We start from the raw sequence: 56773 nt of genomic DNA, 5'->3' as shown, positions 1-56773 counted from the left end.
TCGGAGTTCGGGTTCCAGGGGCCGCCGGCCTGGTCGACGCTGACCTCGGTGGTGCACGACGAGCCGCTCGACCCGTACGGCGAGCAGATGCTCGTGCACCAGAAGGCGTTCGAGGGCAACCTCAAGCTCGAGCGTGGGCTCGGTGAGCACCTGCCGCTGTGGAAGAACATCGATGACTGGCACTGGACGACCCAGCTGAACCAGGCCCGCGCCGTCACCTACGGCATCGAGCACTGGCGCAGCCTGTTCCCGCTGAACACCGGCACGATCGTCTGGCAGCTGAACGACAACTGGCCGGTGATCTCCTGGGCCGCCGTCGACGGGCACGGGATCCGCAAGCCGTTGTGGTTCGCGCTCAAGCACGCGTACGCCGATCGCCTGCTGACCGTGCAGCCGCGCGAGGACGGCCTGGTGGTTGCCGGGCACAACGACACCGACGAGGCCTGGTCGACGTCGATCACCGTCGCGCGCCGCAGCACGTCCGCCGGCGGCGCCGTGCTGGCGCAGGAGACCTTCGCGCTCGAGGTCGGTCCGCGGTCCGCGGTGCTGAACTCGCTGCCGGAGTCGATCGCCACGCCTGGCGATCCGGCCGCGGAGTACGTCGAGGTGCGCGGCGAGGACGGCAGTACGGCGTACTGGTACTTCGTCGAGGACACATCGCTGCAGCTGGCCGGGGACGCCTACACCGCGTCCGTGACGGCCGTCGACGGCGGCTACGACGTGACGGTGACGGCCACCGCGCTGGCCAAGGACGTGGCGCTCTTCCCCGACCGCCTCGACCCGGCCGCGACGGTCGACAGCTGCCTGATCACCTTGTCCGCGGGCGACTCGCACACCTTCCACGTGACCGGCGCGTCGGCCCCGGCGGAGGTCGGCGTACCGGTGCTGCGCTCGGCCAACGATCTGGTGGCTTGAATCTCCCCTGGGTGGAGACCGCATTGTTGGCGGCATGACCTACTCGATCGGCGAACTGTCCCGGCGGACGGGCCTGACGGTGAAGACCATCCGCTTCTACTCCGATCGAGGGGTCGTGCCCAGCACTCGCTCCGCCACGGGCCACCGCCGCTACGACGCCCAGGCGCTGGCCCGGCTGGAGCTGATCCGCACGCTGCGCGACCTCGGTCTGCCGTTGGCGATCGTCCAGCAGGTGCTGGACGGCCGCCGGTCGTTGACCGAGGTGGCGGCCACCCAGGCGGAGGCGCTCAACGTCCAGATCCGGCAGTTGCGGATGCGTCGCGTGGTGCTCGCGATGGCGGCGGAGCGAGACGCGGACGCCGGGGCGCTGGACAGGCTGCATCGGTTCGCTCGGATGTCCGAGACGGAGCGGACGGCGCTGGTCGACGAGTTCCTGACGGCGGTGTTCGAGCGGGCCGATCCGTCGCTGGCCGCGGCCAGGCGGTCGATGGTGCCCGAGTTGCCGGACGAGCCGACCGACGCGCAGATCGCCGCTTGGGCCGACCTGGTCGAGCTCGTGCGGAACGAGCAGTTCGGCGGGTTGATGCGAGAACTGGTGGACGGGTACGTCGGGAGCGGGCTGCGGCCGCACGACGTGGCGGTGATCCGGCGGGTGGTGGGACCGGCGATCGCGGCGGGGATCGAACCCCGATCGGCAGAAGCGGCCGCCTATGTCGAGGCAGTGGGGGCGGTGGACGTGGACCGCCTCGTGCTCGCTGCGGATGCACGGCGGGAGCGTTACTTCGAACTGCTGGCGGTGGTGAACGGCTGGGCGTCGCCGGACAGCCCAGCGGCGGCACTGCGGTGGTACCTGGAGGCCGTAGGTCGCTAGACGGCTTGCGTGCGGGCCAAGGCACGCCCCTCAGCCCGGTACCACTGGAGGGCGAGCACCACGGCCAGAGCGATCTCCACCACGTCGCCGCCGTAGTACATGAGCTTGGCGCCCGCAGCCAGGTCCGCTGGGGTGAAGGTCGTGCCGGGCGGCGGTTCGGCGTACAGCGACTTGGCCAGTACGGCGTGCGCCGCGCCGGTGAGCACGACCGTCGCGGCGCGCGGCAGGAGGCCGTAGCGGCGGCGTACTGGGTCGAGCTGGCAGATCGCGAAGGTGAAGAGCAGTCCGGTCAGTAGGACGTGCAGGTGAACCAGCGCATGGAGCCAGGGGTGTTGCTGGGTGCTGGCGAACAGAGGTGTCCGGTAGAGCGCCCAGAGGCTGCCGGCCTCGAGTACAGCGACGACCGGGAGGCTGATCAGCCAGCCGGACCAGCGGGAGTGGACGACGCGGAGCAGGGCCCGTCGGGATGAGCTCGGCGGCAGGACGCGGAGCATCAGGGTGAACGGCCGCGCCAGGACGATCAGCAACGGCGCGAGCATTCCGATCACCAGGTGCTGGGTCATGTGGGCGGTGAACTCGCCATCGGGCAGCTGGAGCACCGCCCCCAGCGCCAGAACGCCGACCACGAACGACAGGGTCCGCCAGCCGGACCAGCTGTCACCTCGCCGACGCAGCCGCTGCGCTGCCCAGACGTAGGCCACCGCCACAGCGAGCGCTGGTACGAGGCCCGCCGCTGAGCCGCTGGAGTGCGCGGCGTGCATCCCGATCATGCGCGCCGCCGGAGCAGCAGCGCGCCGGCGACGACCATCACCGCGGCCAGGACGTTCCACGTCCAGTCGTAGACCGTCAGGTCGACGCCGTAGCGGATCTGGTGCAGGTCGAGCAGCTTGTGCTGCACGGTGCCGTCGTACAGCTGGAAGACGCCGGCGCCCAGCAGCACACCAGCCGTCAGTCGGCGGCGGGACAGACCGTCGCGGCGCCGCAGATCGGCGTACATCACCAGGCCGATCACGACGGCGAACCAGCCGAAGGCGTGGAAGAGGCCGTCGGAGACCAGTCCCGCGGCCGGGGTCGACCGGTCGTAGAAGTGGTGCCAGTGCAGCAGTTGGTGGAACACGGTCTCGTCGACGAAGGCTGCGGTCCCGATGCCGATCAGGACTCCGGCCCAGGTCGAGCGGGTGGGCAGCAGGGTGGGCGGCATCCGGCGGAGGTACCCAGCTCACCGGCGGTTACCCCTGTCGCAGGCATACTCGTCGCTTGTGACTGGGGCACGGGGATGGACGGTGGCTGCGCTGTGCGCGGTCGTGGCGGCACTACTGGTCAGCTGTGGAGACAGTCCACCATCACAGACCCGGGCGACGACCACACCCACGGCAACCTCACCGGCGCCGCAGCCGACACCGACATCGAAGCCGACGCCGATCGACCGGCCCGGGCAGTCGCACCAGACCAACCTGATGCCGATCGTGCAGCACGGCCCGCGGGACAAGCCGCGGATCGCGCTGACCTTCGACGCCGACCTGACCGCGGCCATGCGCCGCCGGCTCACCAGCGGCAAGGTCGAGTCCTACTACAACGACGCGCTCTTCCGGCACCTGCGCGACCTGAAAGTCCCGGCCACGCTCTTCCTCACCGGCCTGTGGATGGAGCAGTACCCGGAGCGCACCCGTGAGCTCGCCGCGGATCCCCTCTTCGAGCTCGGCACCCACACCTACGACCACCGGGCCTTCACCAAGCACTGCTACACGCTCGGCACCGTCCCCCGGCCCGAGATGCTCTCCGACGTCCGCCGCGCCGTCACCATCCTCGACCGCCTCGACCCGCACGCCACCCGCTGGTTCCGCTTCCCCGGCGGCTGCTACGACGGTACGGCGCTGCACGAGCTCGCCCCGGCCGGTGTCACCGCGGTCGGCCTCGACGTGCCCGGCGCCGACGGCTTCGCGAAGTCGCCGAAGTCCATCGTCGACCAGGTCCTGCAGCACGCCCGCAACGGCTCGATCGTCGTCCTGCACATGCACGGCGGCGACAACGCGCCGTTCACCGACGAGGCGATCCCGCCGATCGTCAAGGCGCTCCGGGCGAAGGGTTTCGAACTGGTGACTGTGACGGAACTGATGGGGCACTGAGGACGTCAGAAGCGGCAGCCCGATGCCAGTGCCCTCGCCGGGGTGGCACTCTGGGCTGACCAGAATGTCCGGCAACCAGAGGGTGGCACTGTGACGACGACCGAGTCGCGGTCGCGCGGCCGTAACCTGCGACGTGGCGCGCTGGGCGTGGGAGCCGGGACCGCGATCGGGGTCTCCTCCACCGCACCGGCGTACTCGCTGGCGGTGTCGGTCGGGCTGCTCGCCGCCTACACCGGAGCCGCCGCACCGATCGTCCTGGCCGCCAGCGCCGTACCGGTCGTCCTGGTCGCGCTCTGCTTCCGTGAGCTCAACCGGGCCGAGCCCGACTGCGGTACGACGTTCCCCTGGACCGAGAAGGCGTTCGGACTGAGTGTCGGCCGAATGGTCGGCTGGACGACGGTCATGGCTTGCGTACTGGTGATGAGCAACCTCGCCCAGGTCGCCTCGGTCTACACCTACGCGCTGCTCGGCATGGACGGCGCGGAGAACTCCCGGCTCGCCCAGGCCATCCTCGGTACGGCGTTCATCCTGGTGATGGCTCTGCTCGCCTACCGCGGTATCCGCGTCGCCGCCGGCACCCAGTTGCTGCTGCTGTCGATCGAGCTGGTCGCACTGATCTGGTTCGTCGTCGCGGCGTTCCGCGAGGCCGGCAGCCTCAGCATCCCGGCGTTCTCCGACACCGGCGAGGGTGCCTGGGCCGCCGGAGTCCTGGTCGCGGTGTTCCTCTACTGGGGCTGGGACTCGTCCTTCAGCGTCAACGAGGAGTCCCGCAACCCGCGCAGCACCCCCGCGATCGCCGCGCTGGTCTCCAACGCGATCCTGGTTGTCCTGTACGTCGTGGTCGCCTGGGCCGCGGTCGCGTACGCCGGGACCGGGCCGCTGGCCGAGATCGCCGACGACGACTTCCTGGCTGTGCTCGGCGAGGACCTGCTCGGCACGGCCGGCGGCAAGCTGCTGATCGGCGCCGTCCTGGTGTCCGCGCTCGCGTCGACCCAGACCACGATCCTGCCGACGGCCCGGACGATGCTGTCGATGGCCCGGCGGGACGCCTTCCCGGGCCGGTTCGCGCGGATCTCCAAGCGGTACCAGACGCCGAGTGTGTCGACCTGGGTGTTCGCGGCCGCCAGCGTGCTGGTCTACGTGACGCTCGTGCTCACCTCTGACGCCGTACTGGCCGACTCCGTCGCCGCGGTGTCCATCCTGGTCTCGCTCTACTACCTGGCGACCGCGCTGGCCGTCCCGTTCTACTTCAGCGGCGAGCTGCGCGGCCGGGTCGTGCAGCGGGTGGTGGTGCCGCTGCTGGCGACCGTCTCGTTCCTCACCGTGCTCGTACTGGCGGTGGCCGACGTGGGTACCGGGCCGCTGGTTGTGGTGGGTGTGACGATGGTGGTGGGCGCGGCGGTGATGTTCTCGATGAAACCGCCGGCCGAGGGGGAGGGACGACGATGAGCGACCGCCGGATGCGCAGTGCGGGGATCACGCTCGGCCTGACCGCGCTGGTCGCGGCCTCGCTGACCGGGTGCTCCAACGACGACGAGGACCAGCCGGACTACGCGGCGATCTGTGTCGACCCGCAGACCGAGGAGCGCACCGACGACGCCAACTGCAAGGACGAGCGGGAGTACAACGGGTCCGGCGCCGGGTTCTTCTGGTTCTACATGGCCACCCGGGGCGGCGCGTTCGTACCGCCGATCGGAGGCCGGTACACCGCCGGCAGCGGCACCTATACGATCCCCCGCACCGGGACGGCCGGCAGCGGGAGCCCGACGGTCAGGCGCGGCGGGCTGAACCCGGGCGGAGGCGACATCGGCACCATCACTCGGGGCGGCTTCGGCAAGTCCGGCAAGGGGAGCTCTGGCGGCTGATGTGGCGACACGCGATCAAGCCCCGGCCGGACTGGCGGGACAAGGTCGTCGAGCAGGGTCTGGTCTTCCCGATGACCGACATGCCCGACGGCACCGAGCGCCCGTACTGGAACGAGAGCGCCTGGTACGAGGTGACCATGGACGAGGTGCTGCACCTCGAGGCGGTCACCGAGGAGTTGTACGCGATGTGCAAGCACGCCGCGGCGGTGATGGCGGCCGGTGACCGGTTCAGCGACGCGCAGCTCGGGCTGGCGCCGGGCACGCTGCCGCTGGTGCAGGAGTCGCTGAAGCGCGACGACCTGTCGGTGTACGCGCGCTTCGACCTGGTCTGGAACGGCGTCGAGCCGAAGATGCTGGAGATCAACGGCGACACCCCGACCGGACTGCTGGAGTCGGCGGTGATCCAGTGGAACTGGCTGGAGGACGTGTTCCCCGACGCCGACCAGTGGAACTCGGTGCACGACCGGCTGGTCAAGTGGTGGGCCGAGCAGCTGGCCGCCGGGCGCTTCCCGGGCAACGAGGCGCACTTCTTCAACTCCGGCGCGGAGACCTCCGGCGAGGAGGCGATGACGGTCGCGTATCTGCGCGACACCGCGGCGATGGCCGGCCTGGCGACGTACGGGCACGAGATCGAGGACCTGGGCTGGGAGTCGTCGCAGCGCGCGTTCGTCGACTGGGGCGGGCGGAAGATCCGGACGGCGTTCAAGCTGTACCCGTGGGAGGACATGCTCGACGACGAGTTCGGGCGCTACATCCTGGCCGGCGTCGAGCGCGAGCCGGTGCAGTGGATCGAGCCGATCTGGAAGACGATGCTGTCCACCAAGGCGATCCTGCCGGTGCTGTGGGAGCTCTACCCCGACCACCCGAACCTGCTGCCGGCGTACTTCGACAACCCCGGCGACCTGCTGGAGTGGGTGGCCAAGCCGCTGCACGGGCGCGAGGGCAGCAACATCCGGATCCACACGATCGGCGCGGACGACCACGTGCACGAGGGCCCGTACGAGACCGAGACGATGGTCTACCAGGAGTGGAGCCCGCTGCCGTCGTACGAGGGCAACCAGGCGGTGATCGGCAGCTGGATCGTCGACGGCGCCGCGGCCGGGATGATGGTCCGCGAGTCCGACGGCCCGATCACCGACTACTACGCCCGCTTCGTCCCGCACGCGATCGGCACCTCGCCGCGCCCCGACGAGGAGACGATCAAGCAGTGGCTGATCGAGTAGGGGAGGTCTCGTGTTTCCACGCCGTAGCGAGCAGGTGCTCGGTGCGGTAGCTCGCTGTGCGGGAGACGAGCGTGGCGATGCGAAGCATCGTGAGCTTGGCTCCCGTGCAGCGAGGTGCCGTGCCGAGTGCCGCGCAGTAGGCGTGGAAGCACGAGACCTCCCCTGAATCAGTCCAGGTTCACCGCGACGTACTTGACCTCGAGGTACTCGTCGATGCCGACGCTGCCGCCCTCGCGGCCGAGGCCGGACTGCTTGACGCCGCCGAACGGGGCCGCGGGGTTGGAGACGATGCCCTGGTTGAGGCCGATCATGCCGGTCTCGAGCTTCTCCGAGACCCGCAGCGCGCGGGCCAGATCGCGCGTGAACAGGTACGAGACCAGGCCGAACTCGGTGTCGTTGGCCATCGCGACCGCCTCGTCCTCGGTGTCGAACGCGGTCAGCGGGGCGACCGGGCCGAAGATCTCCTCCTTCTGCAGCCGGGCACTCTTCGGCACGTCGGTGAGCACGGTCGGCGGGTAGAAGTATCCCTTGCCCTCGGCAACTTCCGCGCCGGTCAGCACGCGCGCGCCCTGCTGGACCGCGTCGTCGACCAGGTCCTTGACCTTGTCCCGCTGCTTGCCGTCGATCAGCGGACCGACCTGGACGCCGTCCTCGGTGCCGCGGCCGACCTTCAGCGCGGACATCTTCTCGGTGAGCTTGGCCGCGAAGTCCTCGAGCACCGAGGAGTGCACGTAGATCCGGTTGGCCGCCGTACAGGCCTCGCCGCCGTTGCGCATCTTGGCCAGCATCGCGCCCTCGACCGCCTGGTCCAGATCGGCGTCGGAGAAGACCAGGAACGGCGCGTTGCCACCGAGCTCCATGCTGGTCCGCAGCACCTGCTCGGCGGACTGCTCGATCAGCGACCGGCCGACCGGCGTGGAACCGGTGAACGACAGCTTGCGGGTCCGCGGGTCGCGGATCAGCGGCTCCATCACGCCGCCGGAGTCGCTGGTCGTGATCACGTTGAGCACGCCCGCGGGCAGCCCGGCCTCGGTCATCAGCTCGGCCAGCTTCAGCATCGACAGCGGGGTCTGGGCGGCGGGCTTGATCACCATCGTGCAGCCGGCCGCGACCGCCGGGCCGATCTTGCGGGCGCCCATCGCGGCCGGGAAGTTCCACGGCGTGATCAGCAGACACGGACCGACCGGCTGGCGCATCACCAGGAACCGGCCCTGCCCGTTCGGCGCGACCTGGTAGCCGCCGTCGATCCGGACCGCCTCTTCGGCGAACCAGCGAAAGAACTCGGCGGCGTACGCGATCTCGCCCTTGGACTCCGCGACCGGCTTGCCCATCTCGAGCGTCATCAGCAGCGCCAGCTCGTCGGCCCGCTGGGTCATCAGCTCGTAGGTCCGGCGCAGGATCTCGCCACGCTCGCGGGGTGCGGTGGCGGCCCACTCGGCCTGGGCGGCCACAGCCGCGTCGAGCGCGGCGACGCCGTCGGCGGGACTGGCGTCGGCGACGTCGCAGAGCGTCGTCCCGGTGGACGGGTCCTCGACCGCGAGCGTTCTACCGCCGTCGGCCGATCGCCACTTACCTCCGATGAACAGCTCGGTGGGACATGCCTGGACGACTTCCTGCTCGCGCGACATCAGTTCTGCCTTTCCATGGTGGTGGGGGCAGTACCCACTTTAGGCAGTCGCGACGAAGTGCGGTGCCGAGCGCGGCACCGTGCGAATGGCCCGGGTCAGGGCCGCCGCGACGGTGCGGAGGATCGACGAGCGCACCAGGCCGTCGTACGCGAGGGGGGCGAGCATGATCTCCGCCGCGCCCGTCCCGGCGGCCAGCTTGGCCAGTCCGGAGGCGACCGTCGAGCGGGAGCCGACGATGTGCCCCGGGTCGCCCAGCAGCCGCTCGGCCCGGCCGCGCTCGCGTCCGGTGATCGGCGGCTCCAGCAGCTCGAGCAACTCGGCCGGAGTCGCTCGCGGCGAGGCACTGGCCAGCCGGTGCTTCACCCGGACGTACTCCGCAAGCCGGTTGAGCGCCTCCTGATCGGTGTCGGCGGCAACCACTCCGACCGACACCCCCAGGTACGGCTTGCCGGTGGGACCGGTCGGCTCGAACGTGTCCAGGTACGCCGCCGCGGCGGCCACCGTGGCCTCCGACGCGGTCAGGAACACCGGCAGCCCTCGTACCGCGGCCAGCTGCGCCGTGGCCGGCCGGTTCGCCAGTACGAACACGGGCGGCGGCAGCCCGGCCAGCGTGAGGCGGACGTCGCCGACCGGCGTCCGTCCGGGCAGACCGTCACGCAGGAACCGGCACAGCTCGTCCAGCCGCTGCGGAAAGGCCTCCCGCGCGTCACCGGACCAGCCGAGAGCGGCCGCGGTACAAGGAGCCGAGACACTGCCTTCGCTGACCCCGAGATCGATCCTGCTCGGGTACGCCGCGGCGAGCGCGGCGAACTGCTCGGCGATCAGCAGCGGCTTGTGGTTGCCCAGCAGCACTCCCCCCGAGCCCAGCCGGATCCGATCGGTCCGGGCGCCCAGTACGGCGGCCAGCACGGCCGGCGTCGCACTGCCGACCCCGCGGACCCCGTGGTGCTCGGCCACCCAGAACCGGCGGAAGCCCAGGTCGTCGGCGGTCTGCGCGACCTCGACCGTCTCCCGCAACGCGGCGGCGGCGGACTGCCCGGCCGGCTGCGGCACGACGTCGAGCACCGAGTGGGCTGAGACCGGAAGGCCGGGAGCTGCGCTGTACACCCGTTCACGGTGACACCTGGAGGCCGGACCCACATGGGGGATCCGCCCCCATGTTCCCGGCCGGTGCCCCGCTCCCAAAGATGGGGGCCCACGGCACTTGTCCGGCCCGCGGCCGGGCGGGCATCGTTCTCGGCGTTCCAGCAGATCCACCGACAGCGGGAGGCCGGCCACGAGGACAACGACCAGCGGGGGGCCGGGGACGGTCACCTGTTCCACCTGAGTTCCTGATCCGGGAAAGCCTTCCACCAGAGGCCGGCCGGAACAGGCGCTGCTGCCGCGGGGCGGTCAACCCCCAGTCATCGTCCCGCGGACAGCAGCAAAACAAGCGTTTGTCGGACACGTAGGCCGAAGCGAACGCTTGCGGAAATATGGGGGATCGATACCCATGTCTTCTCGCCCGCCGACTGCGACGCTGTGCGCGTGCTCGACTCAGCGACCGCCGCGGCGCCCCCGACCGACCAGCCGAAAGCCTGGTGGTCAGCGGGGTTGGCTCCGCACGAGCCGGCGTCACCGATGCCGGGCTGGGCGGCGTACGTGGAGCGCAGCCTTGACGGCAGCACCGCAGCGCAGTCTGTCCAGGAACCGGCGAACGGCGACTGGCAACAGACCGTGGTCCGTTGCCTTCGCCCCCTGCTCCAGACAGCCCGCGAAGACCTGACCGCCGCCGGCCACACCGGCCCGGTCACCGAACAGTTCCTGCACCGCTTGGGCCTGCGCCTGGTCAAGCTCTCGGCCCGCACTCTGGTACTCGAACTCAACACCGCCCGCCAACGCGGGGACCTGGCCGGCGCCACCCCGGCCGAACGTTTCACCGACTTCACCCACCGGCTCGTAGGAGGGAGCGAGCTGGCGGGTTTCCTGGCCGCGTACCCGGTATTGGCCCGGGTCCTGGGCGAGGCGTGCCGACAGAGCGTCGAGGGCCACCTCGAGCTACTGGCCCGCCTCGCCGAGGATCGTGAGCTCCTGGTCGCCGACCTGCTCGGTGGCCAGGACCCCGGGCCACTGACCGGTGTCGAGCCCGGCGGCGACCTCCACCACGGCGGCCGCTGCACCGCGATCCTGACCTTCGCCGGCAACCGGCGAATCGTCTACAAACCGCGCCCCCTCGACCTGCACGTCCACTTCAACGACCTGGTGCAGTGGATGAACGACCGGACCGGCCTGGCGATCAGGGTGGTCCGGGTCGTCGCCCGGAGCGGTTACGGCTGGCTCGAACACATCGACCACCACCCGTGCACCGACCTCGCCGGCGTGAGCCGGTTCTATCAGCGGCAGGGCGCCCTACTGGCTCTGCTCTATGTGCTCGACGGCACCGACATGCACTACGAGAACCTGATCGCCGCGGGCGACCAACCGGTGCTCGTCGACGTGGAGACGCTGTTCCACCCGAACTCGACGGTCCAGACCGCGACCGGCATCGACCCGGCCCACGCGGCGCTGCGCGACTCCGTCTACCGCACCGCGCTGCTGCCACTGCTGCTGACCGGCGAGCACGGCGTCGCGGATCTGTCCGGGCTGGGCGGTGACGCGGACGCTCTCGCACCACACAGTGTCGTCGACTGGGCCGACGCCGGACTGGACACGATGCGACTCGTCCGGCGAAGGGCCCGGACCCGCGGCGGCCGGAACCGTCCGTACCTCGACGGCGGCGCGGCCGAACCCCGCGACCACGAGCTCGGCATCGCGATCGGATTCCGGCTGGCCTACACCACCATCGTCCGGCACCGCGACGAACTCCTCGGACCCGGTGGCCCGATCGAGCGCTGCGCCGACGACGAGGTCCGGTACGTCGCACGCCCGACCCGCGTCTACACCAGCCTGCTGGACGAGGCCACCCACCCGAACGCGCTGCGCACGGCCGACAACCGCGAGGCCTGGCTCGAGCTGCTGTGGGAGACCGACCCCACGACCCGGCGACTGGTCCCGCACGAGCTCGGCGATCTCCGTGCGGGCGACGTACCGCTGTTCGTCACCCGCCCCGGCGGCACGGATGTCTGGGCAGCGGACGGCACGCGGATCCCTGGGATGCTCAGCGAGAGTGGTCTGGACCGGGTCCGGGCCAAGATCGCGGCCCTCAACGAGGTCGACCAGCACCGTCAGCTCTGGATCATCTCGGCCTCGCTGGCGACTCGGCCGGGGCCGGTCGTGCACACCGCCAGGCCGTCGCGACCGGGTCTCGGCACGACCGAAGCAGATCCCGAACAGCTGCTCGCCTCGGCGACCGACATCGCCGACGAGATCGTCGCCCAGGCCGTCGGCGATCGCGGCGGACACGTGAACTGGCTCGGTCTCGAACTGCTCGACGACCACCACTGGGCCGTGCTTCCGATGGGCGCGGGGCTGACCAGCGGATACCTGGGAACCGCCATGTTCCTCGCCCAGGTGGGACAGCTCACCGGTGCGTCCAAGTACGGCGAACTGGCGTGGGACGCGATCCAGCCCGTCCCGTCTCTGCTGGAGTCGCTGCGCACCGATCCGGCCGCGGTACAGGCGATCGGCGTAGGGATGCACGGGCTCGGCGGCATCGCGTACGGCCTGCACCGGCTGGCCGGGCTGCTGGACGACCCGGCGCCCGCCGCCTGGCTGGCCGACGTACTGGAGCTGTGCGGGCAGGTCGAGCCCGACTCGGGGTTTCCGACCTTCGTCGACGGCGCCGCGGGCGGTCTCGCCGCGATGCAGGCGATCGAAGGGGTTCACACCGCTGCTTCGCTCGCCGTCCAGTACGCCGATCAGCTGGCGTCGTTGGTCGAGCAGTCGGCGTCGCGCGGTGCCGACTCGGCAGACGGACTCGGGTTCGCCCGTGGCCACCTGGGCATCGCCTGGGCGCTCGGCCGCTATCGCTCCGCTGACCCGCGGCATCGCGAAGCCGCGCTCGTCGCCGCCCGCCTCGGCAGCGACACGCCATCGCCCGGATGGTGCTCGGGGCACGCCGGAACGATTCTCGCCCGGTGGTCGGCCGGCCAACCGATCGACGTGGACGAGTACCTCACGATCACCCGGCACCGCCCACTGCTGGACGATCTCAGCCTGTGCCACGGCGAGCTCGGCGCTCTCGAGCCCCTGCTGTGGCTGGTCGACCAGTACCCGGCGGCGGAAGTGGTTCGACGGCGCCGCGCGGGCATGGTCCTGACCGCGCTGGCGCACCACGGCCCACGCTGCGGGACGCCCGGATCCGTTGCGTCGTCCGGTCTGCTGAACGGACTGGCCGGCATCGGCTACGGCCTGTTGCGCCTGGGCTTTCACCGGCAAGTGCCGTCGTTCCTCTTTCCACCCCCAGTTGTCTGACGGCGTCCACCCGTTCGCCGATCAGCCGTTTCCCGTTAGGAGATCACCATGACCGCCCATGACGACCACGACCACCGCCCCGAGACCGACGAAGCCGACCCGCTCGGCGCACCGCTGCCACCGGCCCGCAGCCGGGTCGGCTCACGCGCCATGGCCCTGATCGGTCTGGTCGGGATGGGCGCGATCGGTCTCGCCGCGGCCACCGAGGCGTGCAGCACCTGGCCGACCCTGGAGCAGTGACCGCGACCGGCGGCCGGGTCAGCGGGTCGGAACCTGCCGATTCCACTGCGTCATGGCCTGTCCGTCGTTAAAGTTGGCAAGCATGCAGACCCGCGCGTCACATCTGGTCGGCAGGGACGGGGAGATCAACCATCTCCACCACCTGCTGACCGCGACGCGTGAGGGCCGCGGCGGCACCGCTTTCCTGGTCGGCGAACCCGGCATCGGCAAGAGCAGGCTGTCCGCGGTCGCCACCACGATCGCGCTCGACACCGGCATGGTCACCTTGCGTGGCCGTGTCGGTGCGCTCGGCACCCTGGTCCCGTTCCGTCCTTTCACGGAAGCGTTTCTGTCGCTGATCCGCCGGGGCGAGATGCCGTCGCCCGACGAGCTCGGCGCGTACCGGCAGGTGCTCGGCCGGGTGATCCCGGAGTGGAGTGACACCGCGACACCGCAGGCAGCGGTGTCGCCGGTCATTCTCGGCGAGGCGGTCCTTCGGCTGCTGGAACTGGTCGGCCGGGACAACGGCTGTTTGCTCGTCCTGGAGGACCTGCACAGCGCGGACCCGGAAACACTGGCGGTGCTGGAGTACCTGGTCGACAGCGTGAGCGACGGCCCGGTGGCGCTGGTGGCCACGCTGCGCGCGGAGGAGTGCCCGGCCCGCGAGCTCGCGCAGATCGCGGCGCAGCGTGGGACGGCCGATCTGGTGGAGCTTCGCCCCCTCGACCGGGACCAGGTGGGCCAACTGATCGGCGACTGCCTGGAGGTCTCCTCGTCGGCGGTTCCCGACCTCCTGGTCGACCGGATGTGGCAGGACAGCGCCGGAGTTCCTCTGGTGGTGGAAGAGTTGCTGCAGGAGGCGACTCGCTCGGGACAACTGGTGTCGGCGCCCAACGGGAGCATCCAGGTCGTCGAAGGCCTTCGCACCGCCGTACCGGGATCGATCGTGCGCAGTGTGACCAGCAGGATCGAAAAACTCGGCCCGGAGTCGCGAGACCTCCTGGTGCTGGCCGCGGTGATCGGTCACCGGTTCCCGTTGAGCGTCGTGCGCCAGGCGACCGACACCGACGAACGGTTGCTGCTGGCCACCTTGAGGGCAGGGCTGGCGGCCCAACTGGTCGGACCCGACGAACCGGTCCCGGACTGGTACGCGTTCCGCCATCCGCTCACCGCCGAGGCGTTGCTGGCCGGCATCACCCCGACCGAACGCGGCGAACTGGCTCGCCGGTGCGCGGACGCCATCGAGAAACTGCATCCCGGCCTGCCCGGCGAGTGGTGCACGATGGTGGCCGAGCTGGCCGAGACCGGCGGAGACCTGCTCCGGGCCGGCCGGTTGTTCGCCTCCGCGGGCCAGCGGTCGTTCGACAACGGCTCGATGGAATCGGCCGTCAAACTCCTGGAGCGGGCCACCGCGCTGCTCGAGTCCGACCCGGACACCGGCTACCGGGCCGACATCCTCGGCAACCTGCTGATCGCGCTGAGCGAGACCGGCCAGTTCGAGAACAGCGCCGCCCACGCGGCGACGATCGAACAAATGGCCTACCGCAACCTGGACAGCCGCAAGGTCGCCTCGCTGTACGTGCAGCTGGCGAACTTCGAGCACATGGCCGGCCGGTGGGCCGCTGCTCTCACCCACGTCGCCACGGCGCGGTCGCTGCTCGGCAGTGACGCCGGCGACGCCGACTTCGCGCCGGTCGACGCGATCGCCGCTCACCTCGAGCTGGCGCGGACGAGTCCCGGCCGGATCAAGTCCGCGACCGAGCTGGCCTCCCGGGCGGCTGCCGCGGCCGAACGTGCCGGCCTGCCTGCGGTGGCCTGCGACGCCCTGCAGCTGCTCGGCATCTTGTCGCGTGAGAAGGACCTGGACCAGTCGATCGACTACTTCCACCGGGCCCGTCAGGTCGCCGAGGCGAACAACCTGACCTTCCAGCGGGTCTGCTCGCACATCTTCCAGGCCGGCTCGATCCTGCTGGCCACCGGCAGCCTGGTCGAGCTCGAACGCGCCCGCCAGCAGGCGATGGGGATCGGCGCGATCTCGCTGGCCTACGAGGTGGACGGCACCATCGCCCAGGCGCTGGTGATGCGGTCGGAGCACGAGCGGGCCGGCCGGCTCATCGACGAGTGCCTGGACTTCACCCGCCGGGTGCGGATCGGCCGGTCGGCGACGTACTTCCTGGCCACGAAGGCGATGCTCGAAGCGCACCAGGGCCACCGGGCCGCGATGGAGTCGGCACTGGCCGAAGCCGCGACCTGGGGAGGCGAGCGTGCGTCGTACGAGCTGCCGTACTCGTACGGGCTGGCCCGCACGTTCTGCGCCCTGCTCGAGGAGAACCGGGAGCTGGCCGAGTCGGAGATGGCGCAGGCGCTGGCCTACGACGCGCAGAACCCGACCACCTTCCACACCTCGGGAAAGAACGGCGTCGGCCTGCTGCTCGGCGTACTGTCCGGGCGGAACAGCTGGGAGCACCTGGAGGTCGTTCGCGCCACCTCGGCCAGCAAGATGCGGTGGAACAAGCAGTTCGTCCATCTGGCGCACGCGATCCTGCTCGGCCGGGCCGGCCAGGGCGACGAGGCGGCGCAGCAGGTCGCGGAGGCGCTGACCACCTCGGACATCTATCCGATGGCCCGGCACCTCGGCCTGCGGCTGGTGGCCGAGGCGGCCTGGGCCGACGGCTGGGGTACGCCGGTCGACTGGCTGCGGCAGGCCGAGGACTGGTTCCACCAGGCGGAGATCGCTCCGGTCGCCAGCGCCTGCCGGAGTCAGCTGAGGCAGTGGGGCGAGACCGTTCCGCAGCGGCGCAGCGGGTCCGACCAGGTTCCGGCCAACCTGCGCAGGCTCGGCATCACCACCCGCGAATACGAAGTGTGCCTGCTCCTCGTCGACCGGATCGGGAACAAGTCGATCGCGTCGCGGTTGCACATCTCTCCCCGTACCGTGGAAAAGCACGTGGCGAGTTTGATGACCAAAACCCGGCAGCCGGATCGGGAGGCGCTCAGCAGTTTCGCGCGGACGGTGTTGCAGGACTGATCCCGTGGCCTGTGCGTGTGTTCGGGCGTGTCGCGGCCGGACAGTGATAGTTGTCGTCGCACGCAACTCCGGGTGACCGCCCAGCCGGAGCGGCGGCGCGCGGCATTCCGCTGATAATTTATGAACGCTCGCTTTCTATATAGGATGGGCGAGTGGCAGGCAAGGGGTCGGACATGAGCAAGGGAACGGTCGGCGGCGGCGGTACGACGATGCTGCGGCGGATCAACGTCGCTGCTGTGCTGGACGCGGTCCGGCGCTCGGCCCCGGCACCGCTGCGCGTGGCGGAGCTGGTCGAGCGGACCGGGCTGGCCAGACCGACCGTCGCGCAAGCGGTCGACGAGCTGCTCGACGCCGGCTGGCTGCAGCAGCACGGGCCCGACTCCGCGGACCGCTCGCTCGGCCGGCCGGCCATCCGGGTGTCGCTGCGTGGTCGCGCGGCGCCGGTGCTCGGCCTCGACGTCGGGCCGCACCGGGTCACCGTCGGCGTCTCCGACCTGGCCGGCCGCAAGCTCTCCCTCGTACGCCGGGCCGGCCCGGGCTGGAGTGCCCAGGAACTGCTCGGCGTGATCAGCGAGGTGATCACCGAGGCGCTGGCCGAGGCGGAGGTGCCGGCCGAGGACATCGCGGCCGCGGTCGCTGCCAGCCCGGGCATCGTCGACGAGCACATCGGCCGGGTCCAGCTGGTCCCGAGCGTACCGGGCTGGTCCTCGATCGACCTGGTCAAGCACGTCCGCAGCCTGCTCGACTGCCCGGTCATGCTCGACAACGACGCCAACCTGGCCGCTCTCGCGATCGCGGCGGCCCGCGGTGGCACCGGCACGCTGCTCGCCGTCCAGTGGGGCGAGCGACTCGGTGCCGGCATCGTGATCGACGGCCGGCTGCACCGCGGGACGGGCGCGGCGGGCGAAATCGGCTTCATCGCGACGGCGGCCGACGACGTGATCAACCCCGAGGACAGCCGCGGACCGCTCGAGCGGGCCGTCGGCTCCGAGGCGATCGCCGCCCTCGGCCGGCAGGCCGTGATCGACCACCCGGAGTCGCGGCTGGCAGAACTCGGTCGCGACCAGCTCGACACCGCCGACGTGTTCGCCGCTGCCGCCGAGCGTGACCCGATCGCCCAAGCGCTCGTGCAGCAGGTGGCCCGCGACTTCGCCCGTGCACTGGCCCCCGCCGTCCTGGTGCTCGACCCGACCGCGGTGGTCATCGGTGGCGGTGTAGCCCGGGCCGGTGCGGTCCTGCTGGACGCCATCTCCGACCAGCTCCGCCTGCTCACGCTGAACCATCCGAAGCTGGAGCTGTCCGCCCTGGCCGAGGACGCCGTCGTCACCGGTGCGATGCGGATGGCGCTGGACGAGGTCTGGCAGCGCAAGCTCCCGACCCCGGCGATGACCACCACGGCATAACCGGACGCACACCCTCACACAGCCGTGATGCGGCAGTGGGATGATCACTGCGTGTCAGGGCAACAGGCCATCCCGAAGTGGCAGCAGCGGGCGGCCCTCTGGGTGGGGCGAGCGGTGGTCACCGCCGCCGTGTGGTCGTTCGTCGCGGTGCCGTTGCACCTGGCCGCGCCGGAGGTGGTCAAGCACGTCGAAGCGGTGATCGACTTCTTCGGCATCCCGGCCGGGCACACGTTCCTGTCCGCGGTCTATCTCGCGGTGGTCGGCAGCGCCCTGCTGCGCGGCAAGCGGGCCGCGCTGCTGTGGGTGCTGTGGGTCTTCGAGGGACTGACCCTGATCACCCAGGTCGCCGCGCTCGGCTTCATCAGTGTGCAGATCGCGAACCCCAACGATCCCGACCTGATCGCGGAGTTCGGCCGGGCCTCGGTCGAGGATCTCGAGCTGGGCATCGTGCGCGTGGTCGTGCCGGTGCTGATGATCGTGCTGCTGTGGAAGATCCGCGACAGCTTTCCGGCCCGGCTGGCACCCGGTAGCCGCCGGCTGGCGATCGGCGTCCTGGTCACCGGGCTGCTGGTCTCGATCGCGGTCAGCATCACGCTGACCCAGGTCTTCCCCAACACCCTGAACGGCCAGAAGGAGAAGATCGGCTGGGCCGTCTTCGCCGCCTTCGGGCAGAGCCGGGCCCGGATGGGCTCGGGCCACGAGGGCCACCCGTGGGTCGGCCTGACCGTCGGCTTCATCTCGGCCGCCTCGCTGGTGATCGCGTTCTGGATCTTCCTCCGCTCGGTCCGGCGGGTCCGCTACCTCAGCCAGTCCGAGGAGCTCGAGGTCCGCCGCCTCCTGCTCCAGTACGGCGAACGCGACAGCCTCGGCTACTTCGCCACCCGCCGGGACAAGGCCGTCGTCTTCTCCCCCGACCGCAACGCCGCGATCGCCTACCGGGTGGTCAACGGCGTCAGCCTGGCCAGCGGCGACCCACTCGGCGACCCGGCCGCCTGGCCCGCCGCGATCCGGACCTGGCTGACCGAGGCCCGCACCTACGGCTGGTCTCCCGCCGTGCTGTCGGCCAGCGAAGAGGCCGCGCGCGCCTATGTCGGGGCAGGGCTGCGCGCGCTCGCGATGGGCGACGAGGCGATCATCGACGTCGCCGACTTCACGCTCGAGGGCCGGACCATGCGGCCGGTCCGGCAGGCCGTCACCCGGGCCCAGCGCGCCGGGTACCACGCACAGGTCGTCCGGCACGGCGATCTCGACACCGACGAACTGGCCAAGTACGTCGAACTGGCCGAGCAGTGGCGCGGCGCCCGGACCGAGCGCGGCTTCTCGATGGCGCTCGGCCGGCTCGGTGACGCGGCCGACGCGCGCTGCGTGATGGTCATCGCGCGGGACGCCGACGGCGCCGTACGCGGGCTGCTGTCGTTCGCGCCGTGGGGCGTGCGCGGCGTCTCGCTCGACCTGATGCGCCGCGATCCCAAGTCGGTGAACGGGCTGATGGAGTTCATGGTGACCGCGCTGGTGGACGCCTGCGGCGATCTCGGCGTGCACCGGATTTCGCTGAACTTCGCGATGTTCCGCGAGATCTTCAGCGACGCCGAACGGGTCGGAGCCGGCCCGGTACTGCGCCTGACCAACGCGTTGCTGACCGCGGCCTCACGCTTCTGGCAGTTGGAGAGTCTCTACCAGAGCAACGAGAAGTACTTGCCGCGCTGGTCGCCACGGCTGATCTGCTATTCGCGCGGCGCTTCGCTGGCGCAGGTGCTGCTCGCGGCCGGGACCGCCGAGGGTTTCCTGCCCGCGCCCCGGCCGTGGACCCGGGTCGACGCCAGCACCAGCACGGATCGGCACGCGATCACGGTCGGCAACAGCGCGAAATTCGCCGTCACCGTGCAGGAGCAGGAGGACGAGCTGCTCCGCCCGGCGCTGCCCGATCGCAAACTCACCGAGCAGGAACGGATCCGGCGCGCCAAGCTTGCCGCGATGGTTGCCGCAGGCATCGATCCGTACCCTGTCACGGTGCCGCGGACGGAGACCCTCGAACGGATCCGGGCCCTGCACCAGAACCTGCCGCCCGACCACCACACCGGTCACCAGGTCTCGGTCACCGGCCGCGTCGTCCGGCTACGCGACCACGGCGGTCTGGCGTTCGCCCAGCTGCAGGACGGCCTCGACCAGCTCCAGGTCATGCTGACCGCGAGCACTCCCGAAGACCTCAGCAACTGGTACCGGTACGTCGACATCGGTGACCACGTCAGCGTCACCGGCGAGGTCGTGACGAGTCGCCGCGGCGAGCTGTCCGTCGCCGCGACCAGTTGGACGATGGCGGCCAAGTGCCTGCACCCGTTGCCCGACAAGCGCAAGGGCTTCACCGATCCCGAGGCCCGGGTCCGCCAGCGCCACCTCGACCTGGTGATGAACCCGGACTCGCTGCGGATGCTGCGGCACCGCAGCGTCGCCGTTCGGGCGCTGCGACAGGGCTTCGAGGCGCGCGGCTTCACCGAGGTCGAGACGCCGATGCTGCAGGCCGTGCACGGTGGCGCGAACGCGCGGCCGTTCGTCACGCACATCAACGCCTACGACACCGAGCTGTTCCTGCGGATCGCGCCGGAGTTGTTCCTGAAGCGGCTCGGCGTCGGTGGGCTGGGCAAGATCTTCGAGCTGAACCGGAACTTCCGCAACGAGGGCGCCGACGCCACCCACAACCCCGAGTTCACCTCGGTCGAGGCCTACCAGCCGTACGCCGACTACCACGTGATGCGCGAGCTGACCCGCGAGCTGCTGCTGGAGACGGCCGTCGCGGTGTTCGGCAAACCGGTCGTCCAGCGCGACGGCGAGGAGCTGGACATCTCCGGAGACTGGCCGGTCGTCTCGGTGCACGAGGCGGTCAGCCGCGCGACCGGAACCGCCCTCGACTCCAGTACGCCGGTCGCCCGGGTGCGGGAAATCTGCGCCGAGCACGGGATCAAGGCCGGGTTCGAGCTGTCGGCCGGCGAGCTGGTGCTGGAGCTGTACGACGAACTGGTCGAGCCACGGACGACGCTGCCCACCTTTTACACCGACTTCCCGCTCGAGACGTCGCCGCTGACCCGCGGGCACCGCACCGATCCCCGGCTGGCCGAACGCTGGGACCTGGTCGCGTTCGGCGCCGAGATCGGTACGGCGTACTCGGAGCTGGTGGACCCGGTCGAGCAGCGGCGGCGGTTGACCGAGCAGTCGCTGAAGGCCGCCGCCGGTGACCCCGAGGCGATGTCGCTGGACGAGGACTTCCTGGCCGCGCTGGAGTACGCGTTGCCGCCGACCGGAGGGCTCGGGCTCGGCGTCGACCGGATCGTGATGATGCTGACCGGGCAGAACATCCGGTCCACGCTGGCCTTCCCGTTCGTCCGCCCCGCACCCCGGAGCTGAGTTCCGGTCGCCACGGCCCCGGTTCGCGCCTAGGCTTTGCCCACAAGGGTTCCACGGACCTGGGGGCGGACAAATGAAGAAGCTGGTCTCAGTGGTGCTCGGGGTGGCACTGCTCGGTACGGCGGCAGCATGTGGGGACGGTTCGGCGCGCGAAGCCGACCCGGGTCCGTCGGCGGTGACAACCCCGACGGCCAGTACGACGACCACCAGCGCGCCGCCGCCACCGCCGAAACCGGCGGGCCCGCTCACCGGCGCGCAGTACCAGGCGAGCCTGGCGAAGGTCGACCAGCAGATCGCGACCGACCTGCGCGGCCTGACCGGCGCGAAGAGCGGCGACAACCTCGCCGACGCGATGGACACGCTGGCCGAGTCGCTGAACTCGACCGCCGCCGAGCTGGCCCTGCTCAAGGTGCAGCCGAACGTCGCGGCCGCGCACAAGACGCTGCAGACCCGGCTGCGCGCCGCCGCCGCGTCGCTGACCGGCCCGCAGGCCGACGACGTGGACACGAACGCGAAGTGCGGCGGAGTCGTCTACACCTCGCAGAAGGTGCAGCGGAAACTCACCGCGGACCTGACCGGCGCGATCGCGCCGCTGCGGCGCTTCGGGCTGAAGTTCGGCACGACGCTGCCGGACCTCGGCCCGGAGCCCGCCGACCAGCGCCCGTCGAACGGCGACGTCCTGGTCCGCTCCGGCTCACGCGGCTCGGGCCGGCTGCAGGTGACCAACGGGACGACCGACGACGTCGCGGTCGCGATCGTCACCGACGGCAAACCACCGAGCAAGCCGCACCTGCTGGTCTACGTCCAGGCCAAGAAGACCGCGACGATCAACCGGATCGGCGGCAAGTACCACGTGTTCTTCAAGAGCGGCACCGACTGGAACCCCAAGCGCCGCCAGTTCAGCGCCGGCTGCAGCTTCCAGAAGTTCGACGACGGCTTCGGCCGCAACGAGGCCTGGAAGATCGACCTGCAACCCACCTTGCTCGGCAACGCCTCGACCAGCGACGTCGACGCGTTCTGACCGCCGGCCCGCCCGGCGGCTCAGGTGAGGGACTGCAGGCCCAGCACCGAGAGCAGTTTGAGTTTTTCGGCGGCTTCGGAGTTGGGGGCGGCGGTGTAGACGACGAGGCGCAGGTCGCTGCCGGGGACGGTGAGGATGTCGCAGTCGACGGCGATCGCGCCGAGTTCGGGGTGGTGGATGATCTTCTGGTCGGACTGGTGGAAACCGACCAGGTGCTGGTCCCAGGCCTCGGCGAAGGCGGGGCTGATCGCGCGCAGGTCGGCGACCAGGGCATGCAGGTCCGCGTCGCGGGGGTAGCGGGCGACGGCGGCGCGCAGGTCGGTGACCATGCCGACCAGGAAGCGCCGGGCCTGCTCGGGCGTCTGCTCGACCCGGCCCGAGTTGGGCAGCAGACCACCGTTGCTCCCGGTGCAGTGGCGCCAGATGATGTTGCGTTGCCGGCCGCGCAGCGCCGACACGTCGCCCAGCAGCGCTGCCCACATCGCGTTCCAGCTGATGATCGTCCAGGCCGCGTCGTGCACGCTGACCGGTGCACCGTCGAGCTGGTCGATCATCCGCTGGACGCCGGGCGGGATGTGGGTCGAGATCTGCCCGGGCGAAGGCGACGCCTGACCGGCCAGGGCGAAGAGGTGCTCGCGTTCGCCGTCGGTGAGCCGGAGCGCGCGGGCGAGCGAGGTCAGGACCTGGATCGAGGGCGCCGAGGAACGCCCCTGTTCGAGCCGGACGACGTAGTCAACGGACAGCCCGGCCAGCTGGGCCAGCTCCTCGCGCCGCAGTCCGGGGGCCCGTCGTACGCCGCCGACCGGGAGGCCGACCGCTGCTGGGGTCACCCGGTCGCGCCAGGCATGCAGGGTCTTGCCGAGTTCGGACACCACCCCAGTATCACCTTCCGGCGCGGCAACAGCCTGGTACTGCCGTTCCCCAGGCTGTAGCGGGTACTCCCTGTGCCGAGCACGACCGGCCAGAGTCGAAGCCATGACCGTCACACTGATCACCGGGGCCAACAAGAGCCTCGGCTTCCAGACCGCCCGCGAACTAGTTGCCCAAGGCCACATCGTGTACGTCGGGGCGCGCGATCCCGAGAAGGGCCGCAGGGCCGCCGATGAGCTCGGCGCGAAGGCCGTCCAGCTCGACGTCACCGACGCGGACTCGATCCGCGCCGCGGCCGAGCAGCTCCAGCGCGAACAGGGCCGGCTCGACGTTCTCGTGAACAACGCCGGCATCCCCGGTCACGTCAACAGCGCCGGTGTCCCGGGCCATCCCTCGACCGCGACGGAGCTGACTGCCGAGACGCTCCGGGAGGTCTTCGAGACCAACGTCTTCGGTGCCGCCCAGGTGCTGCACGAGTTCCTGCCGCTGCTGACCAAGAGCGACCATCCGGTGGTGGTGAACGTCAGCAGCGGGCTGGGCTCGATCGCCGCAGTGCCGCGCGGCGAGGAGCGGGCCATCCCGTCCTGGATCCCGGTCCCGGGCTACGCCGCGTCGAAGGCCGCGCTCAACATGCTGACCGCACAGTTCGCCTACCTCCTGCCGGACCTGCGGATCAACACCGTCGACCCGGGCTACACCGCCACCGACTTCAACGGCCACCGCGGTACCCAGACGGTGGAGGAAGGCGCCGCGATCATCGTCCAGGCGGCTACCGTCGGCAAGGACGGCCCGACCGGCCAGTTCCTGAGCGTGCACGGTCCAGTCGCCTGGTAGCTCGTACGGCGACCGCCCGCGGCGTACTCACGGGACCAGCGCGTCCAGCCAGCCGAAGAGGCGGTCGACCAGCGTCGGGTCGTCGGGGTCGGTGACCGGCGGCGTCGGGGACGGCGTACCGGACGGCTGCGGCGACGAGGTCGGGGTTGTCGTCGGACGTGAAGACGGTGGAGAGGGCGGCGCGGTCGCGCTCGGAGTCTCCGTCGGGAGCACCGGCGGCCTGGCGGTGATCGTCGGCAGCACGCGACGGGTCCGGTCCTGCGCCGGGCCGGTCGTCGGAGCGACGGGAGTTGGGCGGCCGGAGCCGTCGCCGAACCCGTCGCCGGAGCGACCGTCCGGCTGGACCTCCCGGCGGCCGACTCCCGGCGGCTCGGTCGAGTACCCCGCCGTCGGGGTCGTCTCCGGCCGGGGATCGCCCTGGATGGACGGGTAGGGCAGGTCCGACGCCTCGGTCGACGGCGGACCGGCGACCGGCGCGACGGCGTCGGTCGCCCCGGACCAGGGCGCGGGTAGCAGACCGACGCCGGCCAGGACGGCGTACAGGCCGATGGGCAGGGCAATGCAGGCGGCGGTACGGCGAACCCACGTGCTCCTCAGCAGGGCTCGTCGCGGTGCTGCCTGTTCTTCCTCGGAGAACAGACTCACAGTTCTGGCACAGTAGCGGTACACACACGTTTCAAACAGATCTTGGAAAAGATCTTCACCATTTTTGCCGGTGCTGCCACTGGGCAGACTGCCACGCATGACCCTTTTGCTGCTGCACGGCCTCGGCGCGACCCGCCGGGTCTGGGACGGCTGGTCCGCCGCCCTCACTCCTGACCTCCCCGGCCACGGCACGGCCGATCCGCTCGACAGCTACAGCTTCGAGTCGATCACCGCCGCCGTCGCCGAGAACCTGCCCGGCCGCGTCAGCGTGATCGGCCACTCCCTCGGCGGCGTGATCGCGCTCGAACTGGCCAGCGGCCGGTACGGCGTCCGCGTCGACCACGTGATCGCGCTCGGCGTGAAGGTGACCTGGTCCGACGAGGACCTGGCCCGCACCGCCGCCCTCGCCGCCAAGCCGGTGACCTGGTTCGACAACCGGGACGACGCCGCCCAGCGCTACCTCAAGGTGTCCGGCCTGCAAGGACTCGTCGACCCCGCGAGCGACGCCGTCGACCACGGGCTGCGCGAGCAGGCCGGCCGCTGGCGACTGGCCCTCGACCCGCGCGCCTTCGGCGTCGGTGCGCCCGCCATGGGCCGGCTGCTCCGCGAGGCCCGGGCGGACGTCGTACTGGCGCGGGGCGAGCTGGACCCGATGAACACCGACGCCGAGCTGGCCGCTCTGCACGACACGGTGATCACGCTGCCGGGCCTCGGGCACAACGCCCACGTGGAGGATCCGTCAGCACTCGATCACGTTGACGGCCAGGCCGCCTCGTGAGGTCTCCTTGTACTTGACCTTCATGTCCGCACCGGTCTCGCGCATGGTCTTGATCACCTTGTCCAGCGTGACCACGTGCACCCCGTCGCCGTGCATCGCCATCCGGGCCGCGTTGATCGCCTTCACCGCGGCCATCGCGTTGCGCTCGATGCACGGGATCTGAACCAGGCCGCCGACCGGGTCGCAGGTCAGGCCGAGATTGTGTTCCATCGCGATCTCGGCCGCGTTCTCGACCTGCTCCGGCGTACCACCGAGCACCTCGCACAGGCCCGCCGCGGCCATCGAGCAGGCCGAGCCGACCTCGCCCTGACAGCCGACCTCGGCACCGGAGATCGACGCGTTCTCCTTGTACAGCACGCCGATCGCGGCGGCCGCGAGCAGGAACCGGACCACACCGTCCTCGGTCGCCCCGGGCACGAACCGGCGGTAGTAGTGCAGTACGGCGGGAATGATGCCCGCGGCACCGTTCGTCGGCGCGGTGACGATCCGGCCGCCGGCGGCGTTCTGCTCGTTCACCGCGAGCGCGAACAGGTTCACCCAGTCCATCACCTTGAGCGGGTCGACCGACCAGGGATCGCGGGTGAGCTTCTGGTGCAGCGCGTGCGCCCGGCGCGGGACCTTCAGACCGCCCGGCAGCACTCCCTCGGTCTCGCAGCCCTCCTGCACGCAGTCCTGCATCACCTGCCAGATGCGCAGCAGGCCCTCGCGGATCTCGGACTCCTCGCGCCAGGCCAGCTCGTTGGCGAGCATCACCTCGCTGATCGGCAGGCCGGACTCGCGGCAGCGGTCGAGCAGCTCGGCACCGGACAGGAACGGGTACTTCAGCGGCGTCCGGTCCTCGACGATCCGGTCACCGGCGGCCGCGTCCTCGTCGACGACGAAACCGCCGCCGACCGAGTAGTAGGTGCGTTCGCGCAGCACGGCGCCGGCCGCGTCGCGGGCCACGAAGGTCATCCCGTTGGGGTGGTACGGCAGGGCCTTGCGGCGGTGCATCACGAGCTGGGAGTTCTGGTCGAACGCGATCTCGTGCTCGCCGGCCAGCCGGATCCGCTGGGCCGCGCGGATCGCCTCGACCCGGCGCTCGACCGAGCGGGTGTCGACGGTCTCGGGGTCCTCACCCTCCAGACCGAGCAGGACCGCCTTGTTGCTGCCGTGCCCGTGCCCGGTCGCACCGAGCGAGCCGAACAGCTGCGACTCGACGGCCGCCGTCCGGGTGAGCAGGCCGTCGGCGGCCAGGCCGGTGGCGAAGGTACGGGCCGCGCGCATCGGTCCCACGGTGTGTGAGCTCGAGGGGCCGATCCCGATGCTGAACAGATCGAAGACGCTGATCGCCATGTGGAGGATTCCTTCCGGTCGTCGTTGACCGATTGGTTAACCTCCCCGCTCTGTCAGACGCAGTGTCTTCCAGAGGTGCCTCGCCCGTGCGGTGAAGGGGCCTGAGAGATTCTTGGGGAGAGTTGCTCCTACGGCGCCCGAGTCCGTCACACCTTCTGGCTCGGGTCTCTCCCGCACGGGTTCATACGGCGGGTGGTACTGACGCCGCGACGGTACGGCGGACGCCCGGGGCACGTCAATCCGGAGAGGGAGCGACTTCCCCCGCCCGGGGGATCCGTCGCGGGCGCCACCGCCAGAAGCTGAAGACATGACAACGACTGTCCGGCCGGCAGCTGTCCCGACGGGCGCGTGGATGCGCTGGGCTCCCACGGCGGCGATCGCCTGGGCCGCGGCGTACGGCGTGGTGCGGGTGTGGTTCGCGACCGGGCACGCACCGGACTGGGAGCTGCCCGGCAACGACCTGCTGATCCCCTACTGGGTTTCGGTCGGCGCCTGTGTTGTCAGCGCGGCACTGGTCGCCCTGCCGGTCTCGCGGGCGACCATCGCGCTCACCTGGGCAGCTGCCGCCGGGTGGGTCGCCGTCTGCGCCCTTGCTCTGCTGGACGTCGTCGGTGGCCTGCTGCCCGGTCTCGGCATCCCCTTCGACCCGACCGGCATGCTGACTCGCTTCGCGGGGCTCACCGGCGCCGGGCTTCTCGCAGCCACAGCGCTGGCTCGTCAGCGCGGGCTGGACCCCACGTGCCTCAGTTGCAGCGGCAGGCGTCGCCCGGTGACCTCCACTCCGCGGTGGGCGATCGCCGGAGCCGTCGCCGCCGTCGCCGGATGCCTCGTGCGGCTGGGCGCGCAAGCAGCCGTCGGCCTGGACAGCACGCCGTACGGCGCGGGCCTGGCGATGATCCTGTTCGAGGCGGGCTTCCTGCTCACCGGCGTTGTGCTTCCGATCCTCCTGGTGACCCGCCTCGGCCGCGTCTTCCCCCGCTGGATGCTGCTGCTGCCCGGCGGCGGGCTGGGCGCGGGCATCACGGCGTACTTCGGTGTCGGGCTGCTCCAGATGACCGTGTCGGCCCTCCGGCGGGAGCCCGCCTTCGAAGGGGGCGAGCTGCCCGAGGCGTTCTTCTGGGTCGCCGTGCCGGCGTACCTGGTCTGGGGCGCGGGTCTGCTCGCCGCGACCTACGGCTACCACCTGCGGACCCGCAAGCCCTGCCGCCACTGCGGCAGGTGATCAGCCCAGGCGGTTGGTGCGCCCGGCCCAGAGCTCGAAGAACCAGGTGAACAGCGGCGGGATGCTGGCGGCCAGCGCGAGCAGCGTGGTCGGCCAGGTCCAGCGCAGCGGCTTGCGGACCACGGCGACGGTCAGCACATAGAGCACGAAGATGCCGCCGTGGATCGGGCCGAAGATCTTGACGCCGATCTCGTTGTCCGACAGCACGTACTTGAACAGCATCCCGATCAGCAGGCCCGTCCAGGAGACCGCCTCGGCGATCGCCACGACGCGGAACCAGGTCGCGTGCTTGGAACCAGCCGGCGTGTCCACGGCTGCAACGGTTTCGGTCATCAGACAGCGACCCTAACAAGCCGCTCAACAGCGGTTTCCGGCCCGGGTCGGCTCGGGGTCGGCACCGGATGCCGATCAGGGCGCACGCCGCCGAGGATCGACGGTGTCCCCGACGACAGGAGATCCCGTGTACAGACGAACGACCACCTGGGCCGCGGTCCTGGCCGCCGCCACTGCGATGGTTGCGGCACCGGCGACAGCCTCAGCCGCTGCGGCGGCGTCCGCCCCGGCCGGCTCCGCCGCACTCGGGCCCGCCGGCTGGGTTGGCCCCGCCGGCTCGGCCTCCACGGGATCGATCGCCTGGCAGCCATGCCAACCCGAGCCCGGCGACACCCCCGAGGAGATCGCGCTCCTGCCCGGCTCCGAGTGCGCCACGATCACCGTGCCGATCGACTGGAACAACCCGGCCGGTGGCACCTTCGAGCTCGCGGTCGCGCGCCGCACGGCGCTGCAGCCGAACGAACGGGTCGGCGTCCTGGTCTTCGGACCCGGCGGTCCCGGCGACTCCGGCGTCGACCGGATCCGGTCCGGCATGCGCCGGTTCAGCCAGAACCTCGAGAACCGGTTCGACATCGTCAGCCTCGATCCGCGCGGGGTGGCCCGCAGCGCGCCGGTCACCTGCTCGGCCGCGCTGCTCGCCCGTCAGCCGTCGCCGATCCTGAGCAGCCAGGCCGAGTTCGACGCGACCGTGAAGTACAACCGCGAGCTCGCCGCGGACTGCCGCGAGCACACCGGCCCGGTCTACGACCACCTCGACATGCTGCAGACGATCCGGGACGTCGACGCGATCCGCGCGGCCCTGGGCGAGTCCCGGATCTCCTTCCACGGCAGCTCGTACGGCACGCTGCTCGGTCAGCAGTACGCCGCGCGCTTCCCGCAGCGGGTCCGCGCGCTGGTCCTGGAGAGCGTGTTCGACCACGGCTCGGCGACAACCGGCGAGTTCCTCGACGTCCAGGCGTGGGCGGCGCAGGACTCGTTCGACGAGTTCGTGAAGTGGTGTGCCCGGACGACCAGTTGCGCGCTGCACGGCCGCGACGTCCACGCCGTCTGGGACGGGCTGCTCGCTCGGGCGAGCCGCGGGGAACTGCCGGATCCGCAGCGGCCGGCGTACCCGGTGAACCAGTTCCAGCTGAGCTTCGCGGTGTTCCGGATGCTGTACGACCCGCAGTGGACCCGGCTCGCCGACACGCTCGACCGGCTGGTGAAGAGCGCCCCGCCGACCGCGCAGCCGCCGGTGCCGTCGGGCTTGGCCAAGAACCCGATCGTGGTGTTCTGCCGCGACATGAGCCTGCCGGTCCGTGACTACCGTGAGTTCGCCGGCCACCTGCGCCGGCTGGCCGAGGGCTACCCGGACATGCGATACCCCGGGCAGTTGATGGCGGTGACGTCCTGCCTCGGGCTCCCGAGCGCGGTCAATCCGCAGCGCGACCCGAAGCCGTACCTGTTGCGAACGCCGGCGCTGCTGATCAACAGCCTGCACGACCCCGCCACCGGCTATCGCTCGGCGCGCAGTGTCGCCCGGCAGTTCGGACGGGACGGCGTACTGGTCACGTACCGGGGTTGGGGCCATGGCAGCTACACCACCAGCCCGTGCATGGAAGCGACGGTCGACGACTACTTGGTCGGGCTGAGCGTGCCGCGCCGCAGGTCGCACTGCCCCGCTGTGCCACCCGAGGGCTAAACCGATTAACGAAGGATCACCCTCGGTCGACCATTGTTCGACAGGGGGTGATCCCCGGTGCGCCCGAAGGCTTTCCCTTGACCACCGGTGTCCAGGGCAACCACTACCGACCGTTCCCTTGTGGTCATCGTCCGTAGCCTCAACGATTCCCTCACCGTGGCCCTGTGAGGCAAGGCCACCAGAGGAACCGGATGTGACCATGTCCTTTGTTTCCCCGCCCCGTCCCCGACAGTTCCGCAAGACCCTGGCCGGAGCAGCGCTGGCGCTCGGGCTCGGCGCCGCCGCCCTGGTGCCGATCCAGTCCGCGAGCAGCGCGCCGGCTCCCGCCCCGATCGACGGCGTGTACGACGTCCTCGGCAAGAGCTGGGGAGTCTCCGCGTCGGAGGCCAAGCTGCGGCTGGACGCCGAGCACAGCAAGGCCGACACGCTGGAAGCAGTGCAGGCCCAGCTGGCCAAGGCGTCCCGCGTCGCCACCGCCGAGCCCGGTCTGGACGGCGCGTTCTTCGACTCCGCCCGCCGGCTCGTCGTGAACGTGCACACCGCCCAGGCCGCTGAGGTTGCCAAGGCCAACGGCCTGACGCCGCGCACCGTGGCGCGCGGCGAGAAGGCGCTGGCCGCACTGCAGACCAAGGTCGAGGCGCTGGCCGACAAGTCCGGCTCGACCCAGGTCCAGACGATCGGCGCCGACCTGCCGACCGACCGCGTGCAGGTTGTGCTGCAGCCGGGCCGGCAGTCCGCGAAGACCGTTGCCCTGGTCAAGCAACTGAAGGCGATCCCGGGCGTCGACGTGTCGACCAACACCACCACGCTGACGATGACCGCCGACGTGATCGGCGGCCAGATCATGGACCTGGTGCCGGGCTCGAACTGCTCGCTCGGCTACTCGGGTACCACGAGCAACGGCAACAACGTGATGCTCAGCGCCGGGCACTGCGTCGAGGGCAATCCCGACGTGCTGAACCGCTCCGGGGTCCACCTCGGCAAGGGCGTCGCCAGCCGGTTCCGTACCGGTTCGCCGAGCGTCGACATGGGCTTGATGGACATCGACGCCGAGGACGTCGGTCGCGGCTACATCGACAACCGCAACGGCCAGACCACCCGGGTCACCGGCTCGTCGAAGGCGCCGGTCGGCTCGACGATCTGCAAGGCCGGCAACACCACCGGCTGGACCTGCGGCACGATCCAGCAGTACAACCTGACCGTCAACTACGGCGGTGCGGGCGGCAGCATCACCAGCACCAGCGGCCTGGCCCGCTCGACGGTCTGCACCGAGGGCGGCGATTCCGGCGGCGCCTACATCTCCGGCACGACCGCCCAGGGCATGACGTCCGGCGGCCCGAACGACGGGCACGACTGCGGCTTCAACCAGGGCGGCAACGCCACCGGCTCGTACTCGTTCTACCAGCCGGTCGTGGACGCCGCGAACTACTACGGCGTCACGCTGACCCGCGGCTGACCCGCTACATAGCCGAAGCCCCCACCCGCGCACGGTTGGGGGCTTTGGTTCGTCAATCCAGCACGCGGGCCAGCTCGTCGCCCTGATGGGCCCGCCCGGACAGCGCCAGCAACTGCTCGCACGCCGTCTCCAGAGCCTGGGACTGGCTGAGGCAACCGTCGACGTACCAGAACGGATCGTCGGGCTGCGGGTCGTCCGCGTCGTCGATGTCGGCGAACCAGTGCCGCCCCCCGGTGCAGCCGCACCGCACCACTCGCACCCGAAGATTCATCGCCATTCCCCTGTACTTCCCACCCCCTGGGTCCCCCCGGGCCCAAGGCGGGGCCGTCCGGCCGGCGCGTGGCCGCGGCCCCCCACTGCCACGCGCCGAGCCGAAAGCGACCCTCCCCCGCTCCTTACATCGGTGCCGACCGGCCGAGTGTTACTACCTGTGACCAGATTATTTTCCGTGACCGTCCGACGACTCAGGGCTGCTGGGCCTTGACCCACTGCTCCAGGCCGTCGGCGGTGATCGGCAGCGGCTCGGTGAGGATCTCCAGGCGGTCGGCGTGCACCACGACGTTGTCCTCGATCCGGATGCCGATGCCGCGCAGTTCCGGCGGCACGGTCTCGTCGTGGGGGTGGAAGTAGAGGCCGGGCTCGACCGCCAGCGCCATGCCCACCTCGAGGTCGGCGGCGAAGTAGGTCTCCGGGCGGGCCGCGTCGCAGTCGTGCACGTCCAGGCCGATGAAGTGGCCGAGCCCGCACACGACGTACCGGCGGTGCTGCTGGCCGTCCGGCCCGAGCGCCTCGTCCAGCGAGACGTCGACGATGCCCCAGTCGCGCAGCCCCTCGACCAGCACCCGCATCGCCTCGTACTGGAAGGCCCGGTACGGCGCACCCGGCGTGACCGCCGCGAGCGCGGCCACCTGCGCCTTGTGCACCAGGTCGTACACCTGACGTTGCGCGGCGGTGAACTCACCGGTCGCCGGGAACGTCCGGGTCACGTCGGCGGTGTAGAGCGTCCGGGTCTCGACCCCGGCGTCCAGCAGGATCACGTCGCCCTCGCGCACCGCGCCGTCGTTGCGGACCCAGTGCAGCACCGGCGCGTGGTTGCCAGCAGCAACGATCGACGCGTAGCCGACGCCGTTGCCCGCGGTCCGGGCGCGCCGGTCGAAGGTGCCCTCGAGCCAGCGCTCGCCACCGCCGCGGATCGCCTCGGGCAGCTCCCGGGCGACGTCGGCGAAGCCCTGCACGCTCGCCTCGACCGCCTCGCGCAGCTGGTCGAGCTCCCAGTCGTCCTTGATCCGGCGCAGCTCGGAGATCGACTGGCGCAGGATGTCGCCGTCGGCCCGCGAGGTCCGCACCAGCGCGTCCAGCATCGGCTCCACGCCGGGCACCGACAGCATGTACGGTACGGCGCCGCGCAGCGCCGTGGGCAGTTCCTCGATCGGGCGGCAGGCGATCTGCAACGCCTCCGACCAGTCCTTCAGCCCCGGCACCGGCCCGATCCACAGCTCGCCGTCCCGGGCGTTCGCGAAGTAGTCCGGCTCGTCCGGCCCGGCCGTCTCGCGCAGGTACAGCGTCGCGTCGCCGTCCGCCGAGATCACCAGCACCGCGCCCTCGGCCTGGCAGCCGGTCAGCCAGACGAAGTCGCTGTCGGCCCGGAACCGGTAGTCGGTGTCGTTCGACCGGACCGGCGCGCGCCCGGCCCCGAGCGCGATCCGCCGTCCCGGCAGCGCCGTACTGAGCCGGCGCCGGTGCTCGGCGGCCGCCTCGGCCAGCCCCTCGGGCAGCACCACCGACCGGTCGACCGGTCCCCAGTTGCGCCCGATCTCGTCGCGGAACCCCTTCGCGTCGATCGGCCGGTAGGACTTGCGCTGCTCTTCGGTCCGGTCTTCAGTCATGCCCTGCTCCCCTAAGGCTGTCGGTACACGTCGTCCGGCACGTCGGTCACGAACATGTGCCCGGGGGCATGGGTGATCGCGAACGGGGGCCGTGAAGCCATCAACGCAGCTTGGGGCGTCACTCCGCAAGCCCAAAAAACCGGTACGTCGCCCGGTTCGCTGTCCACCGCTTCCCCGAAGTCCGGTACGGCGAGGTCGCGCACGCCCAGCGCGGCCGGTTCGCCGACGTGCACGGGTGCTCCATGGACCTGCGGCATCCGTCCGGTGACCTGGACCGCGGTGGCCACCAGCCCGGCCGGGATCGGTCGCATCGACACCACCAGCGGGCCGGACAGCCGACCGGCCGGACGGCAGTCGACCGACGTCCGATACATCGACACGTTCCGGCCCTGCTCGATGTTGCGCACCGGGACGCCGGCATCGAGCAGGGCGGTCTCGAAGCTGAAGCTGCACCCGATCAGGAAGCTGACCAGGTCGTCGCGCCACAGCCCGGTGATCTCGCTCGGCTCGTCGACCAGCTCGCCGTCGCGCCAGACCCGGTACTGCGGAAGGTCGGTGCGCAGGTCCGCGTCGGGGGCGAGCGTCGTACGGAACGATCCCGCGTCGGTGACGTCGAGCAGCGGCACCGGCTGCGGGTTGCGCTGGCCGAACAGCAGCATGTCGTAGGCCCAGTCGCGCGGCAGGATCACCAGGTTCGCCTGGGTGAAGCCGGGCGCGTGGCCGGTGGTCGGTGCGATCAGCCCGTCGCGGTACAGGGCGCGGGCTCCGGCCGGAGTGGTGGCGTCCGTGGTCATCGATGGCTCCTCACAGTCAGGTCCGGGCGGCGGACAGTCCGGCGGCACGCAGTGCGGGCCCGATGGTGGTGCCGAACGCCTCCACCTCGGCCCGCGGCAGGTCGTACGTCGTGGCCCAGCTGTGCGCCGGGAACAGGAACACCCGGCGCGTGCCGAGTTCGTCGTGCGCCCGGATCAGCCGGTCGGCGCACTGCTCGGCGGTCCCGAACAGCCCGTAGGCATCGAGAATCCGGTCGGTCAGCTCGTCGTCGAGATCGTCATGCGGACCATCGGGTACGTCGAGTCCGGCGTGCCGCAGCCAGGTCAGGTTGGACGCGCTCGGGTAGCGCAGCCACGGCTGCCCCTCCCGGAACCACCCGCGTGGCCAGGCCCGGACGGTCACCTGGTCCCCCAGACCGAACGGCACGATCAGGATCTCCTCGATCGAGGCCGGGTCACGACCCGCCCGCTCCGCGCCGATCCGGACGTGCCGACGGGCGGCCTCGACTCCGGCCGGGTCCAGCCCGACCAGCATCATCACGCCGTCGGCGACCTCGCCGGCCAGCACGATCACCCGCGAACCGGTCTCCGGCCGGTGGAACAGCTCGAGATCGTGGCCGTCGAGCGTCGCCTTGCCGTCGCCGAGCAGCCCTCGCAGGGCCAGCACGATCTCGCGCAGCCGGTCGCGGCGGGCTTTCGGCTCACCGGCCTTCTCCACCGAGAGGAAGCCGGGCGCGACGGTGATCATCGCGCGGCCGGGCGCCAGCTCGTCGAGCGAGTTCGCCAGTGCGGCCGAGACCAGCGGATGCCGGGTGACCACGTTCGAGGTCGCCGGGTAGAGCGACAGGTGCCGGGTCCGGGACGCCATCGCCGCCAGTACGACGTACGCGTCGCGCCCGGTGTGGTGATGGTCCGGTACGCCGATCCCGTCGAGCCCGGCCGCCTCGGCCTGGACGGCGAACTCGGCCAGCTCCGGAATGGGCCGTCCGACCGGAACTCGGAGGTCGACGCGCAACGGGCTCATCGGTGACCTCCCGCAGGCCCGGTCAGCTCAAGGGCGGGCGCGGAACGCGGCGAGCAGCGCCGCTTCGGAGTCGAGCATGTAGTGGTGCAGCTCGTCCGCGGCCTGCTGGTACTGGCCGGCTTCGAGCAGCTCGAGCAGGGAACGGTTGCGCGCGATGTACGGCTCGTGCAGCGCCTGCGGGGTCGCGATGACGTGGAAGAGCAGGCGCAGTTCGGCGAGCAGGCGGCCGGTGATCTCGTCCATCCGGCTGCTGCCGGCCAGGCCGACCAGATGCCGGTGGAAGCGCATGTTCGCCGTACCGACGGCCACCCAGTCACCGGCCTGCGCGGCGGCTTCGCTCGCGGCGACGTCCTCGCGGAGGGCTTCGAGCCGGTCCGCGGGGAGGTCCACCAGCGACCGGACGACATCGCACTCCAGCACCCGGCGGAGCCGGTAGAGGTCGACCAGGTCGGCCTCGGTGAGATCGGGAACGAAGACGCCGCGATGCATCCGGTGCACCAGCAGCCCTTCGTGGGTGAGCAGCCGGAAGGCCTCGCGCAGCGTGTTCCGGCTGACCTGGAGAGCTTCCTTGAGCAGCTCCTCGGACAGCTGCGTCCCGGGCCGCAGATCGCCTTCGGTGATCCGGCGGCGAAGGACGTCGGCGACCCGCTCGGCCGAGCTGCTCCGGTCGAAGAGGGCCGCGTCGACCGCGACGGCCCGCAGCCAGGACGTGTCGGTCCCGGGGTCGGCCGGCGGTCGGATCTCGCTCGAGCTGGACACCCTCGCATCATCACCCACTCCGGGACAGGAAGCGAAACCGCGTTGAACGAGAGTCTTGCAGGATTGTTGAACAATATCTACCCTCGGGAATCACGAGACGCGATCGACCGCCCACAGAATGCGTCCACCGAATCCCTTGGAGCCTGCGATGATCCGCACGAAGCTCTTCCCCGCCGCCCTGGTCGCCCTGAACGTCGCGACCGTGGCCGCTCTGGCCGCCACCGGAGGAAGCACCACGACCGCGCAAACCCCACCACCGAAGGCCTCCTCGGCCTGCGTCGCACCCGGCACGGTGCTGACCGTCGAGGAGCAGCGCACCACCCTCAGCCTGCCCGGCCGGACCACCCCGGCCGCCCGTGACTTCGTCGAGGCCGCCGGCTTCGAAGGCCTCGTCGACGACTTCGCCGCCAAGCTCTGCGGCTACACGAGCGTCGGCCAGGCCGGCGCGGCGATCAAGGCCGCCGGCGCGGCGCTGTGGAAGACCGCCGTCGACCGCGCGCAGGGCCGGCTCACCTCCGGCACCATCGACCGGTACGACGACCGCCCGCTCTACTGGGCCCGCACGTCGATGAGCCGGGCGGTTCGCGAGTGGCAGGCGCCGTTCCCGCTCACCAGCCTGCAGCGCCAGGCGATCCTGCGGCAGTTCAACTACGCCTCCCGCGGCATCGACCAGGTGGCGTTCCCGAAGAACAGCACCAAGCTGCTGGTCAGCGGGTTCGACACCTACAGCCTCGACGCCAGCCTGCGGAACTCCAACCCGTCCGGTGCTTCCGCGCTGCAGCTCGACGGCCGCACGGTGAAGACCAAGCACGGCGCGGTCACCGTGCAGGCGGTGATCTTCCCGGTGAACTGGACCGACTTCGACCAGGGCATCGTCGAGGACGCCTTCGGCCCGTGGCTGGTGAACCGCAAGGACCCGCGCCACCAGGGCGCGATCGACGCGCTGATGACGATCAGCCAGACCGGCCGCGGCCAGATGAACATCGAGAAGTGGGCGGGCGGCTTCCGCGGCGGTTCGCCGGACAACAACCGGTCGATCAACTGGGGCCCGATCTCGGCCGCCGCGCTCTGGCCGCAGCCGCAACCGTCGCCGCAGTTCATCCACACCACCCTGCCGTACCAGGCGATGATCGACGCCGGCACCGGCCCGTGGCCGGTCAAGCTCAACCCGGGCATCACCGAGTGGCCGGCCGGCACCTTCCCCGACCCGACCGCGCTGCGCACCGCGCCGGACCCGTCGCCGGGTTCGCGGGCGGCCAGCGCTCCGGGCGGCAACTACCTGTCGAACGAGTCGATGTACCGGACCAACCGGCTGCGGCTGGGCACCGGGCACCGGGCACTGCCGGGTGGGCACCTGCACATCTCGGCCCTGGAGTACCCCACCGATGCGAGCGCACTGACCAGCCCCGCGTTCGAGGCCGACCGCAAGGCTGTCGTGGATCAGACCGTCGCCCTCGTCGAGGCCGCCGGCAAGGCCGTCCGGCGCTGACGCCGCGGTCCCCTTCACACCCCGCCTGCTGAGTTCAGGAGAGCACCATGGCCAACCCGCCGCCGTCCAAACCCCCGACCAAGCCCGGCTCGCAGCGCCCGGTACGCCGTACCGGCCGTCCCACCTCCGAGGCCACCGGCTCGATGAAGGCCAGCACCCGGTCCACGTTGATCGGCGCGATGTTCCTGATGGCCACCTCGGCCATCGGACCGGGCTTCATCACCCAGACCACGACGTTCACGGTCCAGCTCGGGGCCGCGTTCGCCTTCGCCATCGCCGCGTCGATCCTGGTCGACATCGCCCTGCAGCTGAACGTCTGGCGGGTGATCGGCGTGTCCGGCCGGCGCGCCCAGGAGCTGGGCAACCTGGTCGCTCCCGGTCTCGGCTGGGCGATGGCCGCGCTGCTGTTCGCCGGCGGTCTGGTCTTCAACATCGGCAACGTCTCCGGCTCCGGCCTGGGCACCGACGCGATGTTCGGGCTGGACCCGAAGCTGGGCGGCGTGCTCTCCGCACTCGTTGCCATCGGCATCTTCTTGTCCAAGCGCGCCGGGCTGGCGATGGACCGGATCGTGTTCGTGCTCGGCGCGCTGATGATCGTGCTGACCACCTACATCGCGATCACCTCCGGCCCACCGGTCGGGCAGGCGCTGAAGAACGTGGTGCTGCCCGAGCAGGTGGACTTCCTGGCCATCACCACCTTGATCGGCGGCACGATCGGCGGCTACATCGTGTACGCCGGTGCGCACCGCCTGCTCGACTCCGGGGTGAGCGGCCCGGAGCACGTCCGCGACATCACCCGCGGCTCGGTGACCGGCATCCTGATCACCGGGATCATGCGGATCGTGCTGTTCCTGGCGATCCTCGGAGTCGTCGCCGGCGGGGCGGCGCTGGACCCGAAGAGCCAGGCCGCGTCGGCGTTCCAGCACGCCGCCGGCGAGGTCGGGCTGCGGGTCTTCGGCATCGTGCTGTGGGCCGCGGCGATCACCAGCGTGATCGGCGCGTCGTACACGACGGTCTCGTTCATCACCTCGCGGACGAAGACCAGCGAGCGGCTGCGCACCGCGCTGGTGGTCGGCTTCATCGCCGTCACCACGATCATCTACGTGTCGATCGGTACGCCGCCGGCCACGCTGCTGGTGTTCGCCGGGGCGTTCAACGGTCTGCTGCTGCCGGTCGGGATCGGTGTGATTCTCTGGGTGGCATGGCGGCGCAAGGACCTGCTGAACGGGTACAAGTACCCGGCCTGGCTGCTCGGCATCGGTGCCGCCGCCTGGCTGCTCACCATCTACCTGGCGGTGCGCTCGGTGCGACCCGTCATCGACCTGTTCAACTGATCCGGCCGGACGCCTGGAGGAGGAACCATGAACACCGTCGATCTGAACGCCGACCTCGGCGAGGGCTACGGCCGCTGGGCGATGGGTGACGACAACGCCCTGCTCGACGTCGTCACCAGCGCCAACGTCGCCTGCGGTTTCCACGCCGGCGACCCCTCCATCATGCGTGCGGTCTGCCGGCGGGCCGCCGATCGCGACGTCGCGATCGGCGCGCACGTCGGGTACGCCGACAAGGCCGGCTTCGGCCGCCGGTTCATCGACGTCGAGCCGGCCGTGCTGCGCGACGAGGTGCTCTACCAGATCGCCGCGCTGGACGCCTTCGCCCGGGTCGCCGGGTCGGAGGTCAGCTACGTCAAGCCGCACGGCGCGCTCTACAACACGATCGGGCACCACGAGGAGCAAGCCGCGGCGGTCGTGGCGGCCGTCGCCGACTACGACCGCGCGCTGCCGGTGCTCGGGCTGCCGGGCGCGGTCTGGCTCAAGCTCGCCGAGGAGGCCGGGCTGAAGGTCGTGCACGAGGCCTTCGCCGACCGGGCCTACACGCCGGAGGGCACGCTGGTGTCCCGCCGGCTGCCCGGCTCGGTGCTGCACGACGAACGGGAGATCGCCCGGCGCTGCGTGGCGATGGCGACCGGCGCCCCGATCAAGGACGTCGAGGGTGGCGAGCTGAAGCTGCAGCCCGGCTCGATCTGCGTGCACGGCGACACCCCGGGCGCCGTGCAGATCGCGCAGCGCGTCCGCAAGAGCCTGACCGACGCCGGGGTCGAACTCACCCCGTTCGCGGCCTGATGCGGCTGTGCGGCTGCTCACCCGTGGGCGAGGCCTGATGCGGATCCTTCCGAGCGGCAGCTCGGCACTGCTCGTGGAGCTCGGGAACCTCGACGAGGTCCTCGGGTACTACGCGGCGCTGCGCGCCGACCCGCCGGCCGGTGTCGTCGACATCGTGCCGGCGGGCCGGACGGTGATGGTCGTCGTCGACCTCTCCGTCACCAGCCTCGCGGCGCTCGAGCGCGCGTTGCTGAACACGGTCCCGCGCGAGGACCGCCGGGCCGGTGGTGACCTGGTCGAGATCCCCGTCGTGTACGACGGCGAAGACCTCGGCGACGTTGCCGAACTGCTCGGCTGCTCGGTCGAGGAAGTCGTCCGTCGCCATACCGCCGAGCAGTGGACGGTCGCCTTCTGCGGCTTCGCTCCCGGCTTCGGCTACCTCACCGGCGAGTCGGACTGGGACATCCCGCGCCGCTCGTCACCCCGGACGAAGGTGCCGGCCGGCTCGGTCGCGCTGGCCGGGGAGTTCAGCGGGATCTACCCGCGCGAGTCGCCGGGCGGCTGGCAGTTGCTCGGCCACACCGACGTCGCGGTCTTCGACCTGAACCGGGATCCCGCGGCGTTGCTGAGCCCCGGGCGCCGAGTCCGCTTCGTCGACGCGTCTGCCCCCGGCCAAGAGTCCGATCGCGGTGACGCGTCTGATCCCGGCGGCGCGTCCGATCGGCGGTCGCGATGACCGCCCGCTTCGAGGTCCTGCAGACCGGACCGCTCACCACCGTCCAGGACCTCGGCCGCCCCGGCCAGGCCGCGCTCGGCATCGGCCGGTCCGGCGCCTGCGACCGGACGTCGTACCAGCTGGCGAACCGGCTGGTCGGCAACCATCCCGGCGCCGCCGCCCTGGAGGTCACCTTCGGCGGCCTGTCGGTGGTCGCCGACTCCGACCTCGTCTACGCGATCACCGGAGCACCGTGCTCCGGCGTCCCCCTCAACGCCCCGGCCCTCCTGCGCAAGGGAGAAGTGCTGCAGCTGGGCACCCCCCGCACCGGCCTGCGCACGTACGTCGCCTTCCGCGGCGGTGTCGACGTCGACCCGGTGCTCGGGTCCCGATCGACCGACCTGCTCTCCGGCCTCGGCCCGGCGCCCGTCACCGTCGGAGATGTCATTGCCCTCGGCAAGGACCACGGACCGATGCCCGGCGTCGACCTGGCGCCGGTCGCGGACCCACCGGGCGGCGAAGTGACCGTGCGGGTCCTTCCCGGTCCCCGCCGGGACTGGTTCACCGACGCGGGCTGGACGTCACTGACCGGCCAGTCCTACACCGTCAGCAGCAACAGCAACCGCGTCGGCGTCCGGCTGGAAGGTTCGCCGCTGGAGCGAGCCCGCGACGGCGAACTCCCCAGCGAGGGCATGGACCTCGGCGCCCTGCAGATCCCCCCGTCCGGTCTCCCGGTGCTGTTCCTCGCCGACCACCCGGTCACCGGCGGCTACCCGGTGATCGGCTACGTCGCCGCCCCGGACCTGGACGCCTGCGCCCAACTCCGCCCGGGCCAGTCACTGCGCTTCCGCAGCCGGTAGCCGGATCGCAGCGACCTGCACCACCGATCAACCTCCCGCCGACGCCCCGGTCCACGCTCAACGCGCCTGCGAGGGAGCCCGATCACGAGACTTGGTCGGTGGTGCAGGTCGACCACCGGCGGAGGGCCTCAGAGCACGAACCCGGTCGGGAACGGATCCGACGGATCGAGCAGGTAGTTGCCCATCCCCGTGATCCACGCGCGTCCCCGCACCGTCGGCACCACCCCCGGCCGGTCGCCGACCATCGTTGTCTCCAGCAACCGTCCGGTGAAGCTCGTGCCGATGAACGACTCGTTCACGAAGTCCGTCTCCAGCGCCAGCTCACCGCGGGCGTGCAGCTGCGCCATCCGCGCGCACGTCCCGGTCCCGCACGGCGACCGGTCGAACCAGCCCGGATGGATCGCCATCGCGTTGCGCGAGTGACTCCCGTTGCGACCCGGCGCGGTGAACTGCACGTGCTTGCATCCCGAGATGCCCGGGTCCTCCGGGTGCACCGGCCGGTCGGTCTCGTTGATCGCCGCCATGATGTCCAGCCCGGCCTGCAGGATCCGATCCTTGTCCGCCCGGTCGAACGGGATGCCCAACTGCTCCAGCGGCAGGATCGCGTAGAAGTTGCCGCCGTAGGCCATGTCGTACGTGACCGTGCCGAGCCCCTTCACCTCCACCGAAGCGTCCAGCGCGTGCGCGTACGCCGGGACGTTGCGCAGCGTCACGTGTTCGGCCCGCCCGTCCCGCACCGCCACGTCGACCACGACCAGGCCGGCCGGGGTGTCCAGCCGCACCTGGGTCACCGGCTCGCTGACCGGGACCATGCCCGACTCGACCAGCACGGTCGCGACCCCGATCGTGCCGTGCCCGCACATCGGCAGGCAGCCGGACACCTCGATGTAGAGCACGCCCCAGTCCGCGTCCGGCCGGGTCGGCGGCTGCAGGATCGCGCCGCTCATCGCCGAGTGACCGCGCGGCTCGTTCATCAGGAACAGCCGCAGGTCGTCGAGGTTGGCCAGGAAATACTGCCGGCGTTCCTCCATCGTCGCGCCCGGGATCACGCCGACCCCGCCGGTGATCACGCGGGTCGGCATGCCCTCGGTGTGCGAGTCGATCGCGCTCAGGGTGCGAACTGATCTCATGCCGGCGCTCCTTCGGTCAGCGGCTCGGTCGCGTCCAGCGTAATCACGCCAGCGACTCGACCGCGCGCTTCATGTCCTGCTCGAGCTGCGCGACGTGCTCCGGTACGAGCGGGCCGCGCGGCGGGCGGCAGGGACCGCCGTACCGGCCGACGTAGTCCATCGCCCACTTGATCGCCTGGACGAACTCGACCCGGGAGTCCCAGCGGAACGCGGCGACCAGCGGCTCGTACAGCGCCCGTGCCTCGTCGAGCTTGCCCTCCAGGGCCAGGTCGAAGAGCCGGACCGACTCCTTCGGGAAGACGTTCGGGAAACCGGCGAACCACCCGGTCGCGCCCATCAGCAGCGCCTCCAGGGTCAGGTCGTCGGCACCCGCGACCACCGTCAGCTCGGGCGCGCGCTCGCGGATCTCCAGGATCCGCCGGACGTCACCGGAGAACTCCTTGACCGCGACGATGTTCTCGATCTGCGCCAGCTCGCCGATCAGGTCCGGGGTCAGGTCGACCTTGGTGTCGATCGGGTTGTTGTAGACCATCACCGGCAGGCCGGCCTTGGCGACCTCGGTGAAGTGGTGGATCACCTCGCCACGGTTGGCCCGGTACATCGTCGGCGGCAGGCACAGGACGCCGTGCGCGCCGTCCTCGGCCGCCTTCTCGGCCCAGCCGCGGGCCTGGTGCGCGCCGACCCCGTGCACGCCGACGACCACGATGCCGTCGTCACCGACCGCCTCGATCGCGGTCCGGGCGACGACCCGCCGCTCGTCGTCGGTCAGCGACGAGTACTCACCCAGCGACCCGTTCGGGCCGACGCCACGGCAGCCGTTCTCGATCACCCAGCGGCAGTGCTCGGCGTACCGGTCCAGGTCGGGGCGCAGTCCCGCCGGCGCGCCCGGCTCCTCCGCGTACGGCAACGCGGTGGCGACGATGACGCCATCAAGCTTCTCGCTCACAGTTCCTCCTGATCAGCCAGATCGCCGAGCCGGACCGGCACGGCGATCGGTCGTCTGTGGTCGTCCGGCACGACACCGCGCCGGCCCCCGCTCACGCACGCCGCGTTCCGCGAGCACACGCGTCCCTGGCACAGGCCGAGTCCCACCCGGCCGGCCAGCTTCAAGCTCCGGCCCGCCTCCAGCGCCCGTACGCCGGCCGTCCGCGCGAGGTCCCCCCGTGAGACCTCTTCGCACCGGCACACCAGCGTCGCGTCGTCGCTCCACTCCAGCCACCCGTCCCGGACGGGATAGGCAGCCGCCAAGGCCTTCGCGAATCGCTTGCCTTGAGCAACCTCCGCCACCGCGCGTGCCCCCGCGAAGGTCCGCGCCCCCGCAGCGGGTGCGGAGCCGGCTCTCGGCACCGCGCCTGAGGCGGGAGCGGGAGCGGGAGCGGGAGCGGGAGCACCCGCGGCAGCGACCTGGCGGGCGGCCGCCGCTCCGGCGACCCGACCTTCGGCCGCCGCCAGGTCAGCCCCGCCGATGCCGGCGATCTCCCCTGCCGCGAACACCCCGGGCGTGCTCGTCTCTTGCTGGTCGTCAGTGACCACAGCGGCTCCGCCATCGGGCCCGGCCGTCAGGTCGCATCGGGCGGCGACGGCCAGCTCGAGCTGCGCCGTGAACCCGTACCCGACGCACACCGCATCGGCCTCAATCACCTGTTCGGTGCCACGGATCGGCCGCCAGCCGGAATCCAGCTTCGCCACGGTGACGGCCTCGACGTGCCGATCGCCGTGCGCCGCGACCACGGCCCGCCCGTGGTGCAGCCGGATCCCCCGGCGCGCCAGCAGCGCGGCGTACGTGGCCGCCTCGCGAAGCTTGCCGCGAGCAACCAATGGGTCGCTCAGCCATCCCTGCCCCACCGTCCGCAACGAGTTGGCCTCGTACAACCCGACCACCTCGGACCCGACGCCCAGCAACGATTCGGCGACCGGCAGCAGGAACGGTCCGGTCCCGGCGAGCACCACCCGCTGCCCGACCGTGATCCGCTGTCCCTTCGCCAGTGCCTGTGCGGCGCCGGCGCTGTAGACGCCCGGCAACTCCCAGCCCTTGAACGGCAGCACCCGGTCGAAAGCTCCCGGCGCGAGCACCACCGCCCGCGCCTCGACTGCCTCGACGCGGCGTCCCGGAGTGTCTGCCGGTCCACGTTGCACCCACAGCCGATGTCCGTCGTCGGTCCGCTCGATCGCCCACACCGACGTCTCCGCCCAGTGCGTCACCTGATGATGCCGAGCCACCCGGTCCCGCAGCTGCACGAACCCCGTCCACCCGTGCTGCAACCGCCTGGGCCGCGCCGCCGCGAACTCCTCCGGCAACTGCCGATGGAACTGGCCACCCACAGCCCGCCCGGCATCGACCAGCGCGACCGAAACTCCGCCCTCGGCCGCCGCCAGCGCAGCGTTCAGCCCGGCCGGTCCGGCCCCCACAACCACCACATCGAACGCCGCCAGCCCAGCCGTCCGCGGCTCGCTCGCCGCATGCACCGCCGAAGCATCCTGCGCACCGACCCGATCGTCCGTGGGAAGCACTGCTCCGGCCTGCGTGCTGATCCGATCCCCCGCCGCAACCGTCCGCTGACAAGCCCGCACATCCGGCGTCCCGTTCACCACCACAAGGCAGTCGAAGCACGCCCCGATCCCGCAGAACACTCCGCGCGGGTCGCCCGCGCCGCGCGTCGTCCGCCAGGACTCCCGCCCGGTCGCCATCAACGCGGCGGCCACCGTCTGCCCGGGCAGCGCCTCGACCGCCTTGCCGTCGACCGTGACCTGCACCGCCGGCCCGAAGCGCGGCTCGGCCGGATCTCCTTCGGGCGACCGCAGATGTGGACTCACGACACTCCCACCACGGCCGGCCGGTCGACCCGGAACGGCTCCGGATCCAGATGCGGCGGTACGCCGATGAACAGCTCGGTCAGCAACCGCCCGGTCGCCGCCGAGAGCCCGATCCCGGCGCCTTCGTGCCCGGTCGCATGCCACAGCCCCGGCACGCGCGGATCGGCGCCGATCACCGGCAGGTGGTCCGGCGCGTACGGCCGGAACCCCCCGTACGTGCGCATCACCGGGACGTCGGCCAGGAACGGGAAGAGCCCGACCGCCTTGCGCGCCAGCTCACGCAGCACGTGCACCTTGACCGTGTCGTCGAAGCCGATCCGCTCCCGGCTCGAACCGATCAGCACGGTCCCGGCCCGCGTCGACTCCACGACGGTCGAGGTCTGCAGGTCGGCGTCTCCGCTGCCGACGGCGCCGACGTAGTCCGCGTCGTACACCTTGTGCCGCACGCACTCCGGCAGCGGAGCGGTGACCAGGATCATCCCGCGGCGCGGCAGCACCTCGATCGGTCCACCGGCCGCCTTGCCGAACGCGCCGGCCCACGGGCCGCACGCGTTGACGACGGCGTCGCACTCGATCACCCCGGCGTCGGTCTCGACTCCGGTCACGCGCCCGGCGGCAGACCGCCGTACTGCCAGAGCTGTCACTCCGGCGCGCACCTGGCCACCACGCTCTCGTACGGCGGCCAGCAAAGCCGTTGCCAGCAGCACCGGCTGGACCTGGGCGTCGTCGGGGTAGTGGACCGCCGTGGTCACCGCCCGGGTCAGCAACGGCTCCAGCTCGAACGCCTCGGCCGGGCTGATCACCCGGGCGTCGACGCCGGCGTCGCGCTGCAGCGCGGCGAACTTCTCCAGGGGCCCCGGATCGGTCGTCGCGACGACCAGGCCGCCCTTGGCCTCCCACTCGACGTCGGCGACGGACCCGGGCAGCCGCGCGAGCACCCGGCCGAATTCCTGCCGCGACGCGATCGCCAGCGTGAGCTCGGGGCCTGGCTCCTTGTCGGAGACCAGCACGTTGCCCTCGCCGGCCGCGGTGGTGCCACCGGCCGGTGTCCCCCGATCGATCACCACGACGTCGACACCGGCCGCCGACAGCGCCTCGGCGCAGGCGGCACCGATCACTCCCGCCCCGACCACCACCACGTCCGGCATGCAGACCCCATCGACTCGGCGTTCACTTTAATGAACGCTTCGAGCGTACGGCGTGCCCCGGCCGAGGTCAACGCCCCGCGGCCGCGGTCAGTCGAGGTGCAGGGTCTCCAGCCCGGCCGGAATCGTGTCCGGCGGGTACTCCAGCAGCAGCACCGAGCGGACCTCGCCGTCCAGCGCCTCGTACTCGTGCGGCCCGTCGGCCCGGAAAGCCAGATAGTCGCCGGGGCCGAGTTCCTGGCTGCGATCTCGCGCGGTGATCCGCACGCGCCCGGTCAGAATCACGTGATGCTCGGTGCCGGGATGACCGGTCGAGTGCTGCACCTGGCCGGGACGGATCCGCTGGTCGTAGACCTCGAACAGACTGCCGGGGCTCTCCAGCCGCCGCAGCATCCGCAGCTCGACCGCCGCACCGCTGAGCACGTCGGTGTCGGCGGACCGGACGAGGACGAGGTCCGATGCCGGCGGCTCGCTCAGCAGCGCCGAGACCGGAACGCCGAGGGTGTTCGACAGACTGAACACCGTCTCGATCGTCGGATTGCCCGCGCCCGACTCCAGCTGCGACAACGTGCCCTTCGCGATGCCGGACCGCCGAGCCAGTTCCGACAACGAGATGCCTTGTTCGTCGCGCCGCGCGCGCAGGTTCAGTCCGAGCACGCGCCCCGCTCCCTGACCAGCCACAGCCGGAGCATGCCACACCTACGGGATGATCCGCCGCTGTCGCAACTGCCCGAACAACCGGTAGAACATCTGCTCGGTCTCCACGTGCTCGTGGAACCCGGCCCGCCGCGCCTTCGAGCCGTCGGCGAAGAAGTCGTAGTCCCAGCCGAACACGAAGTCCGCGAAGCCCCACGACGACACGTCGGCGTACGGCGTACCGGCGAGGCCGTGCTCGGTCTGCATCCGGTCCCACAGCGGCCCCTTGTCCGCCATCACGTCCTGCAGCGACATCTGCAGCGGCGGTGCCACCTCCATCCCGAACCAGGCGGCGAGCTTCGGCCACAGCTCGTTCCAGCGGAACAGGTCGCCGTTCGTGATGTTGAACGCCTGGTTCGCCGCGGCCGGGCTGGTCGCCGCCCAGACAGTTGCCTTGGCCAACAACCCTGAGTCGGTCAGCTCCAGCAGCGCGTCGTACGCGCCGGACTTGCCGGGGAAGCGCAGCGGTACGCCGAGCTGCTTCGAGATCGACGCGTAGGTGGCGATCGCGACGGCCAGGTTCATCGGGTTGCCGAGCGCCGTGCCGCCGACCACCGACGGCCGCAGCGCCGACCAGGTCCAGGCCTTGCCCTGCTGCCGATCCTCGAGGAACTGCTGCTGGTCGACGTTGAACTCCGGCGGCAGGTGCGGCGGATCGTCCTCCCGCGCCGGCGTCTTGAACGGCCCGAGGTGCGCGCCGTACACCTTGTAGCCCTGCATCAGGCTGACGTGCCGCAGCCCGCGCGCGACCGGCTCGACGGCGTCCACCACGTTGACCAGCATCGCGAGATTCGGCGGGACCAACTCGGCCCACGTCGGCCGGTCCTGGTACGCCGCGTAGAAGACGTGCGTCACGTCGGTCAGCCCGGCGAGCTTCGTCCTCGTGTCGTCGGCGTCGAGCAGGTCGACAGCGAGCTGGCCGGGTCCGCCGCGCCGCGACAGGCCGATCACCTCCCACGCGGGCAGTCCGTTCAGGTGCTCGACCAGGTTGCTGCCGATCACGCCGCGCGCGCCGACCACCAGGGCCTTGTTCTTCGTCATGTCCCCAGCCTGTGGGCGAGTCTGTGGATAAGTCCAATGCATCGTTCTCAGCCTGTGCATAAACTTGGCTCATGGCGACACTGCGGCAGCTGGAGTACCTGGTGACAGTGGTCGACCAGGGCTCCTTCACGCGGGCCGCCGAGTTGCTGCACGTCACGCAGCCGGCGCTGTCGCATCAGATCCGGGCCCTCGAACGATCGGCCGGCGGTCCCCTGCTGGAACGGCTGCCGAAGAATCTCCGGCTCACCCCGAGCGGCCGCGCGATGCTCCCGCACGCCCGCGCCGCGCTCGCCGACGCCGAACGCGCGCGGTGCGCCGCCCGCCAGGCAGCCGGGCTGGAGACCGGCGAACTGCAGATCGCCACGCTCTACTCGGTCAGCCTCGGCATCCTTCCGGCCGCGCTGAAAGCGTGGCGCCGCCAGTACGCCGACGTCGGCATCCGCCTGTTCGAGCACCGGCACGCCGACGAACTGGCCGACGCGATGGCCACCGGCGAGGCCGACCTCGCCATCGGCCCGTCACCCGCGACGTGGCCCGGCTCTGTCCACAGGCTGGGGATCGAGGAGTTCGTCGTGGTCCTCGCCTCCGACGACGCGCTCGCGCCCACACGGCGCCGCGCAGGCGCCACCCCATTGGACCGGGCGCCCACCATTTCGCTCGACGAGCTGACCGACCGCGCCTGGGTCCACTACACCCCAGGCCACGGCCTCGCGGACCTGCTGGACCAGGCCTGTGCCCAAGCCGGCTTCCAGCCCCGGATCGCTGTCCGCACCGAGCAGACCGCCGCCGCCCCCGCGCTCGCCGCCGCCGGACTCGGCCCGGCGCTGGTCCCCGCCAACGTCCTTCCGCCCGGCTTCGACGGACTCGTCCTCCGCACCGACCCGCCGATCTGCCGCACGCTCACGGCATACACCCGAGGCACCGCCGACCCGCTCGCGGCCGCCTTCGTCGACGTCCTGCACACGACCTGGCCGGGCATCCCCGGCACCAAGCCAGTCTGACCGCGGCGCCCGGCGTACGGTGGAAGGGTGCCCGATCAGAAGTGGCGGATGACCGGCCGGCCCGGTAACCAGCGGGCGTACCTGTGGATCATGGGCACCTGCGTGGTGCTGATCGGGCTGGCCTGGTTCGTCGTGCGGCTGTTCTCCGTGCCCGCGGCGATCGGCATGAGCGCCGTCGCCGCGGTGCTGCCGCCGATCGCCGCGATCGTCGCGAACAACCGGCAGGACTGAGCCCCCGGCCGGTCGTCAGACCTTGGCGGGCAGGGAAAGCTTGGCCAGTGCCTGGACCAGCGGTGCCAGCTCGGGCAGTTCGGCGGCGGCGTCGAGGGCCGACGTCAGGACCGCGTCGTGCGTCGGCTGCGCTTGCTCGAGCAGGTCGCGGCCGGCCTGGGTGACCTCGGTGTAGATGCCGCGGCGGTCGGTCGGGCACAGGTAGCGCTCGAGCAGCTTGCGGTCCTCCAGCCGGTTCACCAGGCGCGTGGTCGCGGACTGGCTGAGCACCACGGCGTTCGACAGCTGGTTCATCCGCAGGTGGTAGTCGTCCTGCCGCGCCAGTACGTCGAGCACGCTGTACTCACTGACGGAAAGCCCGTGCTGCTTCTGCAGCGCGCGCTCCAGCTCGTCCTCGATCCGCGCGTGCAGCGCCGCCAGCGTGCGCCATCCCTGCGCGCGGGCCTCCGCAGCGTCGTCCGGTAGTCCCACAACTCCTCCTCACTCGCCGGCCCATTTGATCTCAGCCACCACGAGTGGTTTCATGAGCCAGTAGTCCGCGTGTGCAACTATCGCGGACGCGGGTATTAATCACCAGACTACCTAGCGGGAGCAGAAAAGCCATGGCAGCCGACCTTCCCACGGTCACCTTGAACAACGGCGTCGAGATGCCGCAGCTGGGCTTCGGCGTCTTCCAGGTGCCGGACGACGAGACCACCGCCGCGGTCACCGCCGCCCTCCAGGCCGGTTACTGCAGCATCGACACCGCCGCGGCGTACCAGAACGAGGCAGGCGTCGGGAAGGCGCTGGCCGACTCCGGCATCGAGCGCTCCGAGCTCTTCGTCACCACCAAGCTGTGGAACGCCGACCAGGGCTACGACCAGACCCTGAAGGCCTTCGAGCGCAGCCGGTCCCTGCTCGGACTCGAGTACGTCGACCTCTACCTGATCCACTGGCCCGCCCCGGCCCTCGGCAAGTACGTCGACAGCTGGCGCGCGCTGGAGAAGCTCAAGGCCGACGGCCTGGTCCGGGCGATCGGAGTCTCGAACTTCCAGCCGGCCCACCTCGACCACCTCGCCGAGACCGCGTCGATCGTCCCGGCGGTCAACCAGATCGAGCTGCACCCGTACCTGCAGCAGACCGAGGTCCGAGCGTACGACGAGGAGCACGGCATCGCGACCGAGGCGTGGAGCCCGCTGGCCAAGGGCGGTTCGCTGCTCGCCGAGCCGGCCATCCAGGCGATCGCCGAGCGGCACGGCCGGACCGCGGCCCAGGTCGTGCTGCGCTGGCACCTCCAACTCGGCACCGTGGTGATCCCCAAGTCCGTCACGCCGTCCCGCATCGCCGAGAACCTCGACGTCTTCGGCTTCGAGCTGACCGACTCCGATCTCGCCGCGCTGGCCGAGCTCGACCGCGGCGAGCGCACCGGCCCGCACCCCGACGAGTTCAACGTCGCCTGACAGGAGAACTCGGCGCCGCCGGTCCGCCGAACGGCCTCGGCCGGAGGTTTCCCCTTGCCGGACCGGCGATCGGGTGACACAGCAATGACCCGTCACCGATGTGCCGGAGCAATCGCTTGCTTCACGCACCGTGATGCGACGACTCTTCTCGGTCAGAGGCCGCAACCGCCCAAGCGGCCGAAGAGACCTGGAGTGTGAGGCATGACAGGAAAGCTCAAGTTCACCCGTGCGGCGATGGTCGCGGTGATGGTCGCCGTCGCGTCGGCCGGTGCGATCAGCACCGCCGAGGCCCGGGTCGCGCCGGGAACCAACATCGTCGGCGGCACCCTGGCCAGCACCGCGCAGGCACCCTGGGCGATCGCGCTGAACAACAGCCAGTCCCCGGTGCCGAGCGGCCAGTACTGCGGCGCCACGCTGGTGAAGGCGAACAAGATCGTCACCGCCGCGCACTGCGTCACCAAGGCGCGCAGTACCTACACCGCCGTGCAGGGCCGCGACAAGCTGAGCACCACGACCGGCCGCACCTCGAAGATCTCCAGCATCTGGAAGGACCCGCTGTACGGCCGCGCGCCGGGTCACGACGTCGCGGTGCTTACGCTGACCACGCCGTTCACCGGTGTCCCGACGCTGCCGCTGGAGACCAGCCGTGCGGCCGACGCCGTCGGTGCGCAGCCGGTCGTCTACGGCTGGGGCAACACCGAGGGCACTGGTCCGGCCGACACCTTCCAGAAGGTGACCGTCCCCGTGCTCGGCGACTCCTACTGCGGTCAGGTGTACGCCGGCTACGACTACGTGGCCGACGGTGAGATCTGCGCCGGCTACAAGGAGGGCGGCAAGGACTCCTGCCAGGGCGACTCCGGTGGCCCGCTGGTGCTGAACGGCCGGCTGTTCGGCGTCGTTTCCTGGGGCATCGGCTGCGCCGACGCCGGCAACCCGGGCGTGTACGCCGAGGTCGCGACGTACGCCTCGGCGCTGACCGCTCAGATCAACAGCTAGCGATCGTTGCTCCGGCGGCCGTTCCTCAACCGAGGGGCGGCCGCCGAGTCATGTGACCGGGCGGGCGATGACGACGGCGTTGCTCTCGTAGTCGGTGCCGTTCCAGTCCTCGCAAGTGACCAGGACGAGGCGGCCGGGCACGCTCTGGTCGAAGAGCCGGGCCGCCTGCTTGGCCAGGGCCCGTTTGCGGTAGGTGGTGACCGAGACCACGGCGTACCGCAGGGTTTGCTTGCCGGTGGCAACGTTCACGGCGTCGCCGGGACGCAGCGTCCCGAGGTCGTCGAACGCGCCACCGCCGGTGTGCACCGTGTGCCCGGTGATGATGGCCGATCCCTTCTCGGCGCCCGGTCGCGCTCCGTCGGACCACCAGCCGACCAGGCGGGGATTGGACGGCGGGATCAGCGTGCCACCCTTGGCCCGGATCCCGAGGACCCTGGCGGAGACCTTGAGCCGTGGGACGACGATTCGCTGCGGACCGCCTACCGGCGGTCGGTGCGTGCCGCTGGCCTCCGGAAGGGCCGACGGCGTGCGGGGCGGCTGATTCGCCGGGGTCGACGGCTTGGCCGAGGACGGCGGCTGCGTGGTGGGTTGGGCGGTGGGCTGAGACGACACAGGGCCGGCAGGCGGGGCCTGCCGGCCTTGCGGATCGTCGTCGGGGCGGAACTGCAGGTAGCCGCCGGCAACGACCAGGACCGCGCCCGCCGCCAGCGCCACCACGGTCCGGCGAGGGCCGGGGCGGCGCTGACGATCAGGCTGAACGGTCATGTCAGAGCGCGTGCTTGCCCGGGCGCAGGCGTCCCTTCAGCAGCGCGCCGGCCATCAGCAGACCACCGACGACCAGCAGGGCGATGCCCCACACGTTCTGGTTGCTGGTGTTCGCCGACGTGTTGGTCAGCTGCGGCGAACCGCCCACACCGGCGTCGATCTCGGTCGGCACGACGACCGGGGTCGACGTGGACGGAGTCGCGGTCGGCTGCGACGTGCTCGGGGTACCCGACGGCGACTGCGACGGGGACTCGGACGGCGTGCCGCTCGGGGACTCCGAGGGAGTCTGCGACGGGGTCTGGCTCGGGGTCTCCGACGGGGTCTGGCTCGGAGTCTCCGAAGGCGTCTCGGACGGGGTCTGGCTCGGGGTCTCCGACGGCGTCTGGCTCGGAGTCTCCGAGGGAGTCTGGCTCGGGGTCTCCGAGGGGGTCTCGCTCGGGGTCTCCGACGGCGTTTCGCTCGGCGTCTCGGAGGGGGTCTCGCTCGGCGTCTCGGACGGGGTCTCCGACGGCGTCTCGGACGGCGTCTGGCTCGGGGTCTCCGAGGGAGTCTCGCTCGGGGTCTCCGAAGGGGTCTCGCTCGGCGTCTCCGACGGCGTCTGGCTCGGCGTCTCGGAGGGGGTCTCGCTCGGCGTCTCCGACGGGGTCTGCGACGGCGTCTCGCTAGGCGTCTCCGACGGAGTCTCGGACGGCGTCTGCGAAGGCGTCTCGGACGGGGTCTCGCTCGGCGTCTCCGACGGAGTCACGGTCGGGGTCGGCGTGGTGGTCGGCGTGCCGTAGCAGAACGACACGTGGCTCAGCTCGTAGAAGTTCGCCTTGTTCACCGGCGCATGCAGCGACGTACCGGCGGTCGTGCCGGCCGGGCTGTAGTTGTAGAAGTTGGCCGTCGGGCCGCCCTTGACGATGACACCGAGGATCGTGCCGCCGGTGGCCGTGAAGTCGACCACCTGGCTGCCGGTCTGGTCGCCCGGGTGGGCCGGATCGTCGGCGGCGAGCGTGCGGACGTCGATGGTGACCGTCAAGTCCCCCTCCGACATCGAGCCGTCCTTCACCTTGCCGTCGAACTTGAGCTCGCTCGAGCCCGGGAGCAGCTCGGCGCAGGTTGGGTTGCCCGGCTGCGGCGAGCCGTCGGCCGAAGCCGACGGAGCCATCAGAACAGTGACGCCACCCAGAGCGACAACAACAGCCCCCGCGCCGGCCAGCATGGTCGTGCCCCGCGCGGTGGCTGCCTTGACGGCATCCCGAACGCGCGCTGCCTTCGATGCGTTCACAAAACTTCCCCACTGTGTGATGCCGGCTGAGGACCGGCGATGTCGTCAGCCGATCGGCGACGCCGACTGCGGCCGTGCTCGCTGCCACCCCGACCGGCCGATGGCCGTTCGGCTGCGCGGTTGCCTCAGCTCCGCCCACGCCGACCCCCGACAGGACAGCGTGTCGCATCTTTGTAGGTCGGGGACCCACGACGCAAGCCGATCCGGCAAGACTCGCCGAAGGCTTTACACACGGTTGCTCTGCACAACCGAACGGCCGCGATGCGTAGTGATGACACGACGTCCCACAAAACGGAACATTGTTTCAGTAGGGTGCCGGCATGCCACGCGAAGCGGACGAGAAGACAGCCTTGGGATCGGTCTGGCTGCGGACGGAGCCGGCCCCGACGCGCGCGCCGCTCGAGCGCCAGGACATCGTCCGGACCGCCTTGGAAATCCTCGACCGCGACGGACTGCAGCAACTCTCGATGCGCCGGCTCGCCACAGAGCTCGGCACGGCCGCGACCTCGGCGCTTTACTGGCGCGTGGCAACCAAAAACGACCTGCTGGAGCTGGCCGTCGACGAGGTCTTCGGCGAAGCGCTGGTCCCGGCCGAAGACGGCGACTGGCGCGACCAGCTCGGCACACTCGCGCAGGCGGCGTACGGCGCCTTCGCCCGGCATCCCTGGGCGCCCCAGCTGCTCGCGTCGCACGCCGGACTGGGCCCGAACTACCAGGCGTACGCCGAGCGCATGGTCGCCATCCTCGCCGCGGCCGGGTTCAAGGGTGTGCATCTCGACGCGGCCGTGTCGGCGGTTTTCCACTACGTCGTGGGCGCCGCCGTGACGGATGCGGCCTGGATCGCGACCGTTCGCCGCAGCGGACTGGCCGAGAACGCCTGGGCCGAAGCGGCCGGCGACCAACTCGGAGTCGGCGCCGGTGCCCTGACCTCCTACCTGTCGCGCGAGGACGCCGCCGGTCCGGAGGCGCGCTTCGCGGCCGGCCTCCGGGTCATCCTGGTGGGCCTTCGTCCACGCCGCCTGTCGTAGGCGTCCGGCACCTCCTGCACCGAGCAGGCGGACGCCCAGCACTCACCACCTGCGCCAGGCACGCGGGCCTCCAGCACTCACCGCCAAGGCAGCACGGTCCGCCCGGCGCATCTGCGCCACGTAGGCGGACGTCCACCACCGACCAACCTGCCCCGAGCGCCTCGGCTGAGCCTGCTCCAGGCGTGGCGACTCGGAGCGCAAGCTGGTTGGTCAGTGGTGGACGTCCGCCTTTCAGAGATCGGCGAAGGCGGAGCCCGGGTTCTCGAAGGCGTCGGCGACGAAGCGCAGGAAACCGGCCGCCGTGCCGCCGTCGCAGACCCGGTGGTCGAACACCAGCGACAGCTGGGTGAGCTTGCGGATCGCCAGCTCGCCGTCCACCACCCACGGCCGGTCGATGATCCGGCCGACGCCCAGGATCGCGACCTGCGGGTGGTTGATGATCGCCGCGCTGCCGTCGACGCCGAAGCTGCCGTAGTTGTTGAGCGTGAAGGTGCCGGACGCCAGCTCGTGGCTGGTGAGCTTGCCGTCGCGGGCCGCGGCGGTGAGACGGCGGATCTCGGCGTCGAGCTCACGAGTGGTCAGCGTGTGCGCGTTCGGGACGGCGGGCACGAGCAGGCCGCGGTCGGTCTGCGCGGCCAGGCCGAGGTTGACCCCGTCGTACTGGACGAGGTCGTCGCCGTCGACGAAGCCGTTCAGCTCGGGGTACTTGCGCAGACCGGCGACCACGAACCGCGCCATCAGCGCGAGCAGCCCCGGTCCGGGATCGGTTGCCGTACGCAACGAAGCGCGCAGCTCGATCAAGGCGGTGGCATCGACGTCCACCCAGGTGGTCGCCTCGGGGATCTCGGAGCGACTCCGGCTCAGCGTCGCGGCGACCGCCTTGCGGAACCCGCTCATCGCCGTCCGCCGAAGCTCGGGAAGGCCGGTCCGGGCGTCGCGCCCTTCGGCCGCAGCACCGGTTTGCGCGGCCGGTCGCTCGCCGGTCACCGGTGCCCCAGCGTGAACAGTGTCCATCGAAGCGGCCGCGATGGCTGCCTCGACGTCCTTGCGGACGATCAGCCCGCCCGCGCCGGATCCTTGCAAATTCCGCAGGTCGATCCCGGCGTCCTTCGCCATCCGGCGGACCAGCGGCGAGATCACCAGCGGGACTCCGGGACGGACAGCACCCACTGCGGCGGTCCGGCCGTTGGTGCGTTCGGCAACCGCCGTACCAGCAGGGCCGTCGATGCGCTCGGCAACCACCGTAGCGACCCGGCCGTTCGCCCGCGGCTTGCGGCGTCGGCCCGATCCCGCAGTCTCCGGCGTTCCGTAGCCGATCAGAACGTTGCCCGATCCCGCCTTCTCCTCCTCGCGGTACGCCTCGCCCGCCGCCGAACCGATCGTGATCAGCGGCTTGCCCACGGCAACCGTCGAGCCTTCGGTGCCGTGCAGTTCCGTCACCACCCCGGCGTACGGCGACGGAACCTCGACGAGCGATTTGGCCGTCTCCACCTCGGCGATCGGCGCGTCGACCGTCACCACGTCGCCGACGGCAACGAGCCACCGGACGATCTCGGCCTCGGTCAGCCCCTCGCCCAGGTCGGGGAGCAGGAACGTGTTCACGAGTCCTCCCACTGCAGGTCGTCGACCGCGTCGAGGATCCGGTCCACCGACGGCAACTGGTGCCGCTCCAGATGGGGCGGGGGGTACGGGATGTCGAACCCGGTCACCCGCCGGATCGGCGCGGCCAGCGAGTGGAAGCACCGTTCGGTGACCCGGGCAACGATCTCCGACGAAACACTGGCGAACCCGCTCGCCTCGGCGACCACCACGGCCCGCCCGGTACGCCGTACCGCGGCACAGACCGTCTCGTCGTCGAACGGCACGATCGACCGCAGGTCCACGACCTGCAGCTGACGCCCCTCGGCCGCCGCGGCCTCGGCTGCTTCCAGCGCGACCGGCACCGTCGGCCCGTACGCGATCAGCGTCGCGTCCGCGCCCTCCCGCCGTACGACGGCCTGGCCGATGCCCGGCTCGGCGACGCCGAGGTCGATCTCGTCCTTGGCCCAGTAGAGCTTCTTCGGCTCCATGAAGACGACCGGGTCGGGGAACTCGATCGCCCGGCGCAGCAGCCAGTACGCGTCGGCCACCGTCGCCGGCGCGACCACGGTGAGGCCGGGCGTGTGCGCGTAGTACGACTCGGACGAGTCGCAGTGGTGCTCGACGCCACCGATTCCGCCGGCGTACGGCATCCGGATCACCATCGGCAGCGAGACCCGGCCGCGGGTCCGGTTGCGCATCTTCGCGACGTGGCTGACGACCTGTTCGAACGCCGGGTAGCCGAACGCGTCGAACTGCATCTCGACCACCGGGCGCATGCCGTTCA

At 71.0% G+C, this 56773-nt stretch carries 51 protein-coding genes and 1 riboswitch (2 of these 52 only partly in view); of the genes, 27 read left to right on the top strand and 24 right to left on the bottom strand.

Annotation, left to right across the window (positions count from 1 at the left end; all coding sequences use genetic code 11):
• Both BWI15_RS35665 and BWI15_RS35660 read left to right on the top strand, forming a co-directional pair.
• On the top strand, positions 1-915 hold the final stretch of the coding sequence (locus BWI15_RS35665) for a glycoside hydrolase family 2 protein (RefSeq protein WP_237771602.1). 1560 nt of this gene lie to the left of the window's left edge; the window shows 915 of its 2475 coding nt (coding positions 1561-2475); the start codon falls outside the window, past its left edge; its stop codon occupies positions 913-915.
• 34 nt (positions 916-949) lie between these two features.
• The gene (locus BWI15_RS35660; protein WP_077018870.1) at positions 950-1786 is read left to right on the top strand and encodes a MerR family transcriptional regulator; all 837 of its coding nucleotides are present in this window, start codon (positions 950-952) and stop codon (positions 1784-1786) included.
• Here BWI15_RS35660 and BWI15_RS35655 read toward each other — a convergent pair.
• Together BWI15_RS35655 and BWI15_RS35650 are read right to left on the bottom strand one after the other, a co-directional pair.
• Positions 1783-2556 (bottom strand): cytochrome c oxidase assembly protein, encoded by a 774-nt coding sequence (locus BWI15_RS35655; RefSeq protein WP_083751186.1) that lies wholly within the window; start codon positions 2554-2556, stop codon positions 1783-1785. The two genes, BWI15_RS35660 and BWI15_RS35655, sit on opposite strands and share 4 nt — an antisense overlap.
• Positions 2553-2987 (bottom strand): DUF2243 domain-containing protein, encoded by a 435-nt coding sequence (locus BWI15_RS35650; protein WP_077019525.1) that lies wholly within the window; start codon positions 2985-2987, stop codon positions 2553-2555. Before BWI15_RS35650 ends, BWI15_RS35655 begins: the two co-directional genes overlap by 4 nt.
• 256 nt (positions 2988-3243) lie before the next feature.
• Between BWI15_RS35650 and BWI15_RS35645 the strand changes: the two genes are divergently transcribed.
• From BWI15_RS35645 to BWI15_RS35630, 4 genes are all read left to right on the top strand, one after another.
• Complete coding sequence (locus tag BWI15_RS35645) at positions 3244-3912, top strand: polysaccharide deacetylase family protein (protein ID WP_237771601.1); 669 nt, start codon at positions 3244-3246, stop codon at positions 3910-3912.
• A 90-nt stretch (positions 3913-4002) separates the two neighbouring features.
• Positions 4003-5361, top strand: a complete 1359-nt coding sequence (locus BWI15_RS35640) for an APC family permease (RefSeq protein ID WP_077018868.1) — start codon at positions 4003-4005, stop codon at positions 5359-5361.
• On the top strand, positions 5358-5777 hold the full coding sequence (locus BWI15_RS35635; protein WP_077018867.1) for a hypothetical protein: 420 nt from the start codon (positions 5358-5360) through the stop codon (positions 5775-5777). Before BWI15_RS35640 ends, BWI15_RS35635 begins: the two co-directional genes overlap by 4 nt.
• Entirely contained in the window at positions 5777-7000 is a 1224-nt protein-coding gene (locus BWI15_RS35630) for a glutathionylspermidine synthase family protein (RefSeq protein ID WP_077018866.1), read from the top strand. The genes BWI15_RS35635 and BWI15_RS35630 overlap by 1 nt, the downstream gene beginning before the upstream one ends.
• A gap of 167 nt (positions 7001-7167) precedes the next feature.
• Here BWI15_RS35630 and BWI15_RS35625 read toward each other — a convergent pair whose 3' ends face one another.
• Together BWI15_RS35625 and BWI15_RS35620 are read right to left on the bottom strand one after the other, a co-directional pair.
• The gene (locus BWI15_RS35625) at positions 7168-8628 is read right to left on the bottom strand and encodes an NAD-dependent succinate-semialdehyde dehydrogenase (protein WP_077018865.1); all 1461 of its coding nucleotides are present in this window, start codon (positions 8626-8628) and stop codon (positions 7168-7170) included.
• A 39-nt stretch (positions 8629-8667) separates the two neighbouring features.
• Positions 8668-9735 (bottom strand): MsnO8 family LLM class oxidoreductase, encoded by a 1068-nt coding sequence (locus BWI15_RS35620; RefSeq protein WP_077018864.1) that lies wholly within the window; start codon positions 9733-9735, stop codon positions 8668-8670.
• Between the two features lie 420 nt (positions 9736-10155).
• Between BWI15_RS35620 and BWI15_RS35615 the strand changes: the two genes are divergently transcribed.
• From BWI15_RS35615 to BWI15_RS35590, 6 genes are all read left to right on the top strand, one after another.
• Positions 10156-13020 carry a type 2 lanthipeptide synthetase LanM family protein gene (locus BWI15_RS35615; protein WP_077019523.1) on the top strand — a complete coding sequence of 955 codons (2865 nt, stop codon included), beginning with the start codon at positions 10156-10158 and terminating at the stop codon, positions 13018-13020.
• A 48-nt stretch (positions 13021-13068) separates the two neighbouring features.
• Positions 13069-13260 carry a hypothetical protein gene (locus BWI15_RS35610; RefSeq protein ID WP_077018863.1) on the top strand — a complete coding sequence of 64 codons (192 nt, stop codon included), beginning with the start codon at positions 13069-13071 and terminating at the stop codon, positions 13258-13260.
• A gap of 82 nt (positions 13261-13342) precedes the next feature.
• Entirely contained in the window at positions 13343-16267 is a 2925-nt protein-coding gene (locus tag BWI15_RS35605; protein ID WP_077018862.1) for a helix-turn-helix transcriptional regulator, read from the top strand.
• Positions 16268-16440: 173 nt separating this feature from the next.
• On the top strand, positions 16441-17670 hold the full coding sequence (locus BWI15_RS35600; RefSeq protein ID WP_237771600.1) for an ROK family transcriptional regulator: 1230 nt from the start codon (positions 16441-16443) through the stop codon (positions 17668-17670).
• A 51-nt stretch (positions 17671-17721) separates the two neighbouring features.
• Entirely contained in the window at positions 17722-21069 is a 3348-nt protein-coding gene (lysX, locus tag BWI15_RS35595) for a bifunctional lysylphosphatidylglycerol synthetase/lysine--tRNA ligase LysX (RefSeq protein WP_077018860.1), read from the top strand.
• 73 nt (positions 21070-21142) lie between these two features.
• Positions 21143-22090 carry a hypothetical protein gene (locus tag BWI15_RS35590; protein ID WP_077018859.1) on the top strand — a complete coding sequence of 316 codons (948 nt, stop codon included), beginning with the start codon at positions 21143-21145 and terminating at the stop codon, positions 22088-22090.
• A 20-nt stretch (positions 22091-22110) separates the two neighbouring features.
• Here BWI15_RS35590 and BWI15_RS35585 read toward each other — a convergent pair whose 3' ends face one another.
• Positions 22111-22962 carry a helix-turn-helix transcriptional regulator gene (locus tag BWI15_RS35585; RefSeq protein ID WP_077019522.1) on the bottom strand — a complete coding sequence of 284 codons (852 nt, stop codon included), beginning with the start codon at positions 22960-22962 and terminating at the stop codon, positions 22111-22113.
• Between the two features lie 103 nt (positions 22963-23065).
• Here BWI15_RS35585 and BWI15_RS35580 point away from each other — a divergent pair, with 103 nt between their 5' ends.
• Complete coding sequence (locus BWI15_RS35580; protein WP_077018858.1) at positions 23066-23794, top strand: SDR family oxidoreductase; 729 nt, start codon at positions 23066-23068, stop codon at positions 23792-23794.
• A gap of 27 nt (positions 23795-23821) precedes the next feature.
• Here BWI15_RS35580 and BWI15_RS35575 read toward each other — a convergent pair whose 3' ends face one another.
• Positions 23822-24439, bottom strand: a complete 618-nt coding sequence (locus BWI15_RS35575) for a hypothetical protein (protein WP_077018857.1) — start codon at positions 24437-24439, stop codon at positions 23822-23824.
• A gap of 97 nt (positions 24440-24536) precedes the next feature.
• Here BWI15_RS35575 and BWI15_RS35570 point away from each other — a divergent pair, with 97 nt between their 5' ends.
• On the top strand, positions 24537-25217 hold the full coding sequence (locus BWI15_RS35570; protein WP_077018856.1) for an alpha/beta fold hydrolase: 681 nt from the start codon (positions 24537-24539) through the stop codon (positions 25215-25217).
• Here BWI15_RS35570 and BWI15_RS35565 read toward each other — a convergent pair.
• Entirely contained in the window at positions 25179-26552 is a 1374-nt protein-coding gene (locus tag BWI15_RS35565; RefSeq protein ID WP_077018855.1) for an L-serine ammonia-lyase, read from the bottom strand. The genes BWI15_RS35570 and BWI15_RS35565 overlap by 39 nt on opposite strands.
• 79 nt (positions 26553-26631) lie before the next feature.
• A riboswitch (glycine riboswitch) is annotated at positions 26632-26736 on the bottom strand.
• A gap of 123 nt (positions 26737-26859) precedes the next feature.
• Between BWI15_RS35565 and BWI15_RS35560 the strand changes: the two genes are divergently transcribed.
• The gene (locus BWI15_RS35560; RefSeq protein WP_143466106.1) at positions 26860-27774 is read left to right on the top strand and encodes a hypothetical protein; all 915 of its coding nucleotides are present in this window, start codon (positions 26860-26862) and stop codon (positions 27772-27774) included.
• On the opposite strand, the gene BWI15_RS35555 is transcribed toward BWI15_RS35560, so the two are convergent.
• Positions 27775-28107, bottom strand: a complete 333-nt coding sequence (locus tag BWI15_RS35555; protein ID WP_077018853.1) for a DUF3817 domain-containing protein — start codon at positions 28105-28107, stop codon at positions 27775-27777.
• 127 nt (positions 28108-28234) lie between these two features.
• Here BWI15_RS35555 and BWI15_RS35550 point away from each other — a divergent pair, with 127 nt between their 5' ends.
• Together BWI15_RS35550 and BWI15_RS35545 are read left to right on the top strand one after the other, a co-directional pair.
• Positions 28235-29788 (top strand): alpha/beta hydrolase, encoded by a 1554-nt coding sequence (locus BWI15_RS35550; RefSeq protein ID WP_237771599.1) that lies wholly within the window; start codon positions 28235-28237, stop codon positions 29786-29788.
• Between the two features lie 199 nt (positions 29789-29987).
• Positions 29988-31244: a S1 family peptidase gene (locus BWI15_RS35545; RefSeq protein ID WP_077019520.1), complete on the top strand. Its 1257-nt coding sequence runs from the start codon at positions 29988-29990 to the stop codon at positions 31242-31244.
• Positions 31245-31296: 52 nt separating this feature from the next.
• Here the strand turns inward: BWI15_RS35545 and BWI15_RS35540 are convergent, their stop codons facing one another.
• From BWI15_RS35540 to BWI15_RS35520, 5 genes are all read right to left on the bottom strand, one after another.
• On the bottom strand, positions 31297-31515 hold the full coding sequence (locus BWI15_RS35540; protein ID WP_077019519.1) for a hypothetical protein: 219 nt from the start codon (positions 31513-31515) through the stop codon (positions 31297-31299).
• Positions 31516-31708: 193 nt separating this feature from the next.
• Entirely contained in the window at positions 31709-33130 is a 1422-nt protein-coding gene (locus tag BWI15_RS35535; protein WP_077018852.1) for an aminopeptidase P family protein, read from the bottom strand.
• An 11-nt stretch (positions 33131-33141) separates the two neighbouring features.
• Positions 33142-33924, bottom strand: coding sequence for a putative hydro-lyase (locus BWI15_RS35530; RefSeq protein WP_077018851.1), 783 nt, complete (start codon positions 33922-33924; stop codon positions 33142-33144).
• Positions 33925-33940: 16 nt separating this feature from the next.
• Complete coding sequence (locus tag BWI15_RS35525; RefSeq protein ID WP_077018850.1) at positions 33941-34927, bottom strand: LLM class flavin-dependent oxidoreductase; 987 nt, start codon at positions 34925-34927, stop codon at positions 33941-33943.
• Between the two features lie 27 nt (positions 34928-34954).
• Positions 34955-35686, bottom strand: a complete 732-nt coding sequence (locus tag BWI15_RS35520; protein ID WP_143466104.1) for a GntR family transcriptional regulator — start codon at positions 35684-35686, stop codon at positions 34955-34957.
• A 148-nt stretch (positions 35687-35834) separates the two neighbouring features.
• Between BWI15_RS35520 and BWI15_RS35515 the strand changes: the two genes are divergently transcribed.
• The 5 genes from BWI15_RS35515 to BWI15_RS35495 are packed head-to-tail and all read left to right on the top strand — an operon-like array spanning position 35835 to position 40852.
• Positions 35835-37175, top strand: coding sequence for a hypothetical protein (locus tag BWI15_RS35515; protein ID WP_077018849.1), 1341 nt, complete (start codon positions 35835-35837; stop codon positions 37173-37175).
• A gap of 47 nt (positions 37176-37222) precedes the next feature.
• Positions 37223-38509: an NRAMP family divalent metal transporter gene (locus BWI15_RS35510; protein ID WP_077018848.1), complete on the top strand. Its 1287-nt coding sequence runs from the start codon at positions 37223-37225 to the stop codon at positions 38507-38509.
• Between the two features lie 27 nt (positions 38510-38536).
• The gene (locus BWI15_RS35505) at positions 38537-39298 is read left to right on the top strand and encodes a LamB/YcsF family protein (RefSeq protein WP_077018847.1); all 762 of its coding nucleotides are present in this window, start codon (positions 38537-38539) and stop codon (positions 39296-39298) included.
• A gap of 37 nt (positions 39299-39335) precedes the next feature.
• Positions 39336-40013: a 5-oxoprolinase subunit B family protein gene (locus BWI15_RS35500; RefSeq protein ID WP_077019517.1), complete on the top strand. Its 678-nt coding sequence runs from the start codon at positions 39336-39338 to the stop codon at positions 40011-40013.
• Complete coding sequence (locus BWI15_RS35495; RefSeq protein WP_077018846.1) at positions 40010-40852, top strand: biotin-dependent carboxyltransferase family protein; 843 nt, start codon at positions 40010-40012, stop codon at positions 40850-40852. The genes BWI15_RS35500 and BWI15_RS35495 overlap by 4 nt, the downstream gene beginning before the upstream one ends.
• 128 nt (positions 40853-40980) lie before the next feature.
• Here the strand turns inward: BWI15_RS35495 and BWI15_RS35490 are convergent, their stop codons facing one another.
• The 6 genes from BWI15_RS35490 to BWI15_RS35465 all read right to left on the bottom strand — a co-directional run bounded on the left by BWI15_RS35490 (position 40981) and on the right by BWI15_RS35465 (position 47678).
• Complete coding sequence (locus BWI15_RS35490; RefSeq protein ID WP_077018845.1) at positions 40981-41982, bottom strand: proline racemase family protein; 1002 nt, start codon at positions 41980-41982, stop codon at positions 40981-40983.
• 43 nt (positions 41983-42025) lie between these two features.
• Positions 42026-42928, bottom strand: coding sequence for a dihydrodipicolinate synthase family protein (locus BWI15_RS35485; RefSeq protein WP_077018844.1), 903 nt, complete (start codon positions 42926-42928; stop codon positions 42026-42028).
• On the bottom strand, positions 42925-44796 hold the full coding sequence (locus tag BWI15_RS35480) for an FAD-dependent oxidoreductase (RefSeq protein WP_077018843.1): 1872 nt from the start codon (positions 44794-44796) through the stop codon (positions 42925-42927). Before BWI15_RS35480 ends, BWI15_RS35485 begins: the two co-directional genes overlap by 4 nt.
• Positions 44793-45944, bottom strand: coding sequence for an NAD(P)/FAD-dependent oxidoreductase (locus tag BWI15_RS35475; protein WP_077018842.1), 1152 nt, complete (start codon positions 45942-45944; stop codon positions 44793-44795). Before BWI15_RS35475 ends, BWI15_RS35480 begins: the two co-directional genes overlap by 4 nt.
• An 87-nt stretch (positions 45945-46031) precedes the next feature.
• On the bottom strand, positions 46032-46598 hold the full coding sequence (locus tag BWI15_RS35470; RefSeq protein WP_083751184.1) for a helix-turn-helix domain-containing protein: 567 nt from the start codon (positions 46596-46598) through the stop codon (positions 46032-46034).
• A 42-nt stretch (positions 46599-46640) separates the two neighbouring features.
• The gene (locus tag BWI15_RS35465; protein WP_077018840.1) at positions 46641-47678 is read right to left on the bottom strand and encodes an SDR family oxidoreductase; all 1038 of its coding nucleotides are present in this window, start codon (positions 47676-47678) and stop codon (positions 46641-46643) included.
• Between the two features lie 71 nt (positions 47679-47749).
• On the opposite strand from BWI15_RS35465, the gene BWI15_RS35460 reads away from it, so the two are divergent.
• Positions 47750-48679, top strand: coding sequence for a LysR family transcriptional regulator (locus BWI15_RS35460; protein ID WP_077018839.1), 930 nt, complete (start codon positions 47750-47752; stop codon positions 48677-48679).
• A 27-nt stretch (positions 48680-48706) separates the two neighbouring features.
• Positions 48707-48910, top strand: coding sequence for a DUF3099 domain-containing protein (locus BWI15_RS35455; RefSeq protein ID WP_237771598.1), 204 nt, complete (start codon positions 48707-48709; stop codon positions 48908-48910).
• Between the two features lie 15 nt (positions 48911-48925).
• On the opposite strand, the gene BWI15_RS35450 is transcribed toward BWI15_RS35455, so the two are convergent.
• On the bottom strand, positions 48926-49381 hold the full coding sequence (locus BWI15_RS35450) for a MarR family winged helix-turn-helix transcriptional regulator (RefSeq protein WP_077018838.1): 456 nt from the start codon (positions 49379-49381) through the stop codon (positions 48926-48928).
• 131 nt (positions 49382-49512) lie between these two features.
• Between BWI15_RS35450 and BWI15_RS35445 the strand changes: the two genes are divergently transcribed.
• Positions 49513-50349, top strand: coding sequence for an aldo/keto reductase (locus tag BWI15_RS35445; protein WP_077018837.1), 837 nt, complete (start codon positions 49513-49515; stop codon positions 50347-50349).
• Positions 50350-50550: 201 nt separating this feature from the next.
• Positions 50551-51345, top strand: coding sequence for a S1 family peptidase (locus BWI15_RS35440; RefSeq protein ID WP_077018836.1), 795 nt, complete (start codon positions 50551-50553; stop codon positions 51343-51345).
• A 48-nt stretch (positions 51346-51393) separates the two neighbouring features.
• Here BWI15_RS35440 and BWI15_RS35435 read toward each other — a convergent pair whose 3' ends face one another.
• Both BWI15_RS35435 and BWI15_RS38565 read right to left on the bottom strand, forming a co-directional pair.
• Entirely contained in the window at positions 51394-52110 is a 717-nt protein-coding gene (locus tag BWI15_RS35435; protein WP_237771597.1) for a class F sortase, read from the bottom strand.
• 1 nt (position 52111) lies between these two features.
• On the bottom strand, positions 52112-53380 hold the full coding sequence (locus BWI15_RS38565) for an MSCRAMM family adhesin SdrC (RefSeq protein ID WP_237771596.1): 1269 nt from the start codon (positions 53378-53380) through the stop codon (positions 52112-52114).
• 320 nt (positions 53381-53700) lie between these two features.
• On the opposite strand from BWI15_RS38565, the gene BWI15_RS35425 reads away from it, so the two are divergent.
• Positions 53701-54408: a TetR/AcrR family transcriptional regulator gene (locus BWI15_RS35425; protein WP_077018834.1), complete on the top strand. Its 708-nt coding sequence runs from the start codon at positions 53701-53703 to the stop codon at positions 54406-54408.
• Between the two features lie 231 nt (positions 54409-54639).
• On the opposite strand, the gene BWI15_RS35420 is transcribed toward BWI15_RS35425, so the two are convergent.
• Entirely contained in the window at positions 54640-56010 is a 1371-nt protein-coding gene (locus tag BWI15_RS35420) for a dihydrolipoamide acetyltransferase family protein (RefSeq protein ID WP_077018833.1), read from the bottom strand.
• A protein-coding gene (locus BWI15_RS35415) for an alpha-ketoacid dehydrogenase subunit beta (protein WP_077018832.1) crosses the window boundary here: on the bottom strand, positions 56007-56773 show its 3' portion. It continues 220 nt past the right edge of the window; the window shows 767 of its 987 coding nt (coding positions 221-987); its start codon lies off the right edge, out of view; its stop codon occupies positions 56007-56009. Before BWI15_RS35415 ends, BWI15_RS35420 begins: the two co-directional genes overlap by 4 nt.

Source organism: Kribbella sp. ALI-6-A, from assembly GCF_001984195.1.
In the GTDB taxonomy this organism is placed as follows: Bacteria; Actinomycetota; Actinomycetes; order Propionibacteriales; family Kribbellaceae; genus Kribbella.
Note: the sequence above shows the minus strand (reverse complement) of the source record. Positions and strands in the feature narration are given on the sequence as shown.

What these genes read in the sequence shown, in the direction of transcription:
- BWI15_RS35660 (WP_077018870.1), top strand. Translation starts at nt 950, where the DNA reads ATGACCTACTCGATCGGCGAACTGTCCCGGCGGACGGGCCTGACGGTG.
- BWI15_RS35655 (WP_083751186.1), bottom strand. Translation starts at nt 2,556, where the DNA reads ATGATCGGGATGCACGCCGCGCACTCCAGCGGCTCAGCGGCGGGCCTC.
- BWI15_RS35650 (WP_077019525.1), bottom strand. Translation starts at nt 2,987, where the DNA reads ATGCCGCCCACCCTGCTGCCCACCCGCTCGACCTGGGCCGGAGTCCTG.
- BWI15_RS35645 (WP_237771601.1), top strand. Translation starts at nt 3,244, where the DNA reads ATGCCGATCGTGCAGCACGGCCCGCGGGACAAGCCGCGGATCGCGCTG.
- BWI15_RS35635 (WP_077018867.1), top strand. Translation starts at nt 5,358, where the DNA reads ATGAGCGACCGCCGGATGCGCAGTGCGGGGATCACGCTCGGCCTGACC.
- BWI15_RS35630 (WP_077018866.1), top strand. Translation starts at nt 5,777, where the DNA reads ATGTGGCGACACGCGATCAAGCCCCGGCCGGACTGGCGGGACAAGGTC.
- BWI15_RS35625 (WP_077018865.1), bottom strand. Translation starts at nt 8,628, where the DNA reads ATGTCGCGCGAGCAGGAAGTCGTCCAGGCATGTCCCACCGAGCTGTTC.
- BWI15_RS35610 (WP_077018863.1), top strand. Translation starts at nt 13,069, where the DNA reads ATGACCGCCCATGACGACCACGACCACCGCCCCGAGACCGACGAAGCC.
- BWI15_RS35605 (WP_077018862.1), top strand. Translation starts at nt 13,343, where the DNA reads ATGCAGACCCGCGCGTCACATCTGGTCGGCAGGGACGGGGAGATCAAC.
- BWI15_RS35600 (WP_237771600.1), top strand. Translation starts at nt 16,441, where the DNA reads ATGAGCAAGGGAACGGTCGGCGGCGGCGGTACGACGATGCTGCGGCGG.
- BWI15_RS35590 (WP_077018859.1), top strand. Translation starts at nt 21,143, where the DNA reads ATGAAGAAGCTGGTCTCAGTGGTGCTCGGGGTGGCACTGCTCGGTACG.
- BWI15_RS35580 (WP_077018858.1), top strand. Translation starts at nt 23,066, where the DNA reads ATGACCGTCACACTGATCACCGGGGCCAACAAGAGCCTCGGCTTCCAG.
- BWI15_RS35570 (WP_077018856.1), top strand. Translation starts at nt 24,537, where the DNA reads ATGACCCTTTTGCTGCTGCACGGCCTCGGCGCGACCCGCCGGGTCTGG.
- BWI15_RS35565 (WP_077018855.1), bottom strand. Translation starts at nt 26,552, where the DNA reads ATGGCGATCAGCGTCTTCGATCTGTTCAGCATCGGGATCGGCCCCTCG.
- BWI15_RS35560 (WP_143466106.1), top strand. Translation starts at nt 26,860, where the DNA reads ATGACAACGACTGTCCGGCCGGCAGCTGTCCCGACGGGCGCGTGGATG.
- BWI15_RS35555 (WP_077018853.1), bottom strand. Translation starts at nt 28,107, where the DNA reads ATGACCGAAACCGTTGCAGCCGTGGACACGCCGGCTGGTTCCAAGCAC.
- BWI15_RS35545 (WP_077019520.1), top strand. Translation starts at nt 29,988, where the DNA reads ATGTCCTTTGTTTCCCCGCCCCGTCCCCGACAGTTCCGCAAGACCCTG.
- BWI15_RS35540 (WP_077019519.1), bottom strand. Translation starts at nt 31,515, where the DNA reads ATGAATCTTCGGGTGCGAGTGGTGCGGTGCGGCTGCACCGGGGGGCGG.
- BWI15_RS35535 (WP_077018852.1), bottom strand. Translation starts at nt 33,130, where the DNA reads ATGACTGAAGACCGGACCGAAGAGCAGCGCAAGTCCTACCGGCCGATC.
- BWI15_RS35530 (WP_077018851.1), bottom strand. Translation starts at nt 33,924, where the DNA reads ATGACCACGGACGCCACCACTCCGGCCGGAGCCCGCGCCCTGTACCGC.
- BWI15_RS35525 (WP_077018850.1), bottom strand. Translation starts at nt 34,927, where the DNA reads ATGAGCCCGTTGCGCGTCGACCTCCGAGTTCCGGTCGGACGGCCCATT.
- BWI15_RS35515 (WP_077018849.1), top strand. Translation starts at nt 35,835, where the DNA reads ATGATCCGCACGAAGCTCTTCCCCGCCGCCCTGGTCGCCCTGAACGTC.
- BWI15_RS35510 (WP_077018848.1), top strand. Translation starts at nt 37,223, where the DNA reads ATGGCCAACCCGCCGCCGTCCAAACCCCCGACCAAGCCCGGCTCGCAG.
- BWI15_RS35505 (WP_077018847.1), top strand. Translation starts at nt 38,537, where the DNA reads ATGAACACCGTCGATCTGAACGCCGACCTCGGCGAGGGCTACGGCCGC.
- BWI15_RS35500 (WP_077019517.1), top strand. Translation starts at nt 39,336, where the DNA reads ATGCGGATCCTTCCGAGCGGCAGCTCGGCACTGCTCGTGGAGCTCGGG.
- BWI15_RS35495 (WP_077018846.1), top strand. Translation starts at nt 40,010, where the DNA reads ATGACCGCCCGCTTCGAGGTCCTGCAGACCGGACCGCTCACCACCGTC.
- BWI15_RS35490 (WP_077018845.1), bottom strand. Translation starts at nt 41,982, where the DNA reads ATGAGATCAGTTCGCACCCTGAGCGCGATCGACTCGCACACCGAGGGC.
- BWI15_RS35475 (WP_077018842.1), bottom strand. Translation starts at nt 45,944, where the DNA reads ATGCCGGACGTGGTGGTGGTCGGGGCGGGAGTGATCGGTGCCGCCTGC.
- BWI15_RS35465 (WP_077018840.1), bottom strand. Translation starts at nt 47,678, where the DNA reads ATGACGAAGAACAAGGCCCTGGTGGTCGGCGCGCGCGGCGTGATCGGC.
- BWI15_RS35460 (WP_077018839.1), top strand. Translation starts at nt 47,750, where the DNA reads ATGGCGACACTGCGGCAGCTGGAGTACCTGGTGACAGTGGTCGACCAG.
- BWI15_RS35445 (WP_077018837.1), top strand. Translation starts at nt 49,513, where the DNA reads ATGGCAGCCGACCTTCCCACGGTCACCTTGAACAACGGCGTCGAGATG.
- BWI15_RS35440 (WP_077018836.1), top strand. Translation starts at nt 50,551, where the DNA reads ATGACAGGAAAGCTCAAGTTCACCCGTGCGGCGATGGTCGCGGTGATG.
- BWI15_RS35435 (WP_237771597.1), bottom strand. Translation starts at nt 52,110, where the DNA reads ATGACCGTTCAGCCTGATCGTCAGCGCCGCCCCGGCCCTCGCCGGACC.
- BWI15_RS35425 (WP_077018834.1), top strand. Translation starts at nt 53,701, where the DNA reads ATGCCACGCGAAGCGGACGAGAAGACAGCCTTGGGATCGGTCTGGCTG.